Source organism: Thalassotalea ganghwensis, assembly GCF_053485795.1.
Window position 1 is genome coordinate 1 of the sequence record NZ_JBQRUM010000019.1, and the last position, 57,390, is coordinate 57,390.

At 40.0% G+C, this 57,390-nt stretch carries 56 protein-coding genes, 1 tRNA gene, 2 pseudogenes and 1 riboswitch (1 of these 60 only partly in view); of the genes and pseudogenes, 32 read left to right on the plus strand and 27 right to left on the minus strand.

All coding sequences use genetic code 11. The features are described from left to right. The coding region (locus ACSLUH_RS16265; RefSeq protein ID WP_448568917.1) for a GntR family transcriptional regulator at window positions 1-439 on the minus strand (439 nt) is incomplete at its 3' end. A gap of 95 nt (window positions 440-534) precedes the next feature. Here ACSLUH_RS16265 and ACSLUH_RS16270 point away from each other — a divergent pair. After that, a complete protein-coding gene (locus tag ACSLUH_RS16270; protein ID WP_448568919.1) occupies window positions 535-1,428 on the plus strand; it encodes an EamA family transporter in 894 nt (297 codons plus the stop codon). A 492-nt stretch (window positions 1,429-1,920) separates the two neighbouring features. On the opposite strand, the gene ACSLUH_RS16275 is transcribed toward ACSLUH_RS16270, so the two are convergent. Both ACSLUH_RS16275 and ACSLUH_RS16280 read right to left on the minus strand, forming a co-directional pair. After that, window positions 1,921-2,391 carry a GNAT family N-acetyltransferase gene (locus ACSLUH_RS16275; RefSeq protein WP_448568921.1) on the minus strand — a complete coding sequence of 157 codons (471 nt, stop codon included), beginning with the start codon at window positions 2,389-2,391 and terminating at the stop codon, window positions 1,921-1,923. A 142-nt stretch (window positions 2,392-2,533) separates the two neighbouring features. Continuing rightward, entirely contained in the window at window positions 2,534-4,339 is a 1,806-nt protein-coding gene (locus ACSLUH_RS16280; RefSeq protein ID WP_448568923.1) for a TPR end-of-group domain-containing protein, read from the minus strand. Window positions 4,340-4,644: 305 nt separating this feature from the next. Here ACSLUH_RS16280 and ACSLUH_RS16285 point away from each other — a divergent pair, with 305 nt between their 5' ends. Both ACSLUH_RS16285 and ACSLUH_RS16290 read left to right on the plus strand, forming a co-directional pair. Then, window positions 4,645-5,565 (plus strand): helix-turn-helix domain-containing protein, encoded by a 921-nt coding sequence (locus ACSLUH_RS16285; protein WP_448568925.1) that lies wholly within the window; start codon window positions 4,645-4,647, stop codon window positions 5,563-5,565. A 133-nt stretch (window positions 5,566-5,698) separates the two neighbouring features. Beyond that, window positions 5,699-6,151: pseudogene (locus ACSLUH_RS16290) on the plus strand (site-specific integrase). 224 nt (window positions 6,152-6,375) lie between these two features. Here the strand turns inward: ACSLUH_RS16290 and ACSLUH_RS16295 are convergent. The 3 genes from ACSLUH_RS16295 to ACSLUH_RS16305 all read right to left on the minus strand — a co-directional run bounded on the left by ACSLUH_RS16295 (window position 6,376) and on the right by ACSLUH_RS16305 (window position 8,937). Further along, the gene (locus tag ACSLUH_RS16295) at window positions 6,376-6,972 is read right to left on the minus strand and encodes a PilZ domain-containing protein (RefSeq protein WP_448568927.1); all 597 of its coding nucleotides are present in this window, start codon (window positions 6,970-6,972) and stop codon (window positions 6,376-6,378) included. A gap of 97 nt (window positions 6,973-7,069) precedes the next feature. Next, complete coding sequence (locus ACSLUH_RS16300; RefSeq protein ID WP_448568929.1) at window positions 7,070-7,678, minus strand: TetR/AcrR family transcriptional regulator; 609 nt, start codon at window positions 7,676-7,678, stop codon at window positions 7,070-7,072. Window positions 7,679-7,701: 23 nt separating this feature from the next. Then, window positions 7,702-8,937: a threonine/serine exporter family protein gene (locus tag ACSLUH_RS16305; RefSeq protein WP_448568931.1), complete on the minus strand. Its 1,236-nt coding sequence runs from the start codon at window positions 8,935-8,937 to the stop codon at window positions 7,702-7,704. Between the two features lie 108 nt (window positions 8,938-9,045). On the opposite strand from ACSLUH_RS16305, the gene ACSLUH_RS16310 reads away from it, so the two are divergent. The 8 genes and pseudogenes from ACSLUH_RS16310 to ACSLUH_RS16345 all read left to right on the plus strand — a co-directional run bounded on the left by ACSLUH_RS16310 (window position 9,046) and on the right by ACSLUH_RS16345 (window position 13,423). Further along, entirely contained in the window at window positions 9,046-9,222 is a 177-nt protein-coding gene (locus ACSLUH_RS16310; RefSeq protein WP_448568933.1) for a hypothetical protein, read from the plus strand. 158 nt (window positions 9,223-9,380) lie between these two features. Continuing rightward, the gene (locus tag ACSLUH_RS16315) at window positions 9,381-10,151 is read left to right on the plus strand and encodes a class II aldolase/adducin family protein (RefSeq protein WP_448568935.1); all 771 of its coding nucleotides are present in this window, start codon (window positions 9,381-9,383) and stop codon (window positions 10,149-10,151) included. A gap of 33 nt (window positions 10,152-10,184) precedes the next feature. Continuing rightward, complete coding sequence (locus ACSLUH_RS16320; RefSeq protein WP_448568937.1) at window positions 10,185-11,369, plus strand: mandelate racemase/muconate lactonizing enzyme family protein; 1,185 nt, start codon at window positions 10,185-10,187, stop codon at window positions 11,367-11,369. 114 nt (window positions 11,370-11,483) lie between these two features. Then, window positions 11,484-11,828, plus strand: coding sequence for a YajD family HNH nuclease (locus ACSLUH_RS16325; protein ID WP_448568939.1), 345 nt, complete (start codon window positions 11,484-11,486; stop codon window positions 11,826-11,828). 98 nt (window positions 11,829-11,926) lie between these two features. Continuing rightward, a pseudogene (locus ACSLUH_RS16330) lies at window positions 11,927-12,037 on the plus strand (RHS repeat-associated core domain-containing protein); the annotation flags it as partial. A gap of 9 nt (window positions 12,038-12,046) precedes the next feature. Next, on the plus strand, window positions 12,047-12,502 hold the full coding sequence (locus tag ACSLUH_RS16335; RefSeq protein WP_448569085.1) for a DUF2778 domain-containing protein: 456 nt from the start codon (window positions 12,047-12,049) through the stop codon (window positions 12,500-12,502). Next, a complete protein-coding gene (locus ACSLUH_RS16340) occupies window positions 12,502-12,747 on the plus strand; it encodes a hypothetical protein (protein WP_448568941.1) in 246 nt (81 codons plus the stop codon). Before ACSLUH_RS16335 ends, ACSLUH_RS16340 begins: the two co-directional genes overlap by 1 nt. Window positions 12,748-13,267: 520 nt before the next feature. Further along, a complete protein-coding gene (locus tag ACSLUH_RS16345; protein WP_448568943.1) occupies window positions 13,268-13,423 on the plus strand; it encodes a hypothetical protein in 156 nt (51 codons plus the stop codon). 185 nt (window positions 13,424-13,608) lie between these two features. Here ACSLUH_RS16345 and ACSLUH_RS16350 read toward each other — a convergent pair whose 3' ends face one another. The 4 genes from ACSLUH_RS16350 to ACSLUH_RS16365 all read right to left on the minus strand — a co-directional run bounded on the left by ACSLUH_RS16350 (window position 13,609) and on the right by ACSLUH_RS16365 (window position 17,395). Then, window positions 13,609-14,076 (minus strand): Lrp/AsnC family transcriptional regulator, encoded by a 468-nt coding sequence (locus ACSLUH_RS16350; protein WP_448568945.1) that lies wholly within the window; start codon window positions 14,074-14,076, stop codon window positions 13,609-13,611. 79 nt (window positions 14,077-14,155) lie between these two features. Next, window positions 14,156-15,034 carry an amidohydrolase family protein gene (locus ACSLUH_RS16355; protein ID WP_448568947.1) on the minus strand — a complete coding sequence of 293 codons (879 nt, stop codon included), beginning with the start codon at window positions 15,032-15,034 and terminating at the stop codon, window positions 14,156-14,158. 5 nt (window positions 15,035-15,039) lie between these two features. Then, window positions 15,040-15,765 (minus strand): SDR family NAD(P)-dependent oxidoreductase, encoded by a 726-nt coding sequence (locus tag ACSLUH_RS16360; protein ID WP_448568949.1) that lies wholly within the window; start codon window positions 15,763-15,765, stop codon window positions 15,040-15,042. Between the two features lie 121 nt (window positions 15,766-15,886). Then, on the minus strand, window positions 15,887-17,395 hold the full coding sequence (locus ACSLUH_RS16365) for a dipeptidase (protein WP_448568951.1): 1,509 nt from the start codon (window positions 17,393-17,395) through the stop codon (window positions 15,887-15,889). A 198-nt stretch (window positions 17,396-17,593) separates the two neighbouring features. Here ACSLUH_RS16365 and ACSLUH_RS16370 point away from each other — a divergent pair, with 198 nt between their 5' ends. The 3 genes from ACSLUH_RS16370 to ACSLUH_RS16380 all read left to right on the plus strand — a co-directional run bounded on the left by ACSLUH_RS16370 (window position 17,594) and on the right by ACSLUH_RS16380 (window position 18,918). Continuing rightward, window positions 17,594-18,082, plus strand: a complete 489-nt coding sequence (locus tag ACSLUH_RS16370) for a GNAT family N-acetyltransferase (RefSeq protein WP_448568953.1) — start codon at window positions 17,594-17,596, stop codon at window positions 18,080-18,082. Window positions 18,083-18,194: 112 nt separating this feature from the next. Further along, window positions 18,195-18,434, plus strand: a complete 240-nt coding sequence (locus tag ACSLUH_RS16375) for a hypothetical protein (RefSeq protein ID WP_448568955.1) — start codon at window positions 18,195-18,197, stop codon at window positions 18,432-18,434. A gap of 58 nt (window positions 18,435-18,492) precedes the next feature. Continuing rightward, on the plus strand, window positions 18,493-18,918 hold the full coding sequence (locus ACSLUH_RS16380) for a DUF3010 family protein (RefSeq protein ID WP_448568957.1): 426 nt from the start codon (window positions 18,493-18,495) through the stop codon (window positions 18,916-18,918). 94 nt (window positions 18,919-19,012) lie between these two features. On the opposite strand, the gene ACSLUH_RS16385 is transcribed toward ACSLUH_RS16380, so the two are convergent. The 4 genes from ACSLUH_RS16385 to serB form a co-directional block, all read right to left on the minus strand. Continuing rightward, complete coding sequence (locus tag ACSLUH_RS16385) at window positions 19,013-19,579, minus strand: DedA family protein (RefSeq protein ID WP_448568959.1); 567 nt, start codon at window positions 19,577-19,579, stop codon at window positions 19,013-19,015. Between the two features lie 78 nt (window positions 19,580-19,657). Continuing rightward, window positions 19,658-20,146: a GNAT family N-acetyltransferase gene (locus ACSLUH_RS16390; RefSeq protein WP_448568961.1), complete on the minus strand. Its 489-nt coding sequence runs from the start codon at window positions 20,144-20,146 to the stop codon at window positions 19,658-19,660. A gap of 6 nt (window positions 20,147-20,152) precedes the next feature. Next, on the minus strand, window positions 20,153-20,971 hold the full coding sequence (locus ACSLUH_RS16395) for an alpha/beta hydrolase (RefSeq protein ID WP_448568963.1): 819 nt from the start codon (window positions 20,969-20,971) through the stop codon (window positions 20,153-20,155). A 128-nt stretch (window positions 20,972-21,099) separates the two neighbouring features. Continuing rightward, the gene (gene serB / locus ACSLUH_RS16400; protein WP_448568965.1) at window positions 21,100-22,122 is read right to left on the minus strand and encodes a phosphoserine phosphatase SerB; all 1,023 of its coding nucleotides are present in this window, start codon (window positions 22,120-22,122) and stop codon (window positions 21,100-21,102) included. A gap of 115 nt (window positions 22,123-22,237) precedes the next feature. Between serB and ACSLUH_RS16405 the strand changes: the two genes are divergently transcribed. Then, a complete protein-coding gene (locus ACSLUH_RS16405) occupies window positions 22,238-22,861 on the plus strand; it encodes an AhpA/YtjB family protein (RefSeq protein ID WP_448568967.1) in 624 nt (207 codons plus the stop codon). On the opposite strand, the gene ACSLUH_RS16410 is transcribed toward ACSLUH_RS16405, so the two are convergent. From ACSLUH_RS16410 to prfC, 4 genes are all read right to left on the minus strand, one after another. Further along, the gene (locus tag ACSLUH_RS16410; RefSeq protein ID WP_448568969.1) at window positions 22,858-23,652 is read right to left on the minus strand and encodes a TatD family hydrolase; all 795 of its coding nucleotides are present in this window, start codon (window positions 23,650-23,652) and stop codon (window positions 22,858-22,860) included. The two genes, ACSLUH_RS16405 and ACSLUH_RS16410, sit on opposite strands and share 4 nt — an antisense overlap. Before the next feature lie 10 nt (window positions 23,653-23,662). Continuing rightward, window positions 23,663-24,793 (minus strand): HDOD domain-containing protein, encoded by a 1,131-nt coding sequence (locus ACSLUH_RS16415; RefSeq protein ID WP_448568971.1) that lies wholly within the window; start codon window positions 24,791-24,793, stop codon window positions 23,663-23,665. 8 nt (window positions 24,794-24,801) lie between these two features. After that, entirely contained in the window at window positions 24,802-26,541 is a 1,740-nt protein-coding gene (argS, locus tag ACSLUH_RS16420; RefSeq protein WP_448568973.1) for an arginine--tRNA ligase, read from the minus strand. A gap of 88 nt (window positions 26,542-26,629) precedes the next feature. Next, window positions 26,630-28,210 carry a peptide chain release factor 3 gene (gene prfC / locus ACSLUH_RS16425; RefSeq protein ID WP_448568975.1) on the minus strand — a complete coding sequence of 527 codons (1,581 nt, stop codon included), beginning with the start codon at window positions 28,208-28,210 and terminating at the stop codon, window positions 26,630-26,632. A 185-nt stretch (window positions 28,211-28,395) separates the two neighbouring features. Here prfC and ACSLUH_RS16430 point away from each other — a divergent pair, with 185 nt between their 5' ends. Further along, on the plus strand, window positions 28,396-28,809 hold the full coding sequence (locus ACSLUH_RS16430) for a BlaI/MecI/CopY family transcriptional regulator (protein ID WP_448568977.1): 414 nt from the start codon (window positions 28,396-28,398) through the stop codon (window positions 28,807-28,809). Then, window positions 28,809-30,089, plus strand: coding sequence for a M56 family metallopeptidase (locus ACSLUH_RS16435; protein ID WP_448568979.1), 1,281 nt, complete (start codon window positions 28,809-28,811; stop codon window positions 30,087-30,089). Before ACSLUH_RS16430 ends, ACSLUH_RS16435 begins: the two co-directional genes overlap by 1 nt. A gap of 20 nt (window positions 30,090-30,109) precedes the next feature. Here the strand turns inward: ACSLUH_RS16435 and rimI are convergent, their stop codons facing one another. The 5 genes from rimI to aceK form a co-directional block, all read right to left on the minus strand. Beyond that, a complete protein-coding gene (gene rimI / locus ACSLUH_RS16440; protein ID WP_448568981.1) occupies window positions 30,110-30,559 on the minus strand; it encodes a ribosomal protein S18-alanine N-acetyltransferase in 450 nt (149 codons plus the stop codon). Between the two features lie 11 nt (window positions 30,560-30,570). Then, a complete protein-coding gene (locus ACSLUH_RS16445; RefSeq protein ID WP_448568983.1) occupies window positions 30,571-30,936 on the minus strand; it encodes a DNA polymerase III subunit psi in 366 nt (121 codons plus the stop codon). A gap of 59 nt (window positions 30,937-30,995) precedes the next feature. Continuing rightward, window positions 30,996-34,142, minus strand: a complete 3,147-nt coding sequence (locus tag ACSLUH_RS16450) for an EAL domain-containing protein (RefSeq protein WP_448568985.1) — start codon at window positions 34,140-34,142, stop codon at window positions 30,996-30,998. Window positions 34,143-34,335: 193 nt separating this feature from the next. Next, window positions 34,336-34,412: transfer RNA gene (locus ACSLUH_RS16455), tRNA-Trp, on the minus strand. Window positions 34,413-34,510: 98 nt separating this feature from the next. Further along, window positions 34,511-36,226: a bifunctional isocitrate dehydrogenase kinase/phosphatase gene (aceK, locus tag ACSLUH_RS16460; protein WP_448568987.1), complete on the minus strand. Its 1,716-nt coding sequence runs from the start codon at window positions 36,224-36,226 to the stop codon at window positions 34,511-34,513. Window positions 36,227-36,667: 441 nt separating this feature from the next. Between aceK and queA the strand changes: the two genes are divergently transcribed. The 6 genes from queA (at window position 36,668) to ACSLUH_RS16490 (ending at window position 43,042) form a co-directional block, all read left to right on the plus strand. Beyond that, entirely contained in the window at window positions 36,668-37,729 is a 1,062-nt protein-coding gene (gene queA, locus ACSLUH_RS16465) for a tRNA preQ1(34) S-adenosylmethionine ribosyltransferase-isomerase QueA (protein WP_448568989.1), read from the plus strand. A gap of 63 nt (window positions 37,730-37,792) precedes the next feature. Further along, window positions 37,793-38,920 (plus strand): tRNA guanosine(34) transglycosylase Tgt, encoded by a 1,128-nt coding sequence (tgt, locus tag ACSLUH_RS16470; RefSeq protein ID WP_448569087.1) that lies wholly within the window; start codon window positions 37,793-37,795, stop codon window positions 38,918-38,920. 45 nt (window positions 38,921-38,965) lie between these two features. After that, window positions 38,966-39,301 carry a preprotein translocase subunit YajC gene (gene yajC, locus ACSLUH_RS16475; protein WP_448568991.1) on the plus strand — a complete coding sequence of 112 codons (336 nt, stop codon included), beginning with the start codon at window positions 38,966-38,968 and terminating at the stop codon, window positions 39,299-39,301. Between the two features lie 77 nt (window positions 39,302-39,378). After that, window positions 39,379-41,226 (plus strand): protein translocase subunit SecD, encoded by a 1,848-nt coding sequence (secD, locus tag ACSLUH_RS16480; protein ID WP_448568993.1) that lies wholly within the window; start codon window positions 39,379-39,381, stop codon window positions 41,224-41,226. Window positions 41,227-41,235: 9 nt separating this feature from the next. Next, window positions 41,236-42,183, plus strand: a complete 948-nt coding sequence (secF, locus tag ACSLUH_RS16485; protein WP_448568995.1) for a protein translocase subunit SecF — start codon at window positions 41,236-41,238, stop codon at window positions 42,181-42,183. Window positions 42,184-42,444: 261 nt separating this feature from the next. Further along, window positions 42,445-42,527, plus strand: a riboswitch (cyclic di-GMP riboswitch). A gap of 95 nt (window positions 42,528-42,622) precedes the next feature. Next, complete coding sequence (locus ACSLUH_RS16490; protein WP_448568997.1) at window positions 42,623-43,042, plus strand: hypothetical protein; 420 nt, start codon at window positions 42,623-42,625, stop codon at window positions 43,040-43,042. Window positions 43,043-43,244: 202 nt separating this feature from the next. Here ACSLUH_RS16490 and ACSLUH_RS16495 read toward each other — a convergent pair whose 3' ends face one another. Then, window positions 43,245-44,471: a cyclic di-GMP phosphodiesterase gene (locus ACSLUH_RS16495; RefSeq protein ID WP_448568999.1), complete on the minus strand. Its 1,227-nt coding sequence runs from the start codon at window positions 44,469-44,471 to the stop codon at window positions 43,245-43,247. A gap of 290 nt (window positions 44,472-44,761) precedes the next feature. Between ACSLUH_RS16495 and ACSLUH_RS16500 the strand changes: the two genes are divergently transcribed. Both ACSLUH_RS16500 and ACSLUH_RS16505 read left to right on the plus strand, forming a co-directional pair. Next, a complete protein-coding gene (locus ACSLUH_RS16500) occupies window positions 44,762-46,357 on the plus strand; it encodes a beta-helix domain-containing protein (RefSeq protein ID WP_448569001.1) in 1,596 nt (531 codons plus the stop codon). A gap of 81 nt (window positions 46,358-46,438) precedes the next feature. Then, complete coding sequence (locus ACSLUH_RS16505) at window positions 46,439-49,117, plus strand: TonB-dependent receptor plug domain-containing protein (RefSeq protein ID WP_448569003.1); 2,679 nt, start codon at window positions 46,439-46,441, stop codon at window positions 49,115-49,117. An 89-nt stretch (window positions 49,118-49,206) separates the two neighbouring features. Here the strand turns inward: ACSLUH_RS16505 and ACSLUH_RS16510 are convergent, their stop codons facing one another. Further along, window positions 49,207-49,857, minus strand: coding sequence for a sulfotransferase family protein (locus tag ACSLUH_RS16510; RefSeq protein ID WP_448569005.1), 651 nt, complete (start codon window positions 49,855-49,857; stop codon window positions 49,207-49,209). A gap of 53 nt (window positions 49,858-49,910) precedes the next feature. Beyond that, window positions 49,911-50,654, minus strand: a complete 744-nt coding sequence (locus ACSLUH_RS16515) for a substrate-binding periplasmic protein (RefSeq protein WP_448569007.1) — start codon at window positions 50,652-50,654, stop codon at window positions 49,911-49,913. Window positions 50,655-50,974: 320 nt separating this feature from the next. Here ACSLUH_RS16515 and ACSLUH_RS16520 point away from each other — a divergent pair, with 320 nt between their 5' ends. Genes ACSLUH_RS16520 through ACSLUH_RS16545 form a run of 6 tightly spaced genes read left to right on the plus strand, consistent with a single transcriptional unit; the run spans window position 50,975 to window position 56,064 of the window. Then, a complete protein-coding gene (locus tag ACSLUH_RS16520; protein ID WP_448569009.1) occupies window positions 50,975-51,763 on the plus strand; it encodes a DUF3450 domain-containing protein in 789 nt (262 codons plus the stop codon). A gap of 32 nt (window positions 51,764-51,795) precedes the next feature. After that, entirely contained in the window at window positions 51,796-53,154 is a 1,359-nt protein-coding gene (locus ACSLUH_RS16525) for a MotA/TolQ/ExbB proton channel family protein (protein WP_448569011.1), read from the plus strand. A gap of 3 nt (window positions 53,155-53,157) precedes the next feature. After that, window positions 53,158-53,694, plus strand: coding sequence for a MotA/TolQ/ExbB proton channel family protein (locus tag ACSLUH_RS16530; RefSeq protein WP_448569013.1), 537 nt, complete (start codon window positions 53,158-53,160; stop codon window positions 53,692-53,694). Between the two features lie 15 nt (window positions 53,695-53,709). Next, on the plus strand, window positions 53,710-54,123 hold the full coding sequence (locus tag ACSLUH_RS16535) for an ExbD/TolR family protein (protein WP_448569015.1): 414 nt from the start codon (window positions 53,710-53,712) through the stop codon (window positions 54,121-54,123). Between the two features lie 3 nt (window positions 54,124-54,126). After that, complete coding sequence (locus ACSLUH_RS16540; protein ID WP_448569017.1) at window positions 54,127-54,747, plus strand: energy transducer TonB; 621 nt, start codon at window positions 54,127-54,129, stop codon at window positions 54,745-54,747. 12 nt (window positions 54,748-54,759) lie between these two features. Further along, window positions 54,760-56,064 carry a tetratricopeptide repeat protein gene (locus tag ACSLUH_RS16545; protein ID WP_448569019.1) on the plus strand — a complete coding sequence of 435 codons (1,305 nt, stop codon included), beginning with the start codon at window positions 54,760-54,762 and terminating at the stop codon, window positions 56,062-56,064. Between the two features lie 54 nt (window positions 56,065-56,118). Here ACSLUH_RS16545 and cobA read toward each other — a convergent pair whose 3' ends face one another. Next, the gene (cobA, locus tag ACSLUH_RS16550) at window positions 56,119-56,922 is read right to left on the minus strand and encodes a uroporphyrinogen-III C-methyltransferase (protein ID WP_448569021.1); all 804 of its coding nucleotides are present in this window, start codon (window positions 56,920-56,922) and stop codon (window positions 56,119-56,121) included. A gap of 177 nt (window positions 56,923-57,099) precedes the next feature. On the opposite strand from cobA, the gene ACSLUH_RS16555 reads away from it, so the two are divergent. After that, a protein-coding gene (locus tag ACSLUH_RS16555; RefSeq protein WP_448569023.1) for a putative bifunctional diguanylate cyclase/phosphodiesterase crosses the window boundary here: on the plus strand, window positions 57,100-57,390 show its beginning. It continues 1,983 nt past the right edge of the window; 291 of the gene's 2,274 nt are visible here — the first part of the coding sequence; it begins with the start codon at window positions 57,100-57,102; its stop codon lies off the right edge, out of view.

The following is a 57,390-nucleotide window of genomic DNA, read 5'->3' on the forward strand; positions in this document are numbered from 1 at the left end:
CTCGTAAAAACGGCTCACCTTGAGCATTGGGGTATTGATTGAGTCGGCTATTTCCTAAACGCTTACTAGTTCGACGAAAGCTGCGCTTTAATTCACTTAACGCTTGTTCATCTATGTCTGTGCTAGAAACGCCAAGCGGTCCGTTGTATTCAGAATGAATCGCAAAGCTCTGTTCAACGCTCGAAACCTTACTGATAAATTGCACAATTTGTGGCGTTCGATGTTGGCTTTTATGAACCGAAACGTAATACCCCGCTTGAGGGCGAGCATGAATCCATCCTTGTGATTCCAGCTCCTGGTAACAGCTGACTGCCGTAGACATGCTTACTGACTGCTGTTTTGAAAGCTGTCTAAGTGAGGGCATACGACTACCTTGTGGCAACTTACCCGACTCTATTTCATGAACAAATTGGCTCGCCATCTTTCTGTACATACTCATAAGCGAAACTGTACTTCTTTTTAAATCAAAAATTGTATCTGTACTGATGACTGTACACGAGTAATACTATTTTGCAACAATTAAGGAGTACAGTTATGAAACGAAACGATTTATTTATAGTGGTGCTAGTGATGGCCATCTGGGGTTTCAACTTCTCGATGATTAAGATGGGCATCACCGAGGTTCACCCACTATTAGCAACGGCAGCAAGGTTCTCACTCGCTGTATTACCAGCGATCTTCTTTATTCGCAGACCAAACGTGGATTGGCGCTACCTCATTAGCTATGGCATAGTATTTGGGGTGGGCATTTGGGGCATGGCTTCTTGGTCAATAACAGCTGGCCTTTCATCAGGTATGTCATCGGTTTTGCTTTCATCCAATGCCTTAATCAGCATGGCGGTAGGGGTTTTCATTCAGAAAGAGATGGCATCAAAACGTAAGGTCACAGGTGCAATTACAGCACTGGCAGCGCTATTGATTTTGGTTTCCGCCACCAATGGCAATATAACTCTTCAAGGCCTAGTTTTCATTATGATTGCCGCAACGTGTTGGACGATCATGGGTATGATCGTGAAAGCATCCAAAACTATTCAAGCTTTTGCCTTTAATGTTTGGGGCATGTTATTTGCGCCAATTCCGTTGGTACTGTTTGCGGTCAGTCTGCATGGCCCGAGTATCGTAACCCATGCCTTTGAAGCTTGGGATACCAGCACAACCATCGCCGTTGTCTTTCAAGCTTACCCAACCACGCTGTTTGGTTACTGGGTATGGAACCGTATGCTGATCCGCTACCCTCTTAGCATGACAGCACCACTGACTTTACTTGTTCCTGTATTTGCGCTGATATCAGGCTACTTCATGTATGACGAAATGCTAAGCCTTGCTCAAATAATTGCTTGTGTGTTGTTTCTGATTGGTATTGGCTTAATCGTGAAACCAGTTCAACCAAAGAGCTCGGTGAACGCTAAGCCAGTAACTCAAAGTTAACATTGCCTCGTAGGTGCCGAAGCTGTAAACAAGAAAGGTGGGGGCAGGTCTTTCCTTTTGCCCTACCTAGTCTTATCCTAAAGCTAGTCAACTCCGAGAAATCGTAACAAGTTTTTGTCCGGAAATGACTTGACTGAGCGTCCGATATTTTACTTTGTTTTATAGTCTTAATTTGAAGTCGAACGGCTCTAGTTGGCACATCTGAGACCATCAGCTCTGATTGAACCCTATTAAAGAACCTGCCAGATAACCTTAGCGCTTATTCATTTAGCCTGATTAGCTGTTTTCACTTCGTCTTTTAGACAAAGCGTTTAATTGTTTTTGTTGCTGCATTATTAACAGGGACCTAGCATAGAGAAGCAAGTGCTACCAAACTCAGATTTAAAAAAACTCTTTGGAATTATGCATATGTAATCGAACTCTTTTAATTTTTCGAATAACAACTCGTTTCTGTGAAACTTTTGATGTAACAAATTTTTTGTTCATGCGTTGTTATAGGAATTTTTCTATCAAACCTCTTGTCATGAAATGACTATGTGGATCCACTTTATAGTTTGCGAATGGTTCACAATAAGCGAAACCAAACTTTTCATATAGGTTTCGGGCTGGCCGAAAGAAGTCTTGAGTTCCTGTTTCTAGACTCACTTTCTGATAACCTCGCTTAATAGCAACATTGAGAGCGTGGGATAAAAGCTTGGTAGCAACGCCAGATTGGCGAGCCGAACTCGTCGTTCTCATCGATTTTAATTCTATATGATCAGGGGTTAATTCTTTTATAGCAACACAACCTAATAGCTCACTCCCAATCCAACCGCTAAAAAATGTAATATCTGGTGACTTCAGTGCATCAATATCTAAAGCATGAACGCTCTCTTTTGGTGACGTTGCGTACATATCAGCCAAGTGCTCTTGGAGCAATTTGATCACCTCACCACCCGATAAATCGTCTAACTTGATTTCCATACTCTTTCATCCTCTTTAATAAACGTTAGGTTGCACAACAGCTGCGTGCGCAGTCATAAAAACATAAGTATAAAATACCCCTTTCATGATATTATTTCCCTTTATCATTTAGCTATTTTTCTATCGCTTCTTATCGATACAGTTATTGCTGACCTTTACGTAGCTTTATTATTCTTTTAATTGACTCCATCGCAGGGTCAACACCTGAAAAATACACTTTGGACGTTAGTACTGCAGGTAAGCTTGGTGCTAACCAAATACGATGGTCTTCGGCACTGCCTTTTTGATGAAACTGAGAAGAAATGATTCCTATTTGGCCGCTATATGGCAGATGAAACCATCCCGCCTCACCTATTGTATTAGGGCGAGTACCTGAGGGCTCACCAACCACAATGGCATTAGTCATCTTAACGACATCCATCAATAGGTCATGACCTGCGGAAAAAGTATTCCTTCCTACAATGACAAACGTAGATCCCGTTGGGTTTATTGCCTCAAATAGCACCAGTGTTTTAAGCATTGGTGGGGTAATTGAACCGTTACCGCCACTGTTATGACGAAGATCGAGCACTAAAGCTTTAGATTGGCTGTCTTTAATTTCACTCTGAAGTTGTTCATTAAATTTATCAAAAGGCTGTGAACGCTTATTCCGGACGTCATTAAATTGCACATACAAGATACCTTCATTTTCCAACCATTCTCGCCAGTACTCATTATTATTTTGTTTTAAATAAAGCGGATTTGATTTCGAACCAGCCACTGCTGGCAACTTTGGGAAACCATTAAAACTCATAGAAACCGGTTTAAGTGTTGTCTCAAACAGCTTTTCTTGACTATCCAATAATGTCAATGTGACGGTATCTGAATTATCTATTGCACCAATACCCTCAAGCACCTCAGGAAGGCTTAAATAATAAGGTCCCAACCAGAGCCTTTGCATATTGTTATCTCTAGGGTTCACTTTATCGGTGAGCCTCAATGCCACATTGGTGTCCATCTCGTTGAATTTTAAAACTCTAGCGCCAACAAGATGTTGGTATTCGTCAGATGCATTGACTACATATAACCCGTCCGAAAATTGATAAAATTGAACAGGTAGTTGCTGAAAATTACCTTTTTTCCCCCATGCAGGAATAATAAAATTATGACCATTTCCAATGTTACCTAAGAGCTCCATTAAGCCAAATACAATTTGATCGTCGCTAAGATTTGGAATTTTGTCGTATAACTGCTTCGCCTTTGCTGTTAGTTCAGTTTCTGAAATTGAGTGGTAAGGTGCTACATGTAGGCGTTTAATTTCAGAGAGTAGATAGTTGAGGTCTAGGCGCCAACCTTCCACTCTGTTATCAGGGATATCAGTGATGCCAGACAATGACTTATACCAGTCTCTTTCATAATACGGTTTGAAATATGGGTTTTTACCTTTCTGAAATAAGCTATGCCCAGATAGCTTTGGCTTATCATCCCACCGATATTCTAGTGCTTTAGCTAACCAATACTGAGTTAATTTCTCGTTATTTGCCTGAGCATACACTTCAGCAATAATCACCATTAAGTCGTTTGGATTGCTTGCGCTATTTGGAATGCCTCGTAGTTTTGTTCCCAATTTAAGTGCGGAAACAAAAGCATTCGCTGCAGCCTCATAATTTCCGGCTTGGCGATAGGCGTTCCCTAACAAATACCAATTATCCCCATCTGCATGAAATTGTTGAGTCAACCTTGTTAACAATGGCAAAGCATCATTACAAACTCCTGATTTGCACAATCGCAACGCTTCTTGCTTATTCTGAAAGTAAAGTACTGAATTAAGCTCAGATACTTCTCCTATCGAAACATCATGAGCATTATTGCTCATTTGCAGCACTTTGTTTGATTTTTCAGCCTCTGCTGCAAAAGAGAACAAAAATAAGCTGACCCAAATGCAACGATATATTTTAAAACTATTCATATATGTTCTGGTTCCGTATACTTGTGTAAGACACGAAGATAAACTTTTGGCTTAGATTAAGCGTCCCGAATTAGGATTCTGCACCTTAATTTCGATATTAATTATCTTTTAGCACCGGAAAATACACTGAAACTAACATAAAACTAACCATGAATAACTTCATCTTCCTTTCCCCCGCGAATATTCTACAGGGACTTTTTATTTTCTTAGGTTTGCTCAGTTTCGCTTTACTTTATGACCGGCAGCGATATAGAGGTGTGATGTTAATAATAGTGTATTTTTCAGTGTTGATGACCTTTAATATCATGGAAGAACTTAATATCACCAAGCCTTATTTCTTTATTACCCCAGCATTCACTTTATTAATGGGACCAATCTTTTATTATGCTTCGCAAAACTTAGTTTCCAACCGTGTACTTCCCAATCAGCGCATAGCATTACATTGCTTACCTGCAGTAGCGTCTCTACCTTTTACACAATACGTTGAGTTAATCATTGTGCTTGGCTCGCTAAGTCAAATCATATATTTGTTTCACTCCTATAAATTACTTCGTCGCTACGAAAACGCCGCATTGAATTCCCGTTCAGACGAATTATCAATCCGGCTGCGCTGGGTTGAAAATAGCGGTATTATAATCGTAATATTCTTACTCATTGATATGTTTCGACTTAACAGCAAGAGTATTATTAGTAGAGAAATTTATTATCAATGGTATGTTTTTGATTTAGCTTTGCTATTAGTTATTTGTACTTACCTGCTTGTAAAATCACTCAACCAAGCTGAATTGTTCACCGGTTTTAAGGTGGAGAATGATCCTAACGACGAGCTAAAGCCTAAATACAATAATAATATGTCGACCGTTGAAGATTATTCATTAGCTCAGACACTCTTTGACTCAATTAATTCAAAAGTACAAACGTTGCAACTATTTAAAATATCCAAATTGACTGTACAGCAGGTGGCAGAAGAAACAGGGTTAAATATAAAAGACACCTCGTGGGCAATAAATGTTACAACAGGAAAGAATTTTAATGACTACATCAACGGCTTGAGAGTGAATGCGGTGAAAGCACAACTGATTGCCAATAATGAAAAACGCGGAGCAATTCTTGACGTGGCACTAGAATGTGGCTTCAATTCAAAGTCAGCATTTAATTACGCATTTAAAAAGTTTGAAAATATGACCCCAACCCAATTTTTAAATGATAATTTTGAGCATTCATGAATTAGTAAAGGTTTTACACCAGACTTGCAAATTAAGTTAGCTCATTTTTGTTCATACCCTAGCCGCAAAGATCAGCGATCTATTCTCATAGTGACTTTTAGTAACTACGAAACTATAGCTTAGTAACAATGCGATAGGCGTGAAACGCTCTTTCAAACATGAAGAAGTTTGGCATATTCGCACGGCAATGGAAATTAAAAATAACTTAATGCAGTTAGCGTTACTTACTTTGGCTATAGATAGGAAATTAAGGTCATGTGATTTACTGTCCTTAAAAGTTCGAGATGTAGCTAGCCGAGATCAAGTTTTTGCTAGGGTTCAAGAAGTTACATTGCAAGCTAGTAATTATTTGTTTCGGAGTTTACGTCGCGCTAATCAACCAATCCGCTATTCATATAACAGGTCTATCATAAGGAGTTGGGTTGAGCAGTTAGGGCTTGATTCTGACCTATATGGAACCTACTCAATGCAAAGAACCAAAGCGACTTTGATTTATGCTTAAACTAAAAATATAAGGGTTGTTCAACTACTACTTGGTTATACAAAAATTGATAACACCATCAGATACTTAGGAATTGAGATTTAAGCTGCTATTAAAAGATCGACAGAAACTGATTGATGATTTAACGTAGGCAGCAATTTTATGGTGCATTTGCCCCTTTTCAAGTTAGCGCAATAGTATCCAGTTGCGCGAAAGTGAAAATTAGCCTTTGTGGAATTTTTGCATTAGGGTAAGGCTGTAATGAGCTGTAAGATCAACCCTATTAAAGAACCTGCCAGATAACCTTAGAGCTTATTCATTAAGCCTGATTAGCTGTTTTCATTTCGCCTTTTAGATAAAGCGTTTAATTGTTTTTGTTGCTGATGCAAAGTGCACCGTACCAGCAATTCGCGATCATCATCTCGGATATGATGAAACAAGACTTTTCCGATAAAATGCTCATCTTCTTGTGCTATTTCGATAACCTCACCATGACAATAGATATTGCAATTGTCCTGTTCGATAAAAAGTTTTACTTCAACGAGTGTATTAACAGCTAGCGCTTGTTGAGATTTAAACTTTACCCCACTACCACCAAAACCAATGCCTTGATAGCGATGCTCCTCTTCATCTTGTTGACTGACGATGTAATGCATTAACAAGTCAACTTTTTGTGCTTGTAAATTAAGGTAACGCATTAATTGTGTGGCAACGCCTTTAACGGTTTGCAACGGTTCAATGGCGATTTGATCAAGGGTCGCCACTTGGGTGGCCAATTTAAAAGGTGTTGGAATTTGTTCAATAAATTCCGAGTAGCTACATAACTCTTGTGAAGATAAGGGTTTAAGGTTGAGGTTAAAGAGATGCTCTATTGAAAAATACTCACTGAATTGCTCTAGTTTGTCACTATCTTGCGTATGTTTCATATCCAGCTTTCCATTTAATCCAGTGTGCTAAACATTATCAGTTAAAAATCAGCAATATACAATACGAGGTATGGCTAGCTATACTAAGATAAAGCCCCTAATTGTTTGAAAAACCTGTAAAAAGGTTAAATGCACAGTCACACATTTCATCAATGTTGGTATTTTTTGTATAGATACCATCGAGCACAAGAGTGGCGATACCATGCAATGTACCCCAGATGACTTGCGCTAATCTCAAACTATTTTCTTGTGCCGGTAAGACGCCAATCGACTGCCAGTATTGGGTCATTTTTACTTGTTGCTCAAAACTTGGATAAGCAACATTGTTTAATTGTTCGGTATTGTGTTGATGCTTCCATAGGGTTTCTCCAAACATTAATGAATAAATGTGAGGATGCTCGATCGCAAAATGAATGTAACCTTGAAAAAACGCTTTAAAACGTTGCTTTGCGGTTAGTTTCTCATTACCAAAAATGGCTTCAACTTGATGCTGCCATGCTTCAAACCCTTCACTGGCAACGGCACTTAGTAGTTCGTGTTTATTGGCAAAATGATGATAAGCAGCAGTGCGTGATACGCCAACTTGCTCCGCTATTTTTCTTAAAGACAGCGCTTGTATGCCATCGTTTTCCAACATTTGCTTAGCGGTTTTGATCATCGACGCTTTAAGGTCGCCATGATGATAGTGAGATTTTTCGATACTCATTGAATAGCTATTAGCGTTAGTGATTATAACAATTTGCGTGGTGGCAAGGCGACGTTTGCGAATAGTAAGCCTGCGACCAGCGACATAAAGATCAAAAAGGCTTTAGAGCCAATATCGGTTTCATTGAGCATGTGCTGTCCGAGTATGGCGCTATTTAACCCCATGTAAACTTTACTCCCTGGCACCAAAACGACTAAACCTAGAAGTTTAGCGATACTGGAGGGAAGGTTCATTAGCCGAGAGAATAAGTTGCCATAAATACCCAAAGCAAAAGCGCCAACAAATGCGCCTAAGGCAACGCCTAAAACACCCGAGCCCCAAAGCGCTGCTCCATAGGCGACATAGCCTGATATGATCCCCCAAGGTGCATCTTTTAATCGCACTTTAAATAAAATAACCAAACTAATCGATAGGGTGGTGACTGCCACCCAAGACACCCACTCAGGTGTCGGCATTGGCTCAATAAATTCACCTGTTCCCCAGAAGATATTACCCAAAGCCATACCAAGTACGGCGCCAAAATAGAGCTTAAATAACACCATGATCGCATCCATGATCCTCGCGGTGCCCGCAATTAAATTACGCGCGGCAAGTTCTGCTAAGCCAAGTGTTAACGCTAGACCGGGTATAAAGGCTATGATACTCGACAGGATCACCAGCGGCATATTGATGCTTTGATCAAATAAGGTAATTGCAGAGGCGAGCAAGGCCGTGACTAATGCTGACATCGGCTCTAGCATTTCGGTTACACGTTTAGAACGCTCTGCCCAAAAGACAAATAAGCATACTAATAGCCCAAGTGCGGTAGACCAGAGCACATCATTCCAACTCGTACGAATAAGCATTGCAAAAGCGCCTGACGAAGCGCCAAAGGCGAAAAAGGTTAATAAACGACCGTAAGGGTGAGGCTTATTAACGATTTCATCAAGACGTTCGGTGGCTTCTTCCAGTGTGCGTTGACCAGATGCAAGTTCATCAACGAGCTCATCGGTGCGTGCCAGTGAGCCTAAATCAAGATCGCCAGGCATAACGCGAACAATATGGTTGTACTCTTGGTGATATGGGGTATCAACGTTATCAGATAATACAAAAGTTAGTGAAGTTGGCGTGATCACAAAATTACCGTCAATACCTAGCGAGCGAGCCACATTTTGTAAGTGCGTTTCTAAACGATAGGCTGGTGTGCCGAATTTGTGTAAAGCCTTCCCAAGGCGAATAATAAATTGTCGTTTGTCATTGAAATCTGCGTATTGTGCCATCGGGAAGATCCAAGCTATCTGCACACGATAGTGCATATGTTAAGTAACTGATTTGTCTATTTGATATATTATGTTAACTTGAGATTTTAGCAACTAAAGATGTAAATAATGACTCTGATAATTATACTGGCGGTGGTTTTTGCAGCCGTCGCTTTAATGGTTGTATTGGGTGAGAAGTATGGCAAGCCGATGGAAGTCGAGCAGCAACAAAAATATGCCAAGGTGACACGTATTTTGGTGTTTGTCTTGCTAATAGCCGCTATCATTAAGATGGCGGTTAGCTAATTGCAATGCTGCAGTGGTGTTAATTGGGTTTAACTTATAGCAATTATCACTAATGCTTCGCTTTTACTTCATTAAGTGATTCAGTAAAATTTACCAATATAATAGCTATATGAGAGCATGTACCAGTGTCCATGTTATCGGTATGGCAAGGATTTTAAATGTTTGAACTACCAAAACTTAATTTAAAGGATAGTGTTTCTGCTGCTGAATGGCAGACCCGTGTTGATTTAGCTGCTTGTTATCGTTTGGTGGCAATGCATGGTTGGGATGATTTAATTTACACCCATATTTCAGCGCGTATTCCGGGTACAGAGCATATCCTCATCAACGCTTTTGGTTTGGCGTTTGATGAAATTACTGCCTCTAATTTGGTTAAAATTGATATTGACGGCAATATTATTGATCCCGATTGTCCGTTTGAAATTAATCCCGCAGGTTTTACTATCCACAGTGCTATCCATGAGGTACGTCACGACGCGCAGTGTGTCTTGCACTTACATACCAATGAAACCATTTCAGTCGCCAGCATGGAAGAGGGGTTATTGCCTATCAGCCAGTATGCCATGTTTGCACTTGCTTCGATGAGTTATCATGACTACGAAGGGTTGGCGGTCAATGCTGAAGAGAAAAAGCGTTTACAAGACGATTTAGGCAACGCTAACTTTATGTTGCTTCGTAACCATGGTGGTTTAACGCTTGGGCAAACTATCGGTGATGCGTTTATGCATATGTATGACTTAACGCGAGCTTGTCAGGTTCAAATTCAAACCTTATCCATGGGTAAGCCGGTTGTGATGGTGCCCCAAGCAATTGTTGATGGAATAAAAGCACAGGCTAATGTTGTGCACTCTGGTGCGACTGGTGGTCAAAAATCATGGCCAGCAATGCTTAGAAAAGTGTATCGCAATGATCCAAGTTTTGCCGAATAAGTAACCCGCTAATTCATTTATGTAGAGACCTTTATGAAAATTACCCAAGTAGAAATTTTTGATATAGAGTGCCCGGAAAGACCCCCTTGGAACCCCGTGTTCGTTCGTATTTATACCGATGAAGGTATCGTTGGGGTTGGCGAAGCTGGCTTAGCTTATGATTGGGGGCATAGTGCTGCTGCGGCGATGATCAAAGAAATTGCTGAAGCAGTACTCATTGGCTTTAACCCAATGCAAACTGAACTGTTATGGTCGAGAATGTTGCGAGAAAGTTTCTGGGGATTAGGTGGCGGCCCTGTGCTTTACGCGGCGATGAGCGCGATTGATACCGCGCTTTGGGACATAAAAGGTAAAGCGTTCGGCGTACCTGTTTATCAGTTACTTGGTGGTAAAACTAACGAAAAGCTCCGTACTTACGCCAGCCAACTGCAATTTGATTGGGATAAAGAATGCCGCAAGTTGATTGAGCCAAGTGAGTATGCTGAAGCCGCGTTAAAAGCGGTTGCGGAAGGTTACGATGCCGTTAAGGTTGATCCGATTGTTTATAATCAAGATGGCAGCTCTTCATTTGATCGCACCAAGCTTTTTACGCCGAAACAAATGCGCTTGTTTGGTGATCGTCTTCGTGCAATTCGACAAGCGGTTGGCGAAGATGTCGATATAATTTTTGAATCTCATTCGTTAATGGGGGCGGCTTCTGCGATACAAATGGGGGCGATCGTTGAAGAGGTTGGCTGCATGATGTATGAAGAGCCTGTTAATTATTTGAATGCTAAAGTGCATAAAAAAGTTTCTGACGGGGTTAATGTTCCGATTGCTGGCGGTGAGCGCCTTTACCATCGTTGGGACGTGCGCCAATATTTTGAAGATCAAAGTATTGATGTTCTACAACCTGATGTTGGCTTATGCGGCGGATTTACCGAAGCGAAAAAAGTATGCGACTATGCTGATGTGTATGATATTCGTATTCAAGCGCATGTTTGTGGTGGCCCAGTGGCGACAGCGGCATCATTGCATTTGGAAACTGCCATCCCGAACTTCTTAATACATGAACATCATACCTATGCGATAAAGTCGTGGAATCGAGAACTTTGTATCCAAGACCCGCAACCTGTCAATGGGTTTTTCGAAGTCAGTGAAACCCCAGGTATTGGCATTGATTTGAATGATGAAGTGGTTAAGCGCTCTCCCCATGTGATGGTGACATCGCTTAAGTAAGGTTTTAATAGCCATTTGATCAAGCATTAATTTACTCATTAAAGAAGAAGGCGCTTGCCTTCTTTTTTGTTGTTGGTTAGCTTATCGGAGTTATCGTCATCATAGGTTAAGATCATGTCTTCTGATAAGTATGGCACCAGTGCCAATTATAAACGCCTTGAGCAAGGTTACCGTGACCAAGCACTTAAACTCTATCCATGGGTTTGTGGTCGGTGTGCACGGGAGTTTGTTTACTCCAACTTAAAAGAGCTAACGGTTCATCATATTGATCATGACCACACTAATAATCCTAGCGATGGCAGTAACTGGGAATTGTTGTGTTTATATTGTCATGACAATGAGCATGCTAAATATACCGACTACGCTCAATATCAGACCGAAGTTAAGGCAGGTGAGCCGCTGCAAGATACAGCGACTTACAACCCATTTGCCGATTTAAAATCGATGATGAAAAAATAACGGTAAGCGGACTAGGCTATTTCATTATTTAACCTCAGGTTTGTATAAGAAATAGCACGAAAACAATAAAATCAAACGCTTAAGCTTACAACTACTTTAGGGATTACGATCCTGAATTGGGTAGATACATTCAGTCCGATCCGTTTGGTCTGAGAGGAGGGATTAATACCTTTGGCTATGTTTCAGGAAACCCAATTAACCGTTTTGACTCTACAGGATTGCTTGAAGAATTCACATACAAGCTGAATTTCTCAAATACCTCAACTTTACAATGTGAATGCGGAGACTCTTTTTCTGCTTTTTCTGGTGCTGAAGGTGCATACAATAACTCTACTTTAACTGATCGTAAAAATTATGGACCAATACCGAAAGGTAAGTATTATATTGTGCGACGAGAAAGCGGTGGTCGTTTAGGTGGCCTATATGACTTTTTTTCTGGCGCAGATAGTTGGTTTTCGCTTTATAGAGATGATGGGAAAATAGATGATTTTACAAAAGTTAACGATGTTAACAGAGGTCAATTTAGGATGCATCCGGGAGGAAGAAGCGCAGGGTATATAACTCTTTCAGATAAGAATGAATTTGAGAAGTTAAGTAAACTATTGAAAAATACAGAGACTGCGTTAATTCCCGGAACAGATATTGTTTATTATGGGACAGTGAAGGTTTATTAATGAATAATTTACTAAAAGCTTTGGGACTATTATTAATTGGATTACTCCTGACGATAATTTCTGGCGGCATATGGTGGAAATTATGGATGGATCACAATTGGGTGGGTACTCCTAAGATAATCCATTCTATTTTTAACTTAGACGGAGAAGCCACTTATAAAGCAACTATGATAGAAATGATGATTATTATGGCAGTGATATATTTTTCATCAATTTTTATCTATGTGTTAAAAAAAGATAATTGAAGTTGTTTTTTGCAACTATTATGGCTGGAATGAATGGTTCTATGGCAGGAGCAGCAGATACTGCTAGTAGCGTGATGAGTTGTAGTGATTGTGGCTGTCAATAACATGAAGTCTAGGATTTATAGGATTACTGGTTTAAATGGTGATCCTATAATCTTAATCTCATTTTTCTGGTACATCTTTAATGTGGTTATACATATTAATCATGGCTTGTCATTAGATAAAAACTCTAAAAGCTTTAGCGGATTTGATAGCATTGAAGGATTTATGTTTTCAGCAGTAGTATTTACTTTTTTGCCTCACTTGTTGTGCATTGAAAAAGGTAAACATGATTTTTTAGGTCATAAGTTTATAAATAACGCCATAATTATTATTCCTGCATTCCTACTTCATTATGTTTTTTCTGGAGTAATTCTAAGATAGAAACCATATTAAGGTGATGTTTAACAAATTAATTATGAAAATTTGTAGTTATATAGAAGGCAAAGAAGAGTTTAAAGATCTGCAAGAAGTCTCATTTGTGGCAAGCACTGAAGAACTTAAGCAGGTTATTAAATTATTCGAAAAAGCAATAGAAATAAAAGAATCTAAAGGGGGAGTAGATCACATCCACCTACAAGATATATGGGAAGAGTGGAATGATGAGCTTCCTGATATCGTCGTTACCACTGATTAATTTTTATTTTGAATCCAAAGCCTCGCTAGCCGGGGCTTTTAAATAAAAAGGAGTTTATTTGAAAACTAAGCAAATTATTGAAGAGCTTATAGGAGAAGAAAAGCCTTTTAACATTATTAGCGCTACTTATGATAATAAAATTCAAAAATAGACGTTAGAAATGCATTTCTTATGCAGAGCTTAGGTTATTTAGGGGCAATATAGTCTACCGGTAGGGCGGTCGTGTATTTCATTTCTTCCATGGCAAAACTTGAACTAATGTCAGCAAAGCTCGCTTTATCAATGAGCTTTTTATAAAACTCGTCATACGCTTTCATATCTGGCACAACCACTTTTAGTAAATAGTCGACTTCGCCACTCATTCGATAGAATTCGATAATTTCTTGAAACTCATCCGCTATTTTGCCAAAGTCAGCCAGCCATGCAGGGTTATGTTGATTGGTTTTTATCATCACAAAAACGGTTAAACCAACATTTAATTTTTCGGCATCGGTTAAGGCCACGCGGCCACGAATGACTCCTGACTTTTCCATTGCTTGAATGCGTCGCCAACAAGGCGTTGTTGATAAGCCAACTTGTGCTGCGACATCACTGACCGAAGCGGTGCAGTCTTGCTGAAGAATTTTCAATATCTGCTGATCAAATTTGTCCATAACGCGTGTTTATTCAAAGTCATAATTGAAATATCATACTAAGTTATGGGGGGATTTTAAATCAATTAGATAGAAAACTTTAAACTGTCGGAAATTTGTACCATTGTTTAGCGTTTTTAAAGCAAAGGTTTTCTAATAAATCGTTGGTGTTTTGCTGCGGCAGCTGTTCAATGACCTTGAGCCAGTAAGCTTGATAAGAGCAATTAAATAAAGTTAACGGAAAGTTACTCGCCAACATAACGCGATCGGCGCCAAATATCGCGATACATTGACCAATAACCTCTCTAAGGGTTTGACTGGTGTATTGGCGATTAAGCATTTCCCACCCTGAACATTTAATCGCTACGTTTGGAAATTGCGCAAGTTTGACCAAGTTTAGTCGCCACTGCTCTGATGCTTGAGATGTGCTGGTAACATTTGGCGGATAACCGCCATGATTGATAATAAAAGACATCTGAGGGCAATCGGCAATGACCTCAATAAGTTTATTTACCGATTTGTCATCCGCAATTGGCATTTGCACATCAAAGCTTAGTAAGTTGTCATTTAAATGCTTGATATTTTCACAAACACGTGGCGAAGTAAGCAGGCTAAACGCATCTTCATCTAGGATATGTCTGACACCAGTTACTGAATGATAGCCTTTAAGCTTTTTTATTTGCTTAATGAACTGCGAGGGCGGTAGGGTTAAATCGATACTGGCAACCGAGCGAAATGGCAATTGGCAAGTCGCTTCTAGCCACTCAACTTCACGCCAAGGTTTTTCGTTGTCAAATCCTGCTTCAATATGAACAAAACCGCTTAACGTCAGTGGCGAATGTAAACGGATGCTGTCTTCTGAAAAACTCTTAGCGATTATATTTTTATCAGGCCAAAAAGGCGGTTTATCAGCTGATAGCCAATGATAATGACCTTGGCTAAGGTTAAACAAATGTAGGTGAGGATCGATGATTTCCATAAGGATTATTGCGCAGTATAGCCGCCATCAATCACTTGTAAGCTTCCGGTGATAAACTTTGCCTTGTCGGACGCTAAAAAATACACCAATTCAGCGACTTCTTCAGGTGCACCTAAGCGATTAAGGGGCTGAAGTGCCTGTTCTTCTTGATGTACTTTCGCTTTATCTTCGCCAGATTGCTGGCAATATCGATCAATTGCTTGATGGTAAAGCGGTGTTTCTATTGTGCCTGGGCAAACCGCATTAGCACGAATGTTGTATTGTGCATAATCCAACGCTGTCGTTTTTGCCATGGACGCGAGCGCAGTTTTTGAAAGGTTATAAATAAATGAATTGCGTTTAGCAATAAGTGCTTGGTCTGATGAAACCAAAATGATGGCACCTTGTTGTTGCTGCTTCATAAAAGGTAATACGGCCTTAACGGCAGAGTAGGCGCCTTTGACGTTAATGTTGATGACTCGGTCAAAGTCTTGCTCAGTGGTCTCTTCAATGGTTGCAGAAAAATGGATACCAGCATTGGACACGAGTGCGTCAATGGGTTGTTGAGCACCAATGTTATTGATGGCATTGGTGACCGCTTGATGGTCAGTTATATCACAATGAACAAACTCACCAAGGGCACTTTCTTGAATATCGAGATTAAAGACCTGGTAATGGTTCGCTAAAAAAAGTTTGACGATACTTAAGCCAATACCTGAGCTACCGCCAGTGACAATGCAAGTTTTTGTCATGTTCATACGTTATTGAAGTATTTGATAAAATGATACCAGCAGCGCTGCCATTGTTCTAACGATATTTTTTGCAGATAGACGAGTAACAAAGCGCTCAACAGAGCGCTTTGAAGAGCAGAGTTTAACGTGTTAATTCAACTAATGCAGCGGTATACATTTGTAGGTTTAGGACAAATTGTTCCACCGTGATAAATTCGTGCTCAGAGTGGCCTGTGTATGTTTTACCTGGCATCGATGGACCAAATGCAATTGCATTTGGGAATAAGCGCGAGTTGGTGCCACCGCCAATCGAGATCGGTTTTGCATCTTGGATCCCCGTGTATTTTCTAAAGACATTGAGTAGCACCTCAGTATGTGGAGCTTTAGTTTGCACAAAGGGTTGACCGATGTAGTGACCTAATTCGGTAATATCAGCAAGGTTGTTAAGCTTCCATTTAGCAACGGTGGAGGTGATCTCTGATTGTAATTGCTCGCTTGACTTCCCACGTGGGCGGCGAATATTAATATTAAGTTCAATATTATCATCGTGTTGCTTTATTACCGTTGGCGATACCGTCATTGGCCCCATAAAATCGTCGCTATAAGCTATATCTCCAAATTTTTTACCATAAAGACCTAAGCCGATATTATCGTTAATAAAATTCACTAACGTACCCGCGCCATTGTTTGGCCAGCGTCGCTCGCTTAACAAATCAGCTAAAAAAGTAATCGCATTCATTCCACCTTCAGGCTCAGATGAATGAGCTGAAACACCGAGTGCTTCAATCGTTAACGTTTGGCCAGCTAAATTAAAATCAAAATTTACACCTTGAGGATAGCTTTGCGCTTTTATCATCAACTGTTGTAATAGCGCAGCATCGGCGTTTTCAATGACAGCTTTGGCATCTTCAGGAATTTGACTGCCGAAATAGCCACCTTCAAAGTGTTTGATATTGGTTTCAAGTAACGAAGCTTTTTCACGACCAAAAGCGAATTTTAATGTGCCATAGCCTTTTTCAGCAGTGACAACAGGATAAGAGGCATCAATAGTAATATTGGTTTGTGGCAAGTCATTATTTTTTACATACTCTTGCAATGGCCCCCAATCGGATTCCTCGGCCATATAAACGTATAGCTCGATGCGTTTATTTAAGGGGAGGTTCTTATCTTTAATCGCTTTCATTGCATATAGCGCGGTAGAAATAGGGCCTTTATCATCTTCGGTGCCGCGCGCAATTAACTTACCAGGCTCTGATGTCCGATCAAGTTCATAAGGAGATTTTGCCCATTTGCTTGGCGTAGCAGGTTGAACATCACCATGAGTAATAATACCGAGGCGCTCTGTGCTGTCGCCTAAACTGATGATGACAAGATAGCCTTGATCGTTATATTCAAGTCCTAACGCTTTGGCTTGTGCGGCCAGTTCTTGTTTAAAAGCAATGTGGACGGGATTTTCTGTCGACGGAACACCTTTTTTGGCAACGGTGTTGTGCTTTACTAACTCCGCTAAACTATCAATCATCGCTTCTTTATAAGTTGCAACCGCATAATCTGCTGTATCTTGGGCGACTTGACTGAGGGAATTAGCAAAAGTTTGACCTGAGAAAAATGAAAGGGCAGTGGCGACTGCAAGCGCTTGAGCTTTAAACAAAATGTGATCCTTACGTCGTGCTTTACAAAGAAAAATTTAAAGGCAAACTATAAAGGAGAACACCAAGAAAAAATAGTGAAAAATTGTAAGCAAACAAATGAAATTCATCATAATTTTTTACTCTAGCGTCGTTAAACAGAAGATAAACTTACTGTTGTCTAATTATTAACATTTAAACGAAAAAACAGGAGCAAAAACATGGATGCACTAACGATTCGACATGCAACCAGTAATGATTGCGCTACGATATTACATTTCATCAAAGAGTTAGCTATTTACGAAAAAGCAGAGCATGAGGTACTCGCCACGGTTGAAACGATTAAAGCAACCATGTTTGCCGAACATAGTGGTGTTTATGGTTTAATTTGTCAGCAAGGAAACCAAGCTATCGGTTTTGCGGTTTATTTCTTTAATTATTCTACTTGGCTTGCTAAACCGGGATTATATTTAGAAGATCTTTATGTTTCACCTGAATTTCGTGGTCGAGGAGCGGGTGTTGGCTTATTGAAAGCATTAGCCAAAATTGCACTAGAAAAAGGCTGCGGACGTTTTGAATGGAGCTGTTTAGATTGGAATACGCCATCAAGGGAGTTTTATGAAAGCTTAGGTGCTGTCCCCCAAACGGAGTGGATCGGCTATCGAATGTCTGGTGACACATTGTCTAACTTTGCTAAAAGTGAGTCATAGGTGATTCGTTTAGTTGCTTGTTAAATAGAAAGCTTGTCTATACTAAAGTTCAAAGCGAATGATACATAGTCAGTATCTCCATGATCGATATTGAATAAAGAAGTGAGGTAAAATGGCTCCCAAAGAAATGAAAATATTGTCACAAGAGGATCTGGACGAATTGTTGCGTATTAACGAGTTTATTGAGCAGGATGATGAAAACTCGTTGGTCAGTGAATTAAAAAGAGCCATTTTGGATTCCGGCAAGCTTGAGTTAAGTCAGTGGCAGCAACTGCGTGATCACATCAGAGAAATTGAAGAGCTCATTCCGCATATCGATTTAATTATCAAGTTAAAAAAAGAGAGTAAATAATCCTGTTTCCGTCATTCAAGTTACGTATAATACTCGCGATCAAATAGAGAGGAAAATCATGAAAGTTTGTGGTGTAGAGTTAAAAGGTAACGATGCTATCTTGTGTGTCATGAATAGAGAGAATGGCTTGTATGACATTCCCCACATTCGCGTGCCAAAAATTTCAATTGATAATGCCGGTGATGCTGAGCAAATGAAGAAATTTCAGTTTACCTTCGCCAAGCTATTAAGCGATTACAAAATAGAGCAAGTGGTGATAAAAGGGCGAGCGTTAAAAGGAAAGTTTGCTGGCGGACCTGTAGGTTTTAAACTGGAAGCTGCTATTCAGTTGATTGACGGCATTGATGTCGAAATTATGGCTGGTAGTGCAATTAAGACTGCCTTAGCTAAAACACAAGTGGTCATTGATTTTAGAGATACCGGATTGAAGAAATTTCAAGAAGATGCTTTTAAAACGGTTTTTGCCTATTTAGAAACACACTAAAAGCAAAAATGTATGTATGCTAGATGCTATCAAGTATATAGCGCCCTAGCAAACACATTTTTAGCTAAATCATCCTTTGCTGGCCCGAATGGCTTTAATTTTTAAGTTGTTCGGGTTTTCTCCAAATCCTGTAAAGCGAAAGCAAAAATATCAGCATGAGCAATATGCTGAATGCGGTTAAGTTTTCGATACCAAGCTGTTCAAACCACTCTCCAAATAGATATCCGCCGCCAACGAGAATCATCGTCCAAATGGCAGCTGAACTTGCGTTTAAAATGGTGAATGTAGACCAGCTGATATCGGTTAAGCCAATCGGGATCGCGCCTATGGTTCTTAGGCCTTTAGGGTAGCGATAAAAAAAGATGTAGCGAATGCCATATTGAGAGGCTAAATGCTTAGCTTTTTCTAACAACTTACCAATTGTTGTTGCGCTTTTTATCCAAGTAACCCCATAGCGCCTTGCTACGTAAAACCTCAGTTCATCTCCTAGGTAGCCACCCAAAAAGGTTACCATGACAACATACCCTAGACTCAGTAATTCTGAGTAGGCTGCATAGCCAGCGAAGAGCGGTAACCAACCACTTTTTAGTGCGCAGTAGATCAAAATAAGGGCGTAAAAAATCTCACCATAGTTTCTTAATAGCTCAGTGATGCTATCCATAATGCCTATCGTTTGCCGTGATTGACTAACAGGTACGAAATAAATTAATAAACGGATTCGTGCTGGTGAAAACGTTAATCAATCACAATGTCTCTGATAGATAAAGCCGTGCAACTTTTTGCCATGATGATCATAGTGGTTTGGCAAGCATAGATTGAGATTAAAGTTATTTTTTTTCAGCACGTGTTCTGATGCTTTGTTGTTGTCCATTACGAATGCATTAAGTAAAGCAATGGAAAGTGTTGATGCTTCGTTTATTAAGTGATTAACACATAAGGTTGCAATGCCTTTGCCACTGGCCTGCTGAGCAACTCGATAGCCAATTTCTGCCTGTGAATTTACAATCTCTTTGAGATTGGCTCTGGCAATAATTTCACCTTGTGAAAGCAAAATAAAAGCGCGCTGGTTGTTGGTGTTTGCTAACTGGTCAATGTGCTGAGAAATTCCATGTGTGGTATAGAAACCTTGCTCTCGTGCAGCGATAAATGCTTCGAAATACGCTTTGTTTTTTAGTTCAAATGTCAGTAATGCTGGCGCATGGTGTTGTCCTAACGATTCGAAATGCATAAGTGCTTACTTTCCGTAAAGCCAATCTAACCCCTGAATTAGCGTGGTCGGAAACGCCGTTGCATGTCGAGCATCATCGATGACCTTAAACGTTAAGTTTACATTTTTACCATACACTGCATTGATCTTTTGCTTGAGCTGCTGTGCCCCTGCAACCATGTCATGCTGTTGACCGAACTCAGGACGCTCCATATCACCGACAGCTAAATAAACGTTAATGCGCTTGCTAATAGGCTGATGAGAGCTATTGAGAATTTCATTGTCATTAAACCATACAGATGGACTGCCAATGATATAGCTCGTGAATGTTTCTGGTTGGTTAAATAGTAAATAGGCGCCTAATAAGCCCCCTAAAGAATTACCAACAAATGTTCTTTGGTCATTGGTGCGATAATGACGATTGATAAATGGAATTAATGTATCTCTAATGAATTGACTGTGGCCACTGGCATTGCCAGTTTCAAAGCGCCAGCTTTTATCGGTACTTGGTGTGTAATCCCTTATCCTGCTTGATGGGCCTTTTGAGCCTTTTTCATAAGAAATGCCCACTAAAATAGCTTCAGCCATTTTTCCTGAATTCATCGGAAATCGTGTTGCGCCAGAGGCGATTTGAAAGCTGTACCAAGCATCGGTTAAGTAAATGACTGGGTATTGTTTTTGCTTTTTTTTATCGTAGGAGGCAGGGGTTTTAACAAAGATTGGATAGATTCGCTTGGTGTTGGGCTCTGCCAATTCTATCACTTGAGTTCTTGGAACTTGCAATGCTTCTGTCGCCAATAGCGTTGAGCTAGATACCAGTAGCAACACGAATAAAAAGGTTTTCAACAATCGTCCCTTACAAGCTAAAACACAGTGCATTATTGTAGAGGTTTTATACTATAAAACAATGTATTAGATAATTTTACTGACTAGATTATATCTATTGATGGGCTGGTGTTAGCCCTCACTGATATTTACCGTAACCAATGCAACAAGTAATCAAGCCCATTTACATTGATCGCGCAGTCTGCTTGTTTTAGGACAATTGGTTTTGCATGGAAGGCCACGCCCAGTTGGGCAGCGTTCATCATGAGTAAGTCATTGGCGCCATCACCCATAGCAACAAATTGTGATGGTGAAATACCATATTTTAGACCGAGTTCTGCTAGCGTATCAGCTTTTGCTTGTGCATCAACGATACTACCAATGACTTCACCGGTTAGCATTCCATTCTCAATTGCTAAAACGTTAGCTTTTGCATCATCAAGTGCTAAGGATGCTTTAAGATGATCAGCGAAGTAGGTAAAACCACCTGAAGCAATTGCTATACGCCATTTGTGCTGTTTTAACTCGGCGATTAGCGTCTTCAAGCCTTTCATTAACGGAATATTTCGGGCAACCTCTGCGAGAATTGACTCGGGGGCATTTTTTAACGTTGCTACCCGTTGAATCAAGCTTTGGGCGAAATCTAATTCACCTTGCATGGCTTGCTCGGTAACTTTTGCGACCTGCTCGCCAACACCTGCCAATGCAGCGATTTCATCAATACACTCAATTTCAATAGTGGTGGAGTCCATATCCATGACCAGCAAACCTGGTTCATTTAGGCGCGGTGCATTGACAACTAATGCTGCTTCAATGTTGGCGCCTAATGCATAGCTGGCGAGGTCTTCTCGGGCTTTAGAAACATCACCGCAATGCACCGTAAAGCGATAACTGAATTGATTCAAACGCTGATTAATTGTCGTTAAGGTGATGTCTTGTAAAAATAACGTATTGGCGAGTTGATGTAACTGCTCAACATTGATATCTCCTAATACAACCAATTCAATGATATCTTGATCGCCAGTATTACCGAGCGCACTTGTCGCTATCTCAAAGCGATCTGATTTTACAGTGAATTTTAATGGCAATTGCTCACCAAAAGCTGCTTTGGGTAACAAACTTTGCAGGCTGGACTGATTAATTTCGAATGTAGTTGTTTGAAGAGCAGACATAAAAAATAACGTTACCTTTGAGTCGGGACAATAAAATAACTTTGCTGACAGGTTTATCTTCTGGTTAGAAAACTCTATAGTGTTAGCTAAGCAAATATTGATAAAACACGAAGTTATGCAGCAATCTGAATTGCCTTTATACCCTAAATTGTCATCGATTTATAATAAAATAATGCAATTAGCTATAGCGATTGTTTGCATTATTGTACTGATGGAAGTATGGATATATACCAGTCGTTCAATGGATAACTCGATACTTGCTAACTTTACTCAAACGAGTCGTGATTATGTGAGACAAGTTAATCATGGGCTCAGTGCGTTGCTTGTTAGTAAGGATAAGCAACGTATACAGGCGTATATTGACCAATCAGCAACGCCAACGTGGATAAAAGATATTACCTACTATGATGTTACCGGCAGGTTATTAATGTCTTCATCAGGGTATGAACCGATTAATGATTTGTACGGCATAAATGTTTATCAAGTTGATGTCAGCGATCGGTATATCCCTTTTGTTCAAGAAGTTCGTACAGAGCAATTAAAAGGGTACTTGCGGGTCACGCTCGAGCGTGATTATTTTACTAAAAGTCTCACTAAAGCCAATTATGAACATTATGAGCTACTGCGTATTATGATGATGGTCGCAGGTCTTGTTGGCTTTTTATTAACTCGCGGATTAAATCGTTTTAGTCGTCAAGGCTATCGTTTGCATATCAAATCAGACAAACCAATGCATTAGTGCTGAATAAGCGTGTTGATATTATTTTCTATGGCTTGTGCAATCGCTTCTTTTGATTCGCTTCGTATTTGGCAAAGTTGCTCAAAGACGTCAATCAATCTCATTGGTGAGTTTATTTGACCTTGAAAGCCCGCTAACGGCATAGCAGGTGCATCGGTTTCCAGTACTATGCTATCAAGTGGCAGCTTTTTCACGGTATTAATGGTTTTTTTGGCTCGCTCATAGGTGATTGTGCCACCAATACCGAGTTTAAATCCTTTGTCGAGGTAATCTTTTGCTTGCTGGTAGCTCCCTGAAAAAGCATGGATAATACCGCTAGCGGGGAAATCAAAAGGCTTCAGTTGGGCAACAATTTCACGGTGAGATTTTCGGTGGTGAATGATCAGCGGCAGTTTCAGCTCTCTTGCCAAAGCAATATGGTGCTGAAAAAAATGGATTTGCTTGTTGAGGTTATTTTGCTGCTCCGCAATTTTGCCATCAATACCCGTTTCACCAATCGCCGTGATGGTATCTTGATGTATTGTTGCATACGCGGTTAGTTCGCTGAGGTGTGCTTGTGTTAAATTGTGTAAATACCACGGATGTATACCAACACAAGCGTATAATTTTACTGGGCTGTTAATCAATTCAGTTAATTGTCGAACTTTTTCCCAGTTATCTGGCGCAACCGCTGGAATGATGATTTGACCTATACCCAACGCTTCACATTGATCGAGCAGCGCTTCTCGGTTTGCATCAAACTCTTTAAAATCTAGATGGCAATGACTGTCAGTGAAGGGTAACTTTGCCATTATCATGCTGTTAACTCGCTTTTAGTTGTTTAGCTTGACCAGCGAACTTTTCCAAGTAAGGAAGTAGGTTAAAGTGTTTTAGAAACTGTTGATGTGGTTCACGTTCGTTTAATAAGCAATTGGCCAAATACAAGGCTTGTGAACTGCCAAAATCGCTTGTTAGTAATTGTTTGGGCGTATGGTGATACAAAATAAGGCTAATGACCTCGTAAGGAAAATTCCAACAATGCAATAAGTACCCCCCTACTTGACAGTGATCAGTGCCAAATACTTGCCGTTCTAATGCAAGGTTGTCGCTCGAATTTGATCGATGATTAAAGTAGGTTTGCGTTAGTTGTTCATCCATCTCGTAAAGTACAACTTTACCAATATCGTGCAACAAACTCGCTAGTAAGGTAATTTGCCTTAATTCTGGTTTGACCATTGAAGCGGCAAGTTTTGCGGTGGCTAAACTATGCAGTTGCTCACCGATAATACTATATTGCGGAATATTTGGTTGATAAGAGAAAAGCTCTGCGGTCATTACCACACAGCTGAGCAGTTCTAAACCCATTTTGGCAACCGCTTCAGCGATACAAGTTAACGGTTTACCTTTGTTGATTGTTGAGCCGTTACTGATCTGTAAAACTTTGGCACTTAACGCGGGATCTTGAGCGATGATACCAGCAATTTTCTTGGCGTCGGTGGTATCTTTGTTTAATAACGCGTTCAATTGTAAATAGATTTTGGGTGGGCTTGGTAAGTTTTTTACTTCTGCCACCGACTTTACGATTATTTCTCGGGTGATCTTTTTTTGATTCTCAGCAATAGCAAGCAACTTATCAACAATTTCTACAGGCGCAGTGTCGGCTCCATATAGGTAATGGCATTGGGCCTTTAGTGTTAACGGTACTGTTGCCAAGCTTTGCACACCAATACGGATCACCTGAGGATATTTTAGTGACAATACTTTAAATAGTTCGGTACCAGTAGTAGACCCTAAACTATCAAGTGAAATGATAGCGTCAAATTTTATCGTGGAAAGCTTTTTCAGTGCTATTAAAACATCGTCAAAATAGGCCACGGTGCATTGTTTACTGTTAAAGGCGAGCGAAAGTGGAGTTAACTCTCGCTCGCTGTTATCAACAATGACGACTCTCATGCGAATTACTACATCCGTTCCATGACATCGATGCCAAGTAGCGATAAGCCTTGTTTTAATGTCCTACTAATTTGTTGGCATAGTGCAAGTCTGGATAATTTAACTTGCTCATCAATACCTTCTTTTAGGATTGGACATGCCTCGTAAAAGCTCATATATAAACTCGCCAGTTCATATAAGTAATTACATAATAGATTGGGTGTGCATTCAGTGACAACCGCATCAATAGTATCTTCTAATTGAAGTAACTTTAACGCTAACGCTTTTTCTTGTGGTTCGTTGATAATGATTTCAGCATTAAAGGTATTCACATCGACACCCGCTTTGCCAAAGATACTTTGAATACGCGAATAGGCATATTGTAAATACGGTGCTGTCGCTCCTTCAAAACTCAACATGGTTTTCCAGTTAAAAATATAGTCACTGGTTCTGTTCTTCGATAAATCGGCAAACTTAACCGCGCCAATACCCACTTTTTGCGCAATCTCTACTAGTGTTTGCTCGTCATAGTCAGGATTCTTTTCAGCGATAACTTCTTTTGCTCTAGTGACTGCTTCATCAAGTAATTCAGCCAATTTAATGGTACCACCTGTACGTGTTTTGAAAGGTTTTCCATCATCTCCCATCATCATACCAAATGGACAGTGATCATAACCAACATGGTCTGGTAAAAATCCGGCTTTACGTGCAACAAGTTCTACTTGTTTAAAGTGTAGAGACTGGCGAGCGTCGGTGAAAATAATAATGCGGTCTGCATTAAGTTCATTAGTGCGATAACGACATGCCGATAAATCTGTCGTTGCATAAAGGTATCCACCGCCAGACTTTTGGACGATAAATACTGAAGGTTCACCGTCTTTGTTGGCCATTTCTTCAATAAATACCACTTTAGCACCTTGGTCTTCAACCGCGATGCCTTGGCGAGTAAGTTCTTCAATCACTTTCGGTAAATCATCATTATAAGCGCTTTCGCCCATGATATCGTCACGAGTGAGTGTTACGTTCAATTTATCGTAAATTTCTTCGCTGTGGGTAATGGAAATATCGATAAATCGCTGCCAAAGCTGAGCACATTGTTTGTCACCGCCTTGAAGCTTAACCACATACTCACGAGCGCGGTCGGCAAAGCCTTCTTCATTATCGAATCGTACTTTAGCTTCACGATAAAAGTTTTCTAAATCAGCTAAGGCTGTTTCTGCCACTTCATTGGCGGCAAGTTTATCACTGAGGTGGGCAAGCAACATACCAAACTGTGTGCCCCAATCTCCCATATGATTTTGTCTGATGACGTTATCACCTCGAAACTCAATGGCACGAACAACAGCATCACCGATAATGGTCGAACGTAAGTGACCAACGTGCATTTCTTTGGCTAGATTAGGTGCTGAGTAATCAACAACAACCGTTTGAGGTGTCGAGCGCTGACTAACGCCAAGGTGATTATCTTGGGCAACAATTTGTAACTGTTTAGCTAACCAGTTTTGTTCTAAATGAATATTAATAAAACCAGGACCTGCTAATTCAACCTTCGCGGCTATTCCAGTTAAATCTAAGTGTTCAACAACTTTACTAGCAAGTTCGCGTGGGTTCGTTTTTAGCTTTTTAGCAGCGCCCATCACACCATTTGCTTGGTAATCACCAAAATTAGCGCGATTAGATAGGCTAACGGCAGGGTTGGTATCTTCAGGTAAACCAGCGGCAATCATCGCGGTTAACACTTTATCGCTAAGTAGTTGTTTAATATTCATTTAATCAGTTATCTTTCGTCTACGAGTTTAAATAATTCATTCAGTTAATTCGCTTAACTGCAATCCGACTTTTATCGCGCCATTATGATTAATGTTCACGCGTTTTGAAAAAGGTTACTTCTGGGTAACGTTCTTCAGCCAAGCTTAAATTTACCATGGTTGGTGCAATATAGGTTAAATTATCACCACCATCTAATGCGAGATTGTCACTGGCTTTCTTTTTAAATTGCTCAAATGCTTTAACATCGTCACTGTGAACCCAGCGCGCGGTGGCGACACTGATAGGCTCGTATATCGCATCTACGTTATATTCTGTTTTAAGACGATGAACAACCACTTCAAATTGCAGTACACCAACAGCTCCGACAATCATATCGTTATTGTTTAATGGCCTAAACACTTGCACAGCGCCTTCTTCAGATAATTGGATCAGGCCTTTTTGCAGTTGTTTCGCTTTTAGTGGGTCACGTAAACGGATACGACGAAACATTTCAGGTGCAAAGTTAGGGATGCCACTAAATTTCATCATTTCACCTTCGGTGAAGGTATCGCCGATTTGAATGCTACCGTGATTGTGTAATCCGATAATATCGCCGGCATAGGCCTGTTCAACGTTAGCACGATCACCAGCCATAAATGTAACGGCATCAGCTATTCTAACATCTTTATTGATGCGTACCTGACGCATCTTCATCCCTTTTTCATAACGACCTGAACAAATACGCATAAAAGCGATACGGTCACGGTGTTTGGGATCCATGTTGGCTTGAATTTTAAATATGAAACCTGAAAACTTCTCTTCTTCAGCGTTAACTTCACGCGTATCAGTTTGTCTTGGTAGTGGTTTAGGCGCCCATGCGGTTAAACCATCAAGCATATGGTCTACACCAAAATTACCAAGCGCAGTACCAAAGTAAACAGGGGTTAATTCACCACGTAAAAACTCTTCTAAATTAAACTCATGTGAAGCGCCAACAACCAACTCTAATTCTTCTCTCAAATCGTCAGCATAGCTGCCAATCGCTTGGTCTAGTTCTGGATTATCGATACCTTTAATGACGCGCTTTTCTTGAATCGTGTGACCTTGACCTGATTGATACAAGATAGTTTCGTCATCTAAAATGTTATACACCCCTTTAAACCCTTTACCCATGCCAATTGGCCAAGTAATTGGAGCACATTTAATTTTTAAAATATCTTCTACTTCATCCATAACTTCCATTGGATCACGAACATCTCGGTCCATTTTGTTCATAAATGTGATAATTGGCGTATCTCTTAGACGGGTAACTTCCATTAATTTAATGGTTCTATCCTCTACACCTTTGGCGGTATCAATTACCATCAAACAGCTATCAACTGCTGTGAGCGTGCGATAAGTATCTTCGGAGAAATCTTCGTGACCCGGTGTATCCAATAAGTTGACTAGACAATTATTGTAAGGAAATTGCATCACTGAGGTGGTAATAGAAATACCACGGTCTTTTTCCATTTCCATCCAGTCTGACTTTGCATGTTGACCCGATTTTTTACCTTTTACTGTTCCTGCTTTTTGGAGCGCTTGACCAAAAAGTAAAACTTTCTCAGTAATGGTTGTTTTACCTGCGTCAGGGTGAGAAATAATAGCAAATGTGCGACGTAAGTCGACTTCTTGCTGCTGTACCGACATGCGTGTTACCTGTATGAAATAAGAAGACTAAAAGTTAAGCGCGACATTATAACCAAAACATTGCTGTTAGGCAGTAATATTCTCCAATCCAATCAAAAAAATCTTTGTTGACTTTTTTGATTACAAGTGTAATCCTAGTTTTGACTACAGTTGTAATCTTTTTGATAATTGAGGTGAATAGCAAGATGGCAGAAATAAGCGATACAGAATTTGAGGTACTTGATGCGCTTTGGCAAGGTTACCCTGCGCCTGCAAATGAAATTATTTCACGATTGAATGAAACAAAACCATGGCACGAAAAGACGGTGAAGACATTATTAAGCCGGTTGGTAAAGAAACAAGCCATTAGTTACGAAAAGCAAGAGAGACGCTACATTTATACACCGCTTATCTCACGCGATTCTTATGTTCAACATCAAAGTCAAAACTTAATTGAGCGATTATTTAGCGGAAGATTATCACCGTTGGTGGCAGGCTTCGCTAAAAATAAACATTTGCAACAGGATGATATTGAACAACTTAAAACCATTATTGCTGACTGGGAGGCCGAGCAAGCGTTAACTGCTGAGCACTCAAACAAAAAAACAGGGGCTAAATAATGTCATTTGTCTTTTCATTACTCATACCGTTAACCGTTACTACGCTTTTTTTGCTGATATTTCATTCGCAAATTACCAGAACCTTAGGTGTTGTATGGACATATCGTTTGTGGGCACTCGTCCCTCTAAGCTGCTTAGCCTTTATCATTCCTTGGCCGGAGCAAACCGTTAAGATATTGGGAGAGCCCACGGTAAAATACTTCGTCGTTACTTCCGCGGAGCAGTTGACTCAACTCCGTTCAGCTCCTCAGATGTTTTTTGATACCACCATTGCTTGGTTATTGGTGACGATGACTCTTATTGGTTACTTTGCGTTAAGCCATTATCAATTTGTTAAAAACCTCGCTTTGCTTAACCTAACTAGCACCCAAGTGTCTGCACTTCAAGGGAGTACACAAATTCCCAAAAGTTTGGACGTTTGTCAAAGCAGGCAAGCCCATAGTCCGATGCTAGTCGGGTTATTTAAACTCAAGTTAGTCTTACCTATAGATTTTCAGAAAAGCTATAACCAAGAGCAGCGAGCGCTGATCTTACAACACGAAATTTGTCATTTTGATCGCAATGACATTTACTGGAACCTTTTCGCTTTCCTGATAGTGGCAGTGTTTTGGTTTCATCCCTTGATCTGGTTAGCGTATTTCCGCTTTCGTCGAGATCAAGAACTTTCTTGCGACTCGCTTGTTTTGGCGCGCAAACAAGTAAGGAGCAGGGTGAACTACAGCAAAGCGTTATTAGTGACGGCAGAACAAGCTCCGCTAATCGCATTTGCTCAATTATCCTTTAAAAAATATGGAGATAAAACCATTATGTTTGAGCGTATAAACCAAATAAAACTGAACACCCAGGCGACCATGAAAAGCGCAGTAGCGATGTCATTAGTGGTGGTTACAATGTTATCTGCCGTGAGTTATGCAGGTAGTGGCAGTATGTCAATGGAACAACAAAAATTTCGCACCCCACCAGCTGCTAAAGAAAAACTAGCGCCGATTGTCAGAGTTGACCCTCAATATCCAATGAAAGCTTTTGAAGAGCAGATTGAAGGTGCTGTTTTGTTAAAATTTGACGTTGATATTACCGGTGAAGTGATGAATGTCGAAGTGATGAATGGTGAGCCCGCTTATGTTTTCGATCGTGCTGCAATTGTGGCGCTGAAGCAATGGAAATATAAAGAACTCGCCAATGTTTCACGCAATAATTTGGTGCAATTAGATTTTATTTTAAGCGAGAATTCTAGCTTTGAAAGCCCTGCGTTAATTGAAAAGATCAAAGTGGCACAATAAGCTTGAAAGCGTTAACTGACTTAATTGGTTAACGCTTTTTTCATGACTATGCCATCTTCATAGCCTACTGCACTCGGATAGTAGCCAGTTCGTCGGTTAATTTCGATAAAGCCTTGATTGATATAAAGCATTAACGCACTCAAGTTACTGACTCTTACCTCTAAAAATAGTGTTGTTGCGCCGCGTTGCTTAGCACTCTCGATAAAATGCTCAAGGAGTTGTTTGCCATAGCCTTTACCTTGGCTTTCTGGCGCTACGCAAATATCCATTAGAGTCGCTTCTTCTGCAATGTATTCGCCAATATAAAAGCCAATAGCTTTTGTATCCTTACTTGCTAGGTAACCAAAGTAACGACCGCCAATACAGCTTTTCATCGTTTTTACCGACCAAGGATGCGAGTGACATGCATTTTCAATTGTCATTAACTGTTCTAATTGTTCCGAGCAAGTCGGTGCATAGGAGAGTGTCATGAAAGGTTCCGTTAGTGAAATATGTTAGCGATAAGTTGCCACAACTGTTTTTTTAAAGCAGGACTTAGCTTTAGTTGCTCTATATTCGGGGTCGTTAGGGTATTTCCTTGATAAATTACGCTTTCACTGTGAGCAAATTGCCAGTTAAATAACTCGAGATCTAACTGTTTATCTCCCGTTTGCTTAACCTGATCAAAGGTAATCGAAAGGCTACGCAAAATATCTTTAAATAATGGCTGTTCAGCTAATTGTGCCAAATTGATTGATTGCAAGTCAGCAATCATGGTTTGGCTGTCGTTGTCATGGCGCATTTTTTGTTGCCAAACATCTATGCCCATGGCTTTTAAGTAGGTAAGTTGTCTGGCATTATTGACCATAAGCTTTACGCAGTGCACCGTTGATATAACTAAGGTTGATATAACTAAGAAGGGTAAGCTTACTCAACTGCGCTTTGATTTTCCACCACCAATTTTTCTATCTCGGCTAAAGGCAATGGTTTGCTGTAAAAATACCCTTGGTACTCTTGGCAATCCATGGCTGATAATAAACTCAAGTGCTCCTGTATTTCTACCCCTTCACATATCACGGTTAAATTGAGGGTTTTAGCGAGGGAGATAATGGTTTCGATGATCTTTCTATCAATGAGGTTATTGTGCATATCCATAATAAAAGATCGATCAATTTTGAGTATATCAATAGGAAACTGTTTTAAATAATTTAGCGAAGAGTAGCCTGTACCAAAATCATCGAGGGCAATAATAAAACCTAACTGTTTTAACTCGTGCATGGTTTCGATAGCTTCCGTGACATTTTTTAAAATCGTTCCTTCAGTTATTTCTAACTTAATTAATCCAGCAGGAATACCGTACTGAGCAAGCTTTTCCTGTAAAAAGCGAATAAATAACGTCGACTGACTAAACATTTGTGCCGAAATATTGATGGCAATGGGCCCAAATAAGCAACCCTGAGCTTGCCATGTTGAAACTTGTTTGAACACTTTATCTATGGTGATTTTATCTATTTGATCAATAAACCTCGCTTGCTCAGCAATTGGAATAAATTGGTCAGGATAGATGATTTGTTGCTCGTTACTAACACCTCTTATCAGCGCTTCAGCGCCAGAAATTTTGCCTGATTTTAGATCGACAATCGGTTGGTAATGATATTCAAATGATTGATTATTAATCGCATTAAGTAATAGCTGCTCTTTTTCTAATAGCTCATTCAGGGCAAGGTTCATGTGCTGCTCAAAGAAACGATAGTGCTGAGTCTTATCACCTTTTACATCCATTAACGCCATGGTGGACTTTCTTAAGAGCTCCTCAGCATTATCGCCATCGTCGGGGTAGACCGTAATGCCAATAGCAATATTCAGATTAAATAAATTTGCATCAACCACAAAAGGCTGCTCAAAACACGAAAGTATTTTTTGCGCCACACGATTTGCAGAGTTTTTCGGATCAGAAAGTTCCACTAAAATAGCAAATTCAGCCCCTGATAATCTGGCGATAATGTCTTTGTTAAATAAATTGTCACGCAAACGAGTACCTATCTCACGAATAATTTGATCGCCGGTGCCGTGGCCAAAACTTTCATTGATTTTCTTAAAACCATTGACATCAAGCACCAGTAACGTCGGCAAACGCCTTGAATATTTAGCTTGAATACATGATTGTGAGATCAGTTCCATCAACAGGGTACGATTCGGTAAATTGGTGAGTTCATCATGAGTTGCCAAGCGCGAAAGCTGCTCTTGTGAGCGACGCTTTTCGGTTATGTCTCTAAAAATACCTAAATAATTGATGACTTCATCGTTGTCGTTTTTAATGGCTTCAACTTCTAACTCAACAGGGTAAACTTCACCGGTAGCTCGCTCATCGTACAACTCGCCTTGCCAGCTGCCTTCAAGTTTCGCCTGCAACATGATGCGATTCGCTAAAGTTTCATCTTGCCCTTTTACTTGGGCAAATTGCACTTTTTGGCCAATCATTGACATTTTATTGCGATGGGTGTGGGTGACAAAGGCGTTGTTAACCGCCTCAATTTCAAAATTCTCGTTGGTGATCCACACCGCATCTGATGTATTTTTAAAAGCGTTTGACAATAATAGCAGCTGTTTTTCACGCGAAGCGATTTCAGCATTATGACGTTTTAACCGGTGCGCTTCTTTAACACTGTAGTAACGGGAAATTAGCAGTACGATAATAGTGAAAATGGAAAAGCTAATAGTCATTAGCAATAAACGTTGACTGTCGTTCGACGCCAAGCGTACTTCATTTAATTGGTTTTCTTGCTTAAGTAGGGCAATTTGTTTATTTTTATTATCGTCTTCGTACTTCGCTCTTAAGCTCGCTAAAGAAGACTGCTGGGTTTTTTCAAGTAGTTCAACCCGAGCTTGATGAAACTGTTCGTAATACTGAAGCGCTAGAGCATACTGTCCTTGGTATTTATATAAATCACTTTTAGATTTGAAGATATCTAACTCTAATTGCACTAAGCCCGCTTCACGATAATACTTACCGACATTGTCGTATAAGCGAAGTGCTTGCTGGTACTCACCTTGTAAAACAAGCAGGTCAGCCAATGCCATACGCGCATTAGCCGTTTCCATCGACATTTTTCGTCCTACCGCGGTTAATAACGCTTGTTGAATATGCATTTCAGCTTTTTCCAAATTACCTAAGGTCATTAACACTCGGCCAAATTCAAGGTTTGCGATAATAACCAGGTTTGGGTAATCGTTTATTTGCTCAGAAGATAACGCCTTATTGAAACTACTAACGGCATTATCAAATTGATCTAAGTGTCGATAATAGATGCCTAAATTAACTAGGTTTAAAATATAGGTGCGAAAGTTTTTCGTTTCTCGGGCCAAGTCGATTGCTTTATTCATGTAGCGCAGTGCATCTTCTGGTATCTGCATTTCCCAACTAATAAGCGATAAATTGTTGTAAATCAGTGAAATACCTTTTCGGTTATTGGATTGCTCAAAGTAACCTAGGGCTTTGATAAAAAGACTGTCAGCTTCTTCAAATTGAGATAAGTTATAGTTGATAATGCCATAGATATTGTAAAAGTTACCGATATTGTTAAAGGACAAGGCCAATTTACCGTTGATAATATTTAGATCAGTGATAGCACGCTCATCGCTAATAAATGGGTATACGTTTTTGGCATAGTCTAGTGCTTCGTTATACTGGCCGCTATAGAAAAGCTTGGTGAGTTTTACATATTCAATAATGAAATTAACCACATACTGCTCGTCAGTTTCAACCGATTGCTTTGATAATGCCTTGATCCATTGTTCTGTTGCTTCTTCATCTGACAATTGAGCACTCAGTTGAACAAGCTCCATCAAGATGATGGTTTTAATCCTTGGGTTTTCATTATTTAGCTCAGTGTTGAGTAGCGTTAAATATTTGTCGCGTTTTTCTTGGCGGCTGCTTGAATCATCTTTTTGTAAGCTGACAATTTGTTGATAAATACTTGAACTTTGAAGATCAGCATACACGGGGGATAGCCATAGCAAGGACACTATGGAAAAAAGAAGACCAATGTATGGTGATAAATATTGTCTATACATAACTGAAAATCTTGCCTTCACTGATAAATGCAATAGCGCTGCACACGCAATTTAATCGTCAGACTATTATGAGGACAATTGGATAAAAGAGGTACCCTATTTATGTATCACAATTGTTTCAAGGATTAGAATGCTAGAAAATAGTTTAAAATACAATAGATTAAATGATTATAGAGAAAAAAATAAGGAAAGATGGCAGGGGTAGAGAGATTCGAACTCCCAACCGTCGGTTTTGGAGACCGCTGTTCTACCAATTGGAACTATACCCCTGCAACGGAGGAGAATTATACTCAAGCAAAGGCAAAGGTAAAGTGATAAATGAACTATTTTTGTCTGTTTGATTAAAAAATACGCTTTAGGGGCATTGTTTAGCTAAATCGTAGCCTTTTGGGGTAAGGGTAAACGCTGGCATATTCTCCTTTTGCGACTTGTCTTTGGCAGTTTTGCCAATAGTGTGCATCAAGTAGTTCAGCATGATGGTTCAGAAATGCTTGTCGGTAAATTGGATTCGCTAACGCAAAGGTCGCTAATTCTTCTGGAAACACATCACCAGGGGCAACAGAGTACCAAGGCTCTGCTGCATAAATTTGTTCTTCGGTAACGGGCTCTGGCTTAATGCGAAAATTAACCTCGTTCATATAGGTGATTTCGTCATAATCATAAAAAATCACTCTACCATGGCGAGTTACGCCGAAGTTCTTTAATAACATATCGCCAGGAAAGATATTGGCAGCGATAAGTTGCTTAATGGCTTTGCCGTAACCGTACATGGCTTTATCGATTTGTTTTTCTGTCGCTGTGGCTAAATATAAGTTTAAAGGGGTCATTTTTCGTTCAATATAAACATGTTTGATGATAACAAGATCGTCTTCAAAGCGAATAATTGATGAGGCAACCGCTTGCAACTCTTCAAGCAGTTCTTTGGCGAAGCGCGCTTTCGGTAGGGCAACCTCTGAATATTCCATGGTATCCGCCATGCGCCCGACGCGGTCATGTAATTTCACCAGTCGATACTTTCTTTTAACGTCTTGACGTGTCATTTGTTTTGTCGGTGAAAACTTATCTTTAATAATTTTAAATACATAAGAAAATGAAGGAAGTGTGAATACTGACATCACCATACCTTTAATACCTGGCGCTAGTTCAAATTGGTCGTCGCTATGACTAAGGTGCTCTAGTAAATCACGATAAAATTGTGTTTTTCCTTGTTTATGAAAACCGATACTGGCGTATAGATCTGCTCGAGTCTTATGTGGTATCAACGTTTTTAGAAAATTTATCAATGCATGCGGGTGTTGACAGTCGACAAAAAAGTAAGCGCGTGCAAAACCAAAAACGACCGCCATCGTTTTTGCATCGGTAACTAAGGCATCAATTTCTAACCCGTGTTCTTTTTCATGGATGATTGGCACAATAAATGGAGTACTGCCACTAGGGGATAGTACTCGACCAATAATATAGGCCCCCTTATTTCGATAAAAGATAAAGTTGAGGATATCAATGCTGATATCCTCAAGTTGAAACTCGTTAAGTTTGGTTTGCTGTGAAAATGCTTGAATGAGTAGGCTAACACGCTTCTTTAACTGGTAAAACGGCACCGAAAAATTAGCGCTATTGATGATTTCATGAATAGTTTGCAGTAGTCCTAATTTCGCTGGTTTGTAGCGAGTAAAAATGATATCGCTGGCTTGTTGTTCGGTAAAATTGACTGCTGATTCTACAAAGATAAAGTTATTATGGTAGTACTTTCGTTCAAACAAATGACAGAAAACGGAATTGTAAAAACTCTCTGCAAGTTCAGCCTGTTGATGATGGCGCAATAAGTCGACATAGGTCTCTTTAACTTGTTGCCAAAGTATTTTATCGAGACGGGTAATTTGAAAATCATTAGCAATAGTATTTAAGGTTTCTGCAACACGTTGATCATAAAAATCTGTTCTGGCCTTAGCTGCGTCTTGAACGGCTTGCCACTGCTTTAATTCAAAACGCTGTTTTGCACTTCGAGTGATATCAAAAAATAAATAAATGTGTCTTTCGAAGCCATTAAGGATGGTTTTGGCGATAGCGATAGCTAAATTATTCATTATTAAGCTTTTAACCTTTTTATATTCTAACATTGCACATTTATTAAGTTAACCTCAGCTCTGCATAAGGAATGCATTTTTAACGCCTATTTTTACTTACTTCTGCGTTATATTGTGGTGAAATAGCTGGCTATTCCTACAACAATACGCCTTGAATTAAGTAAAAAGTAGCCAGCTAGAAAATGACAGTGAGCTTAAGCGTTTGATTTTATTGTTTTCGTGCTATTTCTTATACAAACCTGAGGTTAAGTTATCTTTGTTTAGCTTACGACAAAATTTTTAACAAAGTGAAAGTTTACTGCAAAATGATCAATATAATTTTCAGTGATATGGGCGTTTTACCATGCGTTAAACCGCAATATCCGTTTTGCTTTGCTTGCTATTGTCATGTCGTGGATTTAAAATTGGCCGCTTTTTTATAACCATTTTGACAGTAAATGCATGAGAGTTTCTGATTTTTCATTTGAGTTACCTGAAGAACTTATCGCTCGCTATCCTAAAGCAGAGCGGAGCGCCAGCCGTTTAATGTATTTAAATGGCAATAGTGGTGAAGTTGTTGATCAGCAGTTTACCGACGTAATCGACCATTTGGCAGCGGGTGATTTATTGATTTTTAATAACACTCGAGTGATACCTGCACGTTTGTTTGGTCAAAAAGCCAGTGGTGGCAAGGTTGAAGTGCTCATTGAGCGGATGCTTGATGAACACAGTGTTTTGGCGCACATTAGGGCGAGTAAGTCTCCTAAAGAAGGTACAGAAATTCACTTTATTGATGACCAAGACACTATTATTGCCAGCGCGACCATGATTAAGCGCCACGATGCGTTGTTTGAATTGAAGTTTAATGGCACTGAAAAAGTACTCTCTATTATAGAAACCATCGGTCACATGCCATTACCTCCTTATATTGATCGCCCCGATGAGGATAGTGATAAAGAGCGTTATCAAACGGTTTATAATCAAAAACCTGGTGCCGTTGCAGCACCTACGGCAGGATTGCATTTTGATGAACCTCTGTTGGCTAAATTGAAAGAAAAAGGGGTCGAATTTGCTTTTGTGACCTTGCATGTTGGTGCAGGAACATTTCAGCCCGTGCGAGTCGATGAGATTAAAGATCACAAAATGCATGCAGAATATATTGAAGTATCCGAAGAGGTCGTTGAACAAATAAAGCAAGCCAAAGCTCGTGGCAGTCGAGTTGTTGGTGTCGGCACCACCTCAATGCGATCTATTGAGAGCGCCGCAATGTTTGCTCAGTCATCAGGAGAGCTAATTTGTGAATATTACGGTGATACCGATATTTTCATCACTCCGGGGTTTGAGTTTAAAGTGATTGATGCATTAATCACCAATTTTCACCTATCAGAGTCTACGTTGTTAATGTTAGTGAGTGCATTTGCTGGGTATAACAATATAATGGCTGCTTATCAGCATGCTATTGAACAAAAATATCGCTTTTTCAGTTATGGTGACGCGATGTTTTTAGAAAAACAAACCAACTAAGCTTGGTTAGAAACGCTACTGGCCTGTTTCGCTGGTGGGCAGAGGAAAATTATGACAAAAGCAATGAACTTTGAGTTAATCAACACTGATGGTAAAGCCAGACGTGGGCGATTAACCTTTGCACGGGGCACGGTAGAAACACCGGCCTTTATGCCTGTCGGTACTTACGGTACTGTCAAAGGAATGAAATCTGAAGAGATCAAGGAAATAGGCGCTGAAATTATATTGGGTAATACCTTTCACTTAATGCTTCGTCCAGGTACTGACATTATTGAGCAGCATGGTGATTTGCATGATTTTATCCATTGGGACAAGCCAATTTTAACAGATTCTGGTGGTTTTCAAGTTTTTAGCTTAGGGGCGATGCGAAAAATCACAGAAGAAGGCGTTAAATTTAGTTCACCAGTTAATGGCGAAAAAATTATGTTAACGCCGGAGCGCTCAATGGAAGTGCAACGAAAACTGGGCTCTGATATCGTGATGATTTTCGATGAATGCACACCATATCCTGCAACGCATCAACAAGCGAAAGAGTCTATGGAATTATCATTACGGTGGGCACAACGTTCAAAAGATGCTCACGGTGATAATCCGAATGCGCTATTTGGTATCGTCCAAGGCGGCATGTATGAAGATTTACGAGAAGTGTCAATTAACGGTTTACAAGCGATAGAGTTTGACGGTTATGCTATCGGTGGATTGTCGGTTGGTGAGCCAAAAGAAGATATGATCCGAATTTTAGATCATACCGCCCCCTTGATACCTGAAAATAAGCCCCGATATCTGATGGGAGTAGGGAAGCCTGAAGACCTTGTCGAAGGTGTTCGCCGCGGTATCGATATGTTTGATTGCGTTATGCCAACACGAAACGCGCGCAATGGTCATTTGTTTGTGACTAATGGGGTAATTAAAATTCGTAATGCTCGTCATAAGACCGATACTGGACCACTTGATGAGCACTGTGATTGTTATACCTGTAAAAATTATTCAAGAGCTTATTTACATCACTTGGATAAGTGTAATGAAATACTAGGAGCGCAATTAAATACCATACATAACCTGCGCTTTTATCAGCGTGTTATGCAAGGGTTGCGAGATGCAATCGCGCAAAATAAGCTCGATGAATTTGTTGAAGAATTTTATGCATTACGTGATTTACCAGTGCCGCCATTAAAAAAGAGTGCTGAATAAATCGCAGAGTTTTACGTTTAAAAATAAGAAAGATAAGAGGAAGATATGAGTTTATTTATCAGTCAAGCACATGCAGCAACAGGTGCCGCCCCTCAAGGTGGTGGTATGGAAATGATCATTATGTTGTTGGTTTTTGCTTTAGTTTTTTATTTCATGATTTACCGCCCGCAAGCGAAACGTGTTAAAGAGCATAAAAGTTTGATGTCAGCGTTAAGTAAAGGTGATGAAGTACTTACTCAAGGTGGCATTGTCGGTAAAATCACTAAAGTTGCTGATGACAAAGATTTTATCGTTATCAGTGTAGCTGAAGGCATCGAAGTGACAGTGCAAAAAGGCGCGGTTAATGCCGTACTACCGAAAGGCACGATGAAATCGTTGTAAAATTATTCCGAAACAGGTGAGCATAATCTCACCTGTTTCGTTTTGTGGATACTAAATAAAATAGATAGGATTAAATTGTGTTAAACCAATCTCCATTGTGGAAAACACTTCTCGTTATCTTTGTTGTCGCGATAGGTGCTTTATATGCATCACCTAACCTTTATGGTGAAGATCCTGCAGTACAGATATCGGGATTGCGTGGTGTAGAAACAACCGAAGCTACAGCTAACGCTGTGAAAACAGCATTAGAACAAAGCAGCATCGCCTATAGCAGTATTGTGTTAGAAGATGGCCAAGTGTTAATTCGTTTTGCCGCCGCTGAAAATCAACTAAAAGCGCGAGATTTGCTCGATGAGCAACTGGGCGATAATTATTCGGTGGCGTTGAACTTGACCCCTGCGACACCTGAATGGTTAGCTTCACTTGGTGGTTCACCAATGAAGTTTGGTCTTGATTTGAGGGGGGGCGTTAGCTTTACCATGGAAGTCAACATGGATGAAGCAGTAAACAAAGCACAAGAAGGTATGGTAGGTGATTTTCGAAGCGATTTACGTAATGAAAAAATTCGTTATCGGACGGTACGTGAAGCAGGTGACGCTATTGAGATAGTGTTACGAAACGCTGAAGACCTTGCTCAAGCAGAATCCTACTTAGAAAAGCGTTATCGTGATTTTCTATTTGTTGATGATACCGATACCTTAACCTTAACCGCTAAGATGACTGAGCAAAAGCTCAAAGAAATCCGAGAGTATGCCTTGCAACAAAACATCACCATTATCCGTAATCGTGTTAATGAGTTAGGTGTTGCTGAGCCGCTTGTTCAACGGCAAGGTCAAAAAAATATTATTATTGAATTGCCGGGTGTTCAAGATACGGCAAAGGCCAAAGAAATTCTCAATGCGACGGCAACAATCGAGTTTCGTATGGTTGATACCGAGAATGATTTGGCCACGGCATTAAATGGTCGAGTACCGGCAAGTTCTCAATTGTTATATGAGCGCGATGGCAAGCCTGTTTTGCTGAAAAAACGCATTATGTTAACCGGTGATCATATCGTTGATGCAAGCTCTAGTTTCAGTGAATACTCACAACCGCAAGTTAATATTACCCTAGACTCACCGGGGGGAAGTAAATTCTCTAATGCCACTAAAAATAATGTCGGTAAACCAATGGCAACGGTGTTTATTGAGTACAAACCGACAGATCGTGTCGATGCGAAAGGCAATACTATCTTTGAGAAAAAAGAAGAAGTGATTAGTGTGGCAACCATACAAGCCCGCTTAGGTAAAAACTTTCGAATCACGGGTGCTGGCTCGGCAACAGAAGCGCATAACTTAGCATTATTATTACGCGCAGGGGCGTTAATTGCGCCTATTCAGATCGTTGAAGAACGCACAGTTGGACCAACGTTAGGCGCTGAAAACGTGGAATTAGGCTTCCAAGCGATTATGGGTGGTTTTGCTCTAGTATTTTTATTCATGCTCATTTACTACCGTGCCTTTGGCATTGTGGCGAACTTAGCGCTAATGGCAAACTTAGTGTTAATTGTTGGCGTAATGTCGATGATCCCAGGGGCAACATTAACCTTGCCGGGTATGGCGGGTATTGTACTAACCGTAGGTATGGCCGTTGACGCCAATGTACTAATATTTGAGCGGATCCGAGAAGAGCTTCGCGAAGGTAAGTCGGTACAGCAATCAATTCATCAAGGGTATGACGCAGCGTTCTCAACTATCTTAGATGCAAACATCACAACCTTGATTGCGGCTATTATTTTATTTGCTGTTGGCACAGGCCCAATTAAAGGATTTGCGGTTACCTTATCTATTGGTATTGTCACTTCGATGTTTACCGCAATCATTGGTACGCGAACAATTGTCAATGCAGTTTGGGGTGGTAAACGCCTCGATAAATTATCGATATAGGTGACTCAGATGCAGATTTTTAAGATAAAAGAAACGATCAACTTTATGGGCTATCGAAAGATAGCGATGATTTTTAGTGCCTTATTGATGCTTGCTTCTATTGGTTCACTGTTTGTCAATAAGCTTAATTTTGGCTTAGACTTTACCGGTGGTACCTTGATTGAAGTAGGTTTTGAACAGCCAGCCGATCTCAATCAAATTCGACAAGTTTTAGAAGGTGGTGGCTATGATGATGCTGTTGTGCAGCTCTATGGTAGCAGTCGTGATGTGGTTATTCGTTTAGCGCAACGTGAAGGCGTGCAAGCGGAAATGCTTGGTAACCAAGTTCTATCATTGTTAAATGAGGGCACAGGACAACAATTAGCCATGCGCCGGATAGAGTTTGTTGGTGCAAGTGTAGGTGATGAATTAACTGAGCAAGGTGGTTTAGCAATGTTAACCGCCTTGATTTGTATTTTGGTTTACGTTGCGTTTCGTTTTGAGTGGCGCTTTGCTTTAGGTTCTGTATTCGCGCTATTCCACGATGTCTTGCTAACCTTAGGCTTATTTTCTGTGCTTCAATTAGAGTTCGATTTAACCATACTGGCAGCAATTTTAGCGGTTATTGGTTACTCTCTAAATGATACCATTGTTGTTTCTGATCGTATTCGAGAAAACTTTAGGAAAGTGCGAGATGAGACGGCTGAGGAAATTATCAATATTTCACTAACGCAGACGTTAAGCCGTACCTTCATTACCTCAATTACCACGTTATTGGTTTTATTTGCGCTATTTTATCAAGGAGGGGCACTCATCCACGGTTTTGCTACTGCATTATTGTTAGGGGTGTTTGTTGGTACTTACTCGTCAGTTTACGTTGCAAGTTCAATTGCCTTGGTATTAGGTATATCTAAAGAAGATTTAATTCCTGAAGTAGTCGAGAAAGAAGGCGCAGATCAGGAGCAAATGCTACCTTAATGTTTGTAGTGCACTTTAGTTAATAACGATTTTAGAAAACCTCGGCAATTAATTGGCGAGGTTTTTTTATCTATGTATTCTTTTTGTCGCTTTAAGGTTGATTTGTATATAGTTCAGCTAAACAGTTGCTTTGTTAATAATAATTCGCTATTTGTAAAATAGCTGTTATTAATTCGAAATTAGAATGTTTTTTACTCGAAATGTTCAAAAAATACGCAAAAAAAGCTTGATCTTAATATAAAGCTCTCTATAATGCGCGCCAGCTAGAAACGGCAAGGTACTTGAAAGAGTATTACGCAAAACCACCGGTCTAAGGGGATACCTATGACAGCGGAGTTACCTCAGCATAGACAACGCTAATTATTGCAGGCGTTAGAGGTTTTTTGTGACCGTTTCTTATCAATTTCTTTAATTTGATTTAAATAGGGTTTACAAAAACATGAAAAAATTAGCAGTTGTTTTATCTTCAATCTTAGTTGCCACTTCAGCTCAAGCATCTACTTCGAGCGCAACGTTTTATGCAAATGACAATTCAGTCGAAACAAGCATTTGTATCGTTGCCGCTAATAATGGCTATTCTGCTGCGCGTTTAGAAGCGAAAAAGCAAGGTATTCAATATCAATCACTTAATTTTGCTTGCAATGGCTTATCGGTTAAAGAGTTTGCAAAAACTTATTATGTAAAACCTCAAGAAACTGAAAAAGAAGTTGTTCTTGTTCCTGCAAATGATTCATTAGAAAGTCAGCTTTGTATTAAAGCTGCAAACCAAGGAATTAACGCTATTGGAACTATGGCGAAGAAATTAATCTGTAATGGTGATGAAGTTGCTCGCTTTGTACGTAAAGTAAAGAATTCGTAATTGTTTTTCTTTGTAGTCTCTCTGTTTAGCCCAATCTTTTGATTGGGCTTTTTTGTTTCTAAAAGACCGTAATTTCTATCGATAAAGCTCTTTTAGTCATTAATCAATTTGAAAATTGCACGCTCAGGCATGTTCGACAAGTTTTCTTATCTGTTACTTTTAGTTTAGGTGTTAAAGTTTTATTACAATCTAACGCTTAAAGTTAACTGATCAAGTCTTTAATCAGTTTTTGCATGTTGATATTGTAATCATCAGCTTTGATCGCACTAACAATTTCAATGGTTTCTTTGGTTAAATCTACCACTTTTGCTTTGATATACTGGCTGGTGTCGGTGTTATAAAAAATATGAACCACTGGTTTTAATGGTTCTTCTCTATTGCCTTGAATGATAAGGGCAAGTCGTTGGTTTGATAGTTGAACAATAGAGCCTACAGGATGCACTCCTAAAAATTTGATAAACTGTTGAACGATTTGAATATCAAACTTTTCTTTATTGGTCATTAAAAAGCGTAATGCTTCTATCGGTTGTTGCGCTTTTTGGTATGGCCTATCACCAGTCATTGCATCATAAACATCGATGATAGCTGTCATTCTTGCTAATTTTGATATCTTGTCTTTTTTGAGTCCCCGAGGGTAACCAGAGCCATCTAGTCGTTCATGATGATTGAGTACCATGTCTTTAATAATTCCGTTGGCTAGCCCTTGCTCTTTGCACATTTTTATCCCTTCAATAGGGTGCTTCTTAATCGCATTCATCTCGCCATGGGTAAGTTTGTCAGGCTTAATTAAAATACCTTCGGGAATTTTAGCATTGCCTACATCATGTAACAGTGCCCCTAAGGTAACTTGATTAACGACTTCCGGTTTGAGCCCCAAAAATAAAGAAAAACCACATAATAACACCGCAGTGTTGATGGCATGTTCCCATTGATATGTAGAATGATGACGAATGCGGGTTAAAATCGCCATGGCATATTCGTTGCGAACCACTGAGCGAGTAATATCTGCTGCAAGGTCAGCCATGCCATCAGTGGTTAACTTTTTCCCTTGTCTTGCATGGATAAAAATATCTTCTAATCGCTTATTCGCTTCTTCATAGAGCTGGCATGATGTTGCCAACTCATCTAGGCATTCGCTTGCTTTTTCCGTTGAGGCTATTTCAACTTCAGCTGCAGAGTTTGCATTGCTATCTATATGGGGAGGGGGGGCTGTTTCGCTACTATCTTTACTTGCATCATGCTGAGGAGCTTGTTTAGTTAAGTCGACAACAACTTTTGCAACCCCTTGTTTTTTTAATAAAGCAATGGTGCGTTGTGAATTTACCACACCTTGGTTTTTTACTTTGTGCGTACTGTTTTTTAATATGATGTCGATGACATACATCCCCACTTGCAATTGGTCAATGGTGAGGGTTTTTAATTCGGCCATAGCGTCACTAGTAAACGTTCATTGCTTATATATTTGCTTATTTTTAGCGATTTAACAATGAATTGCGGTAAAAATAACCAGAATTTACTTATTTTTGTTTTTAGGTTGTCATCTTGTTGTAAGAATTAAGAAATAAAAATTACATATTTCTAAAACATATCTGTCATTTTTCCCCCGTAGGATAGCCGCAACTTTTAATCAAGTTGGTTGAGTGAAGTTTTTATGATGTCTCAGTGACAAAGCTTCAATTGAACTGCTTGTAAATTTATTAATCCTCGGAGCAAAAAGAAATGCAATTGAAATCTTTATTTAAAGTAAGTGCCATCGCTTGTGCTTTAACACTTGTTGGTTGTGGCGGTGACATTGAAATTACCCCTACAGTAAATGACAACAGCTCGACAACAGATAACAGTGTTAATAACTCAAATAACAACACGGGCAATACAAAAACGGTTGAATGCGCAAGCTATGAAACTGAGGCTGGAAAAGTTGAAGGCACTTATGATGGTTTAGATTGTTTATATAATGATTCTTTTGCAAGTAAGAATGTATCCATTACTTCAAACTTAACTTTTGAAGAGTTACCAGAAGGTGGCGTTCATGTATTTGAAGATGCCTTATTGATTGGTGAAGATGGTCGCACAGATGAAGGTTTTACAATCCCTGCTAATGGCCCAACTATGACGGTTAAGCCTGGTGCTACCTTAGCGTTTAAATCTGGTGAAGCGATTATTCGTATCGCTCGTGGTGCAAAAATTCAAGCGGTTGGTACAGCTGACAAGCCGGTAACGTTTACTTCAGCATTTGCCTTTGATCGTCACGATTTAGAAGGTAAGGGCGCTCAATACGCCGATTGGGGTGGCATCATCATCAATGGTAATGGTTTAACTAACCAATGTACTAACGCTCAACGTGCAGCACAAACATGTAACGTAGCATCTGAAGGTATCACTAGCTACTTTGGTGGAAACGATAACGCAGACAGCAGCGGTAACATTAAATGGGCTAAAATTTGGTACGCAGGTTCAGGTCCTCGTGTTGGTGGTGAAGGTGACGATTTGAACTCGTTAACACTTAACGCGGTTGGCTCTGGTTCATCTTTTGATTACATCCACATTCACCAAGGTTTTGATGACGGTATCGAATTCTTCGGTGGCGCTTCAAATATTAAGCATATCGTTGTAACAGATACGCAAGATGACGCGATTGATATCGACGCGGGTTGGCAAGGTAATGCGCAGTTCTTATTTATTCAACATGGCACTGTAACTACTCGTGATGGCAATATTGCTTACATGGGTAACAACGGTTTTGAAACGGATGGTGAAAAGAACGGTGGTGAAGAATACAACGAAGCACCAGCGTCTTTCCCAACCATCGCTAACGTTACTGTTATTACGACTGACGGTGCTTCAGTACGTGATGAAGACCCTTCTCAAGCGCACAAGTTTGATGATGCAATTAAAACAAACTACTACAACGCTTTAGCTATTAAAACTGATGCGACAAACGGCACTGAGTGTATCGAATTTAAATCTGACGGTTTAGAAAATGCGGCAGAAATCACTTTTAATAACTCAGTCATGGCATGTGTTGCCGAGTTTAAAGACCCAACGCAGATGCCTGCAGGTATGAGTGTCGAACAATGGTATGACAACAACGGCTCAAACCAACGTGTTGGTGGTGATGCAGATGTACTTTCTGCAGATGGTTTTTCAACAAACACGGCTTCAACTGCGATTACGATTTCAGCAAACGACCTTTCTGGCTTAGACGGTAGCTTCTTCGATACTGTCGATTACATTGGTGCGGTTTCTGATAAAGATACAAGTTCAGCTTGGTATAAGTGGGTAGAAGCGGCAGTTACTGCAGCGAATAACGACTAATTACAGAACAAGTTAGTCGATAAGGCGCCGCGTCATTTTATACGGGCGCCTTTTTATTGAACACTGAATTAGGAATACAAAATGACAAATCAACATAAACTCCAAAAGCTAGCGATTGCTGTGGGGCTAGGTTTGTTCAGCTACACCCATGCTGCTTTGGCTGAAGAAGAGCAAGTGATGGAAGAAGTAGTTGCCAAAGCAACGCGTTTACAAGGAAGTGCTGCAGCAGTTGTAGCAGAGCGCAAAAATCAAGCGTTTGTAGCCGATATCTTAGGATCTGAACAGATGTCGCGCACCGGCGACAGCGATGCTGCTTCTGCGTTGAAGCGTGTAACCGGTTTAACACTAGTCGATGGAAAATTTATTTACGTACGAGGCCTTGGTGAGCGTTATTCAAGTGCTCGCTTGAACGGTGCCCAAATTCCCAGTCCAGATTTAACACGAAACGTTGTTCCTCTGGACATTTTCCCTTCAAGCATTATCGAAAGTATGGCGGTACAAAAGGCATTCTCTGCAAATATGCCTGCAGCTTTTGGTGGTGGTGCTATTGATATTCGCACTAAATCAGTACCAAGTGAATTTACTTCAGGCATTGAATTAGGGGTTGCTCATGATTCAAGTGCCAACGATGGCTTCAGCTATGACAGACCAAGTGGTGATATATCTCCTGAACTGAAAACGGCGATAGTTCAGTATCGTGGTCGTTTTACTATTGACAATATCATCAAACGTTCAGGTTTAGAAGATACCGAAACACAAACGGTTTCTGAACAAGCGATCGCGATTAATAATAACTTGTTAAAGACTTTACCACGCGATTTAGTTATTTCAGAGCAATCGATTGATCCTGCTTATAACATTAAAGCGCATATTGGCAATAGCTTTGAAGAAGACTATTTTGGTGGCACTATCGGTTTTCTAGCATCAGTTGGTTATGAAAATAAATGGGATTCTGCAAAGAAATCTACTAAGGTTATTTCACAAAATATTGAATCAGATTGTTCGACATCATTAGCAACGGCAGAAGATGTGGCTAACTCATGTTTTAATACCGTTAAGGACTCAACGGTTACTACAGAAAGTGAACGTTTAAGTGGTGTTTTTAACTTAGGGTATAAGGTAGGTAGTCACTCTGTTTCGATAAATAACTTATATTTAGCCGACAACGAAGATGAAGTTGAAGTGGCTAATCTACAGAGCCCTGCTGGAAGCACGGTTTACACGATTACCACCGACGATCGCGCCAATCGTGTTCATGAGTTTGACTATGAAGAAAGGACATTGCAAGTTACCCAGCTACTTGGTCAGCATACCTTGACAGATTATTGGGGACTTGGGTTTGATTGGCAGTATACACGGTCAAAAGCGTTAACTGAGATCCCATTCCAGGCAAAATATAATTTTAGAGATAACTTCAATAGCGGCAGCTATATTGGCTCTAATATTACCGGTGACGATAACCGAGCTGTTTATTCTTACACTGATATGGAAGACCGAGTTAATTCCTATGGTGGTAATGTAACCTTGCCTATTTACGGGGAAGGTTATGAACTTGAGTTTAAAGCGGGATACGATTTTTCTGATAGAGGTCGTAACTATACCACTTCAAGCTTTGCTGTTCACAACAAATCAGGTTCTGGAATAGACATTAACGATGGCAGTCAATCACCGTTATCTAATAGCGGTTACTTAACGGATGACTTTATCGATGGACAACGTATTTTAGTTGACTTTAACGAGCCAACGGCGCCAGATGCCGACGACTATATTGCCGCGCAGAAAATTGATGCGGCTTACGGTGCATTTGATCTTATTTACAATAAGTACCGCGTAAGTGGTGGTTTACGATATGAAGAATTTAAACAATCCTCAATTGGTACTTCAAGTTTAATTTTTGGCGCAGAAGAGCTAAATATTTTTTGGGCACCTGATAAAATTGAGGCCGGTAGTATTAGCCAAGACGATGTTTTTCCTTCATTAGCATTTACTTACTTGGGTAGCGATCAGTATCAAGTAAGGGCAAGTTACGGTGAAACTGTGGTTCGTCCTGACCTTCGTGAAGTTGTACCTGTTGCGTACTATGACCCATTAACGGATATTCGTACGTTTGGTCGTATTGGTTTACAAAGTAGCCCAATTCAAAACTATGATCTACGATACGAATACTATGCTGACAATGGCGATAACTATTCGATTGCCGCTTTTTATAAAGATATTCAATCCCCGATTGAAACCATTTTACAAGTAGGTGATGAAGATTATTCTGCGACGTTTGTTAACGGAGAAAAAGCAACGGTTGCTGGGGTTGAGTTTGAGTGGATGCATGACTTGGTTTACCTTGCTGAGGGATTTTTTACCTCAGGTAATATTACTTATAGTGATTCTGAAGTTGAAATTGATCCGGGGCTTGCGGGGAACTTAACCAACCCAACAAAGCGAATGAGCGGTCACTCTGAATATGTCTTTAATTTACAGTTAAACTATGATTCGGCCGATGGTAATCATTCTGGTTCATTAGTTTACAATGTTTTTGGTGAGCGAATCATCGCATCAGGAGTGGGTGGTCGTGAAGATGCTATGGAACAACCATTTCACTCTTTAGACCTTGTTTATACCTATTACCCTGACTTTAACTCCCAGATTAAGCTAAAAGTGAAGAACTTACTTGATGAATCTACAGAGGTCACTCAATCTGGTATCACGGTTCGAGAAAAAGAAATTGGTACAGCGATTAGTCTTAGCTACAACTATGATTTTTAACTGCTAGAGCCACTATTGAAAAACTCAGCTTCGGCTGAGTTTTTTATTATAAAATTTAAGAAGGTTTATATTCCAGGTTATATAAAAATCTAAACCTGCTTTATTAAGTAAGCTAAGTCTGATGCTTTACCATTTTTCGTAGAGCTGATTTTTGCTTGATGGGTGATGTCTTTCCAAGCAGTGACTTTGCCACCAATGTTTAAGTGAGCAAATTGACCATAAGGGTCTTCTTTGTCGACAAATCGACATAACGCTTGGTAACTTTTATCTTCGCTGATATCGATAGTCAGCAGCTGACTCTTTTTGTTTTTAAAATAATGTTGTGTCCTAGCAAAATGTTTACGATAGCAATTAATGAGAAAGTCATCCTGATTAATATTGTCGAGTGTAAACGGTGAAAAGGTCGCTAAGTAACAACGTTTTATATGGGGGTTAAAGCCACCATCATCGCAAAGCAGGTTTTTGCTCATGCGATTGAGTAGTTGCTTAATCGAGGGTAACCATAGCGATAAATCTCGGGTTAGCAGGATAAATTTGCTGTTAGGGTAGTATTGATCAAGAAGCTCAAAATCATGAAAAATTGGCGTGTCTGCAAGCACTTGTGCGTTATTAAAAGTTTGCTGGGTATAAGCGGTATGAGCAACGCTAAAGCCTAACTTTAACATGGCCTCACAGATACTGGTTGTGCCTGTTCTTGGTAAACCGATAATAAAGATTTTATTTTTATTTAACGCAGTCATTAGCTGAAAGATGTTTTGTGGTAACTTAGTAAGTTAAAAAGGGAGAAGTATCGTTAAAGCGATTTTACAGCAAGGTCAAGCTCTTTGACACCAAATACTTGTGCTCTGGCGTTATCTATCAGCTGGGCTAATTCGCCAGAGTTAGTCATCTCTTTTATCACCTTATCTACTTTCGGCACCAACGCCTGATGCTTTTTGTGTAGGTAATGATATAACGACCACTTTGCTAAGAACTCTGGGTGGGCGTAGATATTACTTAAGCTTGGATGATTTGCTATTACCCATTGACCGTCAATGTAGTCTGCGAGTGCAACGTCAATAATACCTTTATCAAGTAATTTAAACATATTAGCTGTTGAGTTTGCTTCAACAACGTTAGGCATATCTTCTGTGATATTGTCGGTATGCTTTATGCCTCTAACACGGCCGAGTCGATATTTAGCAAGATCTGCCTTGCTGTATATTTCTACTTGAGTATCTTTTCTGATAAAAGCGGTAGTTACCAAATAATAATAGGGCGTCGGTACCCTAACTAAACTCGGATTTTGGTCACCATATGTCCATATGCGCATAATTTCTCCATCCTTTATCCCTTTGCTAGCGTCATGCTCAGCTCGCTTTCCAGGATAGGAGCTAATCTCAATATCATAGCCAAGCTTTTTATAAACAGCAGTGATAATTATCTTACCAACTTCTTGCTCTGCTAAATGTTCTATTGCGGCAAAATGATAGCTTGTTGCCCATGCAGTCATGGTAAAAAAATTAAATAAGATTGCCGTTATCAGTGGTTTCATCATCAGCTTGTTTTAGTATATTTGTTCGATAGTAATCACGGTAGCACTATCTTAGTAAACTAAAAGTAGTTGTATTAACGATACATTTTACCGAGTTGCTTTACCAGTAATAACAATCGAAACATACATAAATACCATTACTCTCTAACTATAGTAAACGTAAGAAAATTGTCACTTTTTTGTCATTTAATAAAGTTGCAATATTAGTGAAACTTCATTGTCACATTTCATATTTAAAATTAGCCACAAGTTTAATCGCTGGAAAACTTAATAATTATCCAGCATCAATGCTGATGTTCAGCATAAATTAATAAGGTTTAACTATGAAACAATTGGTAAGTTCAATGTTACCAGTAGCCAAATGTGCTGCGGTTTTGACATTATCGACAATGTTAACGATCTCGAGTGTAAATGCTCAAGAACTTGATCAGGTGGTTGAAGCGGGTAAAAAAATCAATACCTCAGCAAATAAATCACAACAAAAAATTGACAAGATCACTGATCAAATTCAAACAAAACTTCAACAATTTAAAGTGGTTAATAAAGAGCTTGATGGCTTAAATGTCTATAACCAGCAAATGCAAGCTCAGTTAGATAATCAGCAAAAAGAACTCAATCAAATTGCCCAATCGATGGAGCAAGTCAGCATAATTGAACGTCAAGTTTCGCCGTTAATGGCACGAATGATTGATACTTTGGCGGAATTTGTTTCTTTAGATATCCCGTTCTTACCTGAAGAGCGTAGCAAGCGTATTAATGATTTAAAAGATTTACTGACGCGTGCAGACGTTGCTGTTTCTGAGAAATTTCGTCGTGTATTAGAAGCTTACCAAGTAGAAGTTGATTACGGCCGCACCATTGAAGCTTATACCGGTTTGCAAACTATTGATGGTCAGGAAGTCGACGTCGATTTCTTACGCATAGGCCGTGTAAGCCTGATTTATCAAACTCGCGATGGTCAACAAATGGGGCGTTGGAATGCAGAAAGTAGTCAATGGGAGCCTTTAGATGCAAGTTATCGAGCCGACATCAAAAAAGGCCTTCGCATTGCACGTAAGCAACTTGCTCCTGATTTGTTAATCGTTCCTGTTGCTCAAAATGCAACGCTTTAATCGCCTGTTACACGTATTTTAAGGAAACTCACATGAAACATTTTTACATTGCAGGCATCGTAGCGATGTTGATGATGATCTCAACCATGGTGTTGGCACAACCTGCTAATGAGCTTGATAAGTTATTAGATAAGTTAGCGCAAGGTCAAATCGCACAAAGTAAGCAAAATGCAGAACGAGAAGCGCAATTTATCGCACGTAAAGATCAGCAAGACGAGCTGTTAAATGACGCTAAAGCTGAAAGAGATCGTGCCATCGCTTTGTCAACGGAATTAGAAACGCAATTTCAACGTAACGAAGTTGATATTGCCAATGCGAGTGACGCCCTGAATAAACGTATGGGTGAGCTAAAAGAATTATTTGGTGTACTTCAACAAGTGGCTGGAGATACGCAAAGTAAATTTCAAACATCGGTTGTTTCTGCTCAATTACCTAATCGCGGCCAATTCTTAGAAGAGTTTGCTCAAAGTATGGCATCTAGCTCTAAGCTTGCTTCGATAGAAGAAATTGAACGCCTTTGGTTTGCGCTGCAACAAGAGATGACAGAATCAGGTAAAGTCGTGCGTTTTAGTCGTGAAGTTGTCGCCGCTGATGGCAGTAAAAGCCAAGAACAAGTGTTGAGAGTTGGTGGTTTTAACTTAGTTGCTAATGGAAAATATTTGGAATATATCGATGAAACGGGCTCTGTTGCAGAGTTGATCCGTCAACCTTCAAGCCGTTACTTATCTACTGCCAAAGATTTAACGCAATCTCAAGGTGAAGTTGTTCCATTTGCATTAGACCCAACAGGTGGTTCGATCGTTGGATTGCTGGTACAAGCCCCGAACACGCAAGAGCGTGTTGAACAAGGCGGCTCTGTTGGTTACGTCATTTTAGCGATTGGTTTAGTCGGATTACTGATTGCGTTAGAGCGTTTTGTCACCTTGTACTTAATTGGCGGTAAAGTTAATCGTCAATTGAAAAGTGATGTTGCTGATGCCAACAACCCCCTTGGCCGAGTGATGCAAGTTAAAGATGAAAACAAAGATGCTGATGTTGAAACCTTAGAATTGAAGTTATCCGAACGAATTTTGCAAGAAGTTCCGGTACTAACAACGCGTTTAACATTGATTAAAATTATTTCAGTCGTTGCTCCGTTAATCGGTCTTCTCGGTACGGTAACGGGGATGATTAACACTTTCCAAGCCATCACGCTATTTGGTACAGGTGACCCTAAGTTAATGGCTGGCGGCATTTCACAAGCTCTTGTTACCACCGTACTTGGCTTGGTTGTTGCGATTCCAATGGTGTTTATTTCTACGCTACTCAATAGTCGTAGCCGCAATATCATCAATATCTTGCAACAGCAAAGTGCGGGCATTATTGCTGAACGTGCGGAAAAAGGAGCGTAAACCATGGTTATGTTCATCGAAATGATGAATAGCATCAGGGAGTTTATGGACACAGGCGGTCAGGTGCTGACCGTCATTGCCGGCGTCATTTTTGTGATGTGGTTGCTGATCTTCGAGCGTCTGTATTTTTTCTTAGCAAGCTATAAGAAAGTCAAGCAAGACATTATCGAACAATGGCAACAACGCCAAGACAAGCACTCTTGGAATGCCGAGCAAATCCGTCAAGCGCAGGTGTCTAGAGCTTATGAGTTGTTAAATAAGAATGTCGCTCTCATTCAATGTTTGGTGGTGTTATGTCCATTGCTTGGACTGATGGGCACGGTAACAGGAATGATTGAAGTATTTGATGTTATGGCAATCTCAGGCAGTGGTAATGCGCGCTCAATGGCTTCAGGTGTTTCTAAAGCCACCATTCCAACCATGGCGGGTATGGTGGGTTCTCTCTCTGGGGTATTTATTGTTACCTGGTTACAACGAAAAATTAAACGTAGAACAGAGCAAATGGAAGATAGCCTTCCAATGGTCTATTCACACAGTTAAATAAGGATAAGTGAGATGCGATCTCAATTAGCAAAAATGTTACAAGAACAAGAGGAAGCGGAAGAAATTAACATGACGCCTATGTTGGACGTTGTCTTTATTCTTTTGATTTTCTTTATCGTTACCGCAACCTTTGTTAAACAAGCGGGTATCGAGGTAAATCGTCCTGAAGCCGCAACGGCGGTGAAAAAAGAGCGAGCGAATATCCTAGTAGCCATCAGTGATAAAGGCGATATTTGGATCAACAAACGTAAGATTGATGTTCGTGCTGTACAAGCCAATATCGAACGCTTAAAAGCTGAAAACCCGCAAGGGACAGTAGTTATCCAAGCTGATAAGAAGGCGACAACTGATATTTTGATCAAAGTGATGGATTCAGCCAGAGCGGCAGGTGTGTTTGACGTTTCAATTGCCGCACAAGAGGTTTAAGTCATGCAGCAACAGTTGAAACGTTATTCACTTGCCCTCGTATTAGCGGCGTTAACAACGTTTGTTTTAATGTTTAGCATGCAGTCGCTAATTTCTGGTGGCGATGGCGTGTTAACAGAGCCTGCACGAGGTAAGGTGCTTGACTTCATTCGTTTGAAACAAGACGAAGCGGTGGTAAAAAAAGAGCGTAAACCTCAAAAGCCACCGAAGCCGAAAGAGCCACCACCTCAGTTGCAACCACCACAAATGGAACAAAGCCAATCAACGAATGCACTGGCATCAACTAACTTTACTGCGGATGTTGCGGTAGATTCAGGCCTTAGTGGTGGATTAAGTCTAGATGCTAGTGATGGCGATTATTTGCCTATCGTGAAAGTTGCCCCTATCTATCCGCGTCGAGCACAGTCAAGAGGTATTGAAGGTTACGTTATCGTAGAGTTTGTCGTCACCAAAACTGGCGCGGTTAGAGATCCCGTTGTTGTAAAAGCAGAGCCTGAAGGTATCTTCGACCGAGCGGCATTAGATGCCGCATTAAAGTTTAAATATAAACCGCGCGTTGTTGATGGTGAAGCGATGGAAGTAGCGGGCGTTCAAAATAAAATATCGTTTGAAATAGACGGTTAACAGGAGAGACAAATGAAAACTATAAAATTATCTGCTACGTTATTTCTCGTTGTATTGATTTCGTCTGATGTCTTAACTAATCACTGCTTGGCTTTTGGTGGAGAGCCAACAGCTGAAAGCAACACGAAAGAAAGTGTTCGTGTTCCTGCGATGCGTAATCGAGTGTATACGCAACTTGCACGAGCACAACAAGTCGCTGATGCCGGTGATAAGGCCGGTGGGTTAGCTATTCTTGATGAAGTAAAAGATAAAATCGATAGTCTCAATAGTTATGAAGTTGCCATGCTATGGAATTTCTATGGTTTTATGCATTATGGTAATGAGAATCTCGATGGTGCAATTAACAGCTTTGAAAATGTCGTTGCTCAGCAAGCAATTCCGAGTTCATTGCGCTTAGCAACGTTATATTCATTATCGCAACTGTCGATGCAGCAACAAAACTTTAAGCAATCATTAGCTTACCTAGAGCAGTGGCAAGCGATAAATTCAAAACCGCTAAATGCTGATCAACACATCACTTTCGCCCAGATCTATTATCAAGATAAGCAATTTCAACAGTCGTTAACTTCTGTTAAACAAGCGATAGCATTAAAAGAACAACAAGGCGAAATAGCTAAGGAAAACTGGCTAACATTACTTCGTGCTAATTTTTATGAGCTCAAACAGCCTGTGGAAGTTACAGAGGTGATGGAACAGCTGGTTAAGCATTATCCTAAGCCAGAATACTGGTTACAACTAGCAGCGATGTACGGTGAAATAGGTAAAGAAGATAAGCAATTAGCGGTGATGGAAACTGCATATCAAGCAGGTTATATCGAGAAATCGCAAGATATTCTTGCACTTGCACAATTGTATCGATACCACCAAGTACCCTATAAAGCGGCAGTTTTACTAGAAAAAGCTATCGATAGTGGGCAGGTTGTTGCAAACGAACGTAACTTGGAAAGCTTAGCGCTCGCCTATATTTCTGCTAAAGATGATAAAAAGGCAATTCCAGTGTTACAACAAGCAGCGAAAATTGCCGAAACCGGTAAGTTTGATGTTATGTTAGCGCAATCATTTTTAAATTTAGAAATGTGGCAAGAAGCAATAGACTCGGCAGATAATGCGTTAGAACGCGGCGGCATTAAGCGCGAAGGTGATATGCATTTAGTGCTTGGCATGAGCTATTTTAATATTGGAAATTTTGAGCAGTCGTTGATTGCCTTTAATCAAGCTCAAGATATTGCTTCCTCGGAGAAAACCGCCAAACAATGGTACAAGTATGTTGAGCGTGAACAAGGCCAACAACAACGTCTCGCGATGTTGCGCCAATAATCGATGTCAATAAGCGGTTAAAAAAGGCTTTCCTATGAAAGCCTTTTTTATTATCTATTTTTTAATAGGTGATAAGTAACCGAGATTAGTTAATTGCTTTTCATCAAAGGTTTCAACAACGCCACCAATAATGATGAGGCTTGGTGGTTTAACTTGGTGTTTTTCAACGAGCTCCGGCAGGCTAATTAGACAGCCGCGATAAAGTTTTTGTTCAGGCGTTGTTCCTTTATATATTACCGCAGCCGGGGTATTTTTGTCTCGACCAGCTGCGATAAGCTGTTCACATATGGTTGGCAAACTCTTTACCCCCATATAAAAAACAACAGTTTGTTTAGGATCGCTTAGCGTATGCCAAGGCAAGTCTAACTCACCACAATCTTTAACGTGTCCGGTGACTAAACTTGCACTTCGGGCAACTTCTCTATGGGTTAATGGAATACCGACATAGCTAGAGCAAGCCGAAGCGGCAGTCATTCCTGGAACAATGTGGCATGCAATACCGTTTTTCAAAGCATACTGAGCTTCTTCAGAGCCTCGACCAAAAACAAAGGGATCGCCACCTTTAAGTCTGACCACTTTTTTACCTAGCTTTGCATGATCAACCAATAACTGATTGATGCCATCTTGTGGAATTTTATGTTTCGCTTGTTTTTTACCGACGTATATTTTTTCACAAAATTCAGGCACCAACGCCATAATTTCTGGACTGACTAAGCGATCAAATATGACAATGTCAGCTTGTTTAATAAAGTTAAATGCCTGAATAGTTAATAGCTCAGGATCGCCAGGGCCTGTGCCAACTAAGGCGACTTCGCCGTGTTTAAACGCTTGTTTATGAAGACTGCTTGGAAATGACATAGCTAAGATAACAATAGAAACTTTGCGATAGTTTACTCGTTAATATAAGGTTGATCTATGTAAACTTGTCGATCTGGATCACTCGTAGTAAAAATGAAGGCAGACACATTAATCTACGAGTTACGCAATTTTAAAGCGCAAAGCTCTGTCTGATAATAAGTCTTGAAAGGAAACCTTATGGCTAGTCTTGTAAAACCTTACTTAAAAAGAGCTTCAATTGTAGCTGGTGCCACCATTTTAATGGGGTTGGTTTTATCAGTCATCGTATTTAACTCGTCTGATCAAGTAAAGGTTAATACGGAGGAGTTAGTGGAGCAGCGTTTGCCTGTGCTCATTAGTATTAAAGAGTTAATGGCCGATTTGGTTGAACAAGAGCGCATTATTTATGAGTATTACAGCGATCAAAACCACGAGGTATTTTTAAGTAAATCTGCTGAAGTAAATCAAAACTTCAATATGCATTTAGGC

What these genes read in the sequence shown, in the direction of transcription:
- ACSLUH_RS16270 (WP_448568919.1), top strand. Translation starts at nt 535, where the DNA reads ATGAAACGAAACGATTTATTTATAGTGGTGCTAGTGATGGCCATCTGG.
- ACSLUH_RS16275 (WP_448568921.1), bottom strand. Translation starts at nt 2,391, where the DNA reads ATGGAAATCAAGTTAGACGATTTATCGGGTGGTGAGGTGATCAAATTG.
- ACSLUH_RS16280 (WP_448568923.1), bottom strand. Translation starts at nt 4,339, where the DNA reads ATGAATAGTTTTAAAATATATCGTTGCATTTGGGTCAGCTTATTTTTG.
- ACSLUH_RS16285 (WP_448568925.1), top strand. Translation starts at nt 4,645, where the DNA reads ATGGAAGAACTTAATATCACCAAGCCTTATTTCTTTATTACCCCAGCA.
- ACSLUH_RS16295 (WP_448568927.1), bottom strand. Translation starts at nt 6,972, where the DNA reads ATGAAACATACGCAAGATAGTGACAAACTAGAGCAATTCAGTGAGTAT.
- ACSLUH_RS16300 (WP_448568929.1), bottom strand. Translation starts at nt 7,678, where the DNA reads ATGAGTATCGAAAAATCTCACTATCATCATGGCGACCTTAAAGCGTCG.
- ACSLUH_RS16305 (WP_448568931.1), bottom strand. Translation starts at nt 8,937, where the DNA reads ATGGCACAATACGCAGATTTCAATGACAAACGACAATTTATTATTCGC.
- ACSLUH_RS16310 (WP_448568933.1), top strand. Translation starts at nt 9,046, where the DNA reads ATGACTCTGATAATTATACTGGCGGTGGTTTTTGCAGCCGTCGCTTTA.
- ACSLUH_RS16315 (WP_448568935.1), top strand. Translation starts at nt 9,381, where the DNA reads ATGTTTGAACTACCAAAACTTAATTTAAAGGATAGTGTTTCTGCTGCT.
- ACSLUH_RS16320 (WP_448568937.1), top strand. Translation starts at nt 10,185, where the DNA reads ATGAAAATTACCCAAGTAGAAATTTTTGATATAGAGTGCCCGGAAAGA.
- ACSLUH_RS16325 (WP_448568939.1), top strand. Translation starts at nt 11,484, where the DNA reads ATGTCTTCTGATAAGTATGGCACCAGTGCCAATTATAAACGCCTTGAG.
- ACSLUH_RS16340 (WP_448568941.1), top strand. Translation starts at nt 12,502, where the DNA reads ATGAATAATTTACTAAAAGCTTTGGGACTATTATTAATTGGATTACTC.
- ACSLUH_RS16350 (WP_448568945.1), bottom strand. Translation starts at nt 14,076, where the DNA reads ATGGACAAATTTGATCAGCAGATATTGAAAATTCTTCAGCAAGACTGC.
- ACSLUH_RS16355 (WP_448568947.1), bottom strand. Translation starts at nt 15,034, where the DNA reads ATGGAAATCATCGATCCTCACCTACATTTGTTTAACCTTAGCCAAGGT.
- ACSLUH_RS16360 (WP_448568949.1), bottom strand. Translation starts at nt 15,765, where the DNA reads ATGACAAAAACTTGCATTGTCACTGGCGGTAGCTCAGGTATTGGCTTA.
- ACSLUH_RS16370 (WP_448568953.1), top strand. Translation starts at nt 17,594, where the DNA reads ATGGATGCACTAACGATTCGACATGCAACCAGTAATGATTGCGCTACG.
- ACSLUH_RS16375 (WP_448568955.1), top strand. Translation starts at nt 18,195, where the DNA reads ATGGCTCCCAAAGAAATGAAAATATTGTCACAAGAGGATCTGGACGAA.
- ACSLUH_RS16380 (WP_448568957.1), top strand. Translation starts at nt 18,493, where the DNA reads ATGAAAGTTTGTGGTGTAGAGTTAAAAGGTAACGATGCTATCTTGTGT.
- ACSLUH_RS16385 (WP_448568959.1), bottom strand. Translation starts at nt 19,579, where the DNA reads ATGGATAGCATCACTGAGCTATTAAGAAACTATGGTGAGATTTTTTAC.
- ACSLUH_RS16390 (WP_448568961.1), bottom strand. Translation starts at nt 20,146, where the DNA reads ATGCATTTCGAATCGTTAGGACAACACCATGCGCCAGCATTACTGACA.
- serB (WP_448568965.1), bottom strand. Translation starts at nt 22,122, where the DNA reads ATGTCTGCTCTTCAAACAACTACATTCGAAATTAATCAGTCCAGCCTG.
- ACSLUH_RS16405 (WP_448568967.1), top strand. Translation starts at nt 22,238, where the DNA reads ATGCAGCAATCTGAATTGCCTTTATACCCTAAATTGTCATCGATTTAT.
- ACSLUH_RS16410 (WP_448568969.1), bottom strand. Translation starts at nt 23,652, where the DNA reads ATGGCAAAGTTACCCTTCACTGACAGTCATTGCCATCTAGATTTTAAA.
- ACSLUH_RS16415 (WP_448568971.1), bottom strand. Translation starts at nt 24,793, where the DNA reads ATGAGAGTCGTCATTGTTGATAACAGCGAGCGAGAGTTAACTCCACTT.
- argS (WP_448568973.1), bottom strand. Translation starts at nt 26,541, where the DNA reads ATGAATATTAAACAACTACTTAGCGATAAAGTGTTAACCGCGATGATT.
- prfC (WP_448568975.1), bottom strand. Translation starts at nt 28,210, where the DNA reads ATGTCGGTACAGCAGCAAGAAGTCGACTTACGTCGCACATTTGCTATT.
- ACSLUH_RS16430 (WP_448568977.1), top strand. Translation starts at nt 28,396, where the DNA reads ATGGCAGAAATAAGCGATACAGAATTTGAGGTACTTGATGCGCTTTGG.
- ACSLUH_RS16435 (WP_448568979.1), top strand. Translation starts at nt 28,809, where the DNA reads ATGTCATTTGTCTTTTCATTACTCATACCGTTAACCGTTACTACGCTT.
- rimI (WP_448568981.1), bottom strand. Translation starts at nt 30,559, where the DNA reads ATGACACTCTCCTATGCACCGACTTGCTCGGAACAATTAGAACAGTTA.
- ACSLUH_RS16445 (WP_448568983.1), bottom strand. Translation starts at nt 30,936, where the DNA reads ATGGTCAATAATGCCAGACAACTTACCTACTTAAAAGCCATGGGCATA.
- ACSLUH_RS16450 (WP_448568985.1), bottom strand. Translation starts at nt 34,142, where the DNA reads ATGTATAGACAATATTTATCACCATACATTGGTCTTCTTTTTTCCATA.
- aceK (WP_448568987.1), bottom strand. Translation starts at nt 36,226, where the DNA reads ATGAATAATTTAGCTATCGCTATCGCCAAAACCATCCTTAATGGCTTC.
- queA (WP_448568989.1), top strand. Translation starts at nt 36,668, where the DNA reads ATGAGAGTTTCTGATTTTTCATTTGAGTTACCTGAAGAACTTATCGCT.
- tgt (WP_448569087.1), top strand. Translation starts at nt 37,793, where the DNA reads ATGAACTTTGAGTTAATCAACACTGATGGTAAAGCCAGACGTGGGCGA.
- yajC (WP_448568991.1), top strand. Translation starts at nt 38,966, where the DNA reads ATGAGTTTATTTATCAGTCAAGCACATGCAGCAACAGGTGCCGCCCCT.
- secF (WP_448568995.1), top strand. Translation starts at nt 41,236, where the DNA reads ATGCAGATTTTTAAGATAAAAGAAACGATCAACTTTATGGGCTATCGA.
- ACSLUH_RS16490 (WP_448568997.1), top strand. Translation starts at nt 42,623, where the DNA reads ATGAAAAAATTAGCAGTTGTTTTATCTTCAATCTTAGTTGCCACTTCA.
- ACSLUH_RS16495 (WP_448568999.1), bottom strand. Translation starts at nt 44,471, where the DNA reads ATGGCCGAATTAAAAACCCTCACCATTGACCAATTGCAAGTGGGGATG.
- ACSLUH_RS16500 (WP_448569001.1), top strand. Translation starts at nt 44,762, where the DNA reads ATGCAATTGAAATCTTTATTTAAAGTAAGTGCCATCGCTTGTGCTTTA.
- ACSLUH_RS16505 (WP_448569003.1), top strand. Translation starts at nt 46,439, where the DNA reads ATGACAAATCAACATAAACTCCAAAAGCTAGCGATTGCTGTGGGGCTA.
- ACSLUH_RS16510 (WP_448569005.1), bottom strand. Translation starts at nt 49,857, where the DNA reads ATGACTGCGTTAAATAAAAATAAAATCTTTATTATCGGTTTACCAAGA.
- ACSLUH_RS16515 (WP_448569007.1), bottom strand. Translation starts at nt 50,654, where the DNA reads ATGATGAAACCACTGATAACGGCAATCTTATTTAATTTTTTTACCATG.
- ACSLUH_RS16520 (WP_448569009.1), top strand. Translation starts at nt 50,975, where the DNA reads ATGAAACAATTGGTAAGTTCAATGTTACCAGTAGCCAAATGTGCTGCG.
- ACSLUH_RS16525 (WP_448569011.1), top strand. Translation starts at nt 51,796, where the DNA reads ATGAAACATTTTTACATTGCAGGCATCGTAGCGATGTTGATGATGATC.
- ACSLUH_RS16530 (WP_448569013.1), top strand. Translation starts at nt 53,158, where the DNA reads ATGGTTATGTTCATCGAAATGATGAATAGCATCAGGGAGTTTATGGAC.
- ACSLUH_RS16535 (WP_448569015.1), top strand. Translation starts at nt 53,710, where the DNA reads ATGCGATCTCAATTAGCAAAAATGTTACAAGAACAAGAGGAAGCGGAA.
- ACSLUH_RS16540 (WP_448569017.1), top strand. Translation starts at nt 54,127, where the DNA reads ATGCAGCAACAGTTGAAACGTTATTCACTTGCCCTCGTATTAGCGGCG.
- ACSLUH_RS16545 (WP_448569019.1), top strand. Translation starts at nt 54,760, where the DNA reads ATGAAAACTATAAAATTATCTGCTACGTTATTTCTCGTTGTATTGATT.
- cobA (WP_448569021.1), bottom strand. Translation starts at nt 56,922, where the DNA reads ATGTCATTTCCAAGCAGTCTTCATAAACAAGCGTTTAAACACGGCGAA.